Source organism: Asticcacaulis sp. (assembly GCF_035497195.1).
Taxonomy (GTDB): Bacteria; Pseudomonadota; Alphaproteobacteria; order Caulobacterales; family Caulobacteraceae; genus Asticcacaulis.
Genome location: NZ_DATJDZ010000014.1, coordinates 914,215 through 964,039, shown reverse-complemented (window position 1 = coordinate 964,039; position 49,825 = coordinate 914,215). Strand labels below are relative to the sequence as shown.

At 56.5% G+C, this 49,825-nt stretch carries 42 protein-coding genes and 1 pseudogene (1 of these 43 cut by a window edge); 27 read left to right on the top strand and 16 right to left on the bottom strand.

Going from position 1 to position 49,825, the window contains the following annotated elements; genetic code table 11:
- Positions 1-87 precede the first annotated feature (87 nt).
- The 3 genes and pseudogenes from kdsA to VL130_RS08490 form a co-directional block, all read left to right on the top strand.
- Positions 88-978: a 3-deoxy-8-phosphooctulonate synthase gene (gene kdsA, locus VL130_RS08500; RefSeq protein ID WP_325362359.1), complete on the top strand. Its 891-nt coding sequence runs from the start codon at positions 88-90 to the stop codon at positions 976-978.
- Between the two features lie 156 nt (positions 979-1,134).
- Positions 1,135-1,788, top strand: a complete 654-nt coding sequence (locus VL130_RS08495) for a YqiA/YcfP family alpha/beta fold hydrolase (RefSeq protein ID WP_325362357.1) — start codon at positions 1,135-1,137, stop codon at positions 1,786-1,788.
- Between the two features lie 205 nt (positions 1,789-1,993).
- Positions 1,994-2,140: pseudogene (locus VL130_RS08490) on the top strand (IS630 family transposase); the annotation flags it as partial.
- Positions 2,141-2,223: 83 nt separating this feature from the next.
- Here the strand turns inward: VL130_RS08490 and VL130_RS08485 are convergent.
- The 3 genes from VL130_RS08485 to VL130_RS08475 form a co-directional block, all read right to left on the bottom strand.
- On the bottom strand, positions 2,224-4,746 hold the full coding sequence (locus VL130_RS08485) for a glycosyltransferase (protein ID WP_325362356.1): 2,523 nt from the start codon (positions 4,744-4,746) through the stop codon (positions 2,224-2,226).
- Positions 4,737-5,906 (bottom strand): GT99 family glycosyltransferase N-terminal domain-containing protein, encoded by a 1,170-nt coding sequence (locus VL130_RS08480; RefSeq protein ID WP_325362355.1) that lies wholly within the window; start codon positions 5,904-5,906, stop codon positions 4,737-4,739. Before VL130_RS08480 ends, VL130_RS08485 begins: the two co-directional genes overlap by 10 nt.
- A gap of 152 nt (positions 5,907-6,058) precedes the next feature.
- Positions 6,059-7,153: a hypothetical protein gene (locus tag VL130_RS08475; RefSeq protein ID WP_325362354.1), complete on the bottom strand. Its 1,095-nt coding sequence runs from the start codon at positions 7,151-7,153 to the stop codon at positions 6,059-6,061.
- Positions 7,154-7,685: 532 nt separating this feature from the next.
- Here VL130_RS08475 and VL130_RS08470 point away from each other — a divergent pair.
- From VL130_RS08470 to VL130_RS08400, 15 genes are all read left to right on the top strand, one after another.
- Positions 7,686-9,938, top strand: a complete 2,253-nt coding sequence (locus VL130_RS08470) for a hypothetical protein (protein WP_325362352.1) — start codon at positions 7,686-7,688, stop codon at positions 9,936-9,938.
- Positions 9,939-10,069: 131 nt separating this feature from the next.
- Positions 10,070-10,960, top strand: a complete 891-nt coding sequence (locus tag VL130_RS08465) for a DapH/DapD/GlmU-related protein (protein WP_325362350.1) — start codon at positions 10,070-10,072, stop codon at positions 10,958-10,960.
- Between the two features lie 349 nt (positions 10,961-11,309).
- Entirely contained in the window at positions 11,310-11,852 is a 543-nt protein-coding gene (gene rfbC / locus VL130_RS08460) for a dTDP-4-dehydrorhamnose 3,5-epimerase (RefSeq protein WP_325362348.1), read from the top strand.
- A 114-nt stretch (positions 11,853-11,966) separates the two neighbouring features.
- Entirely contained in the window at positions 11,967-13,019 is a 1,053-nt protein-coding gene (rfbB, locus tag VL130_RS08455) for a dTDP-glucose 4,6-dehydratase (protein ID WP_325362347.1), read from the top strand.
- The gene (gene rfbD / locus VL130_RS08450) at positions 13,020-13,910 is read left to right on the top strand and encodes a dTDP-4-dehydrorhamnose reductase (RefSeq protein WP_325362346.1); all 891 of its coding nucleotides are present in this window, start codon (positions 13,020-13,022) and stop codon (positions 13,908-13,910) included. It begins immediately after the preceding gene.
- 16 nt (positions 13,911-13,926) lie between these two features.
- Positions 13,927-14,796, top strand: a complete 870-nt coding sequence (gene rfbA, locus VL130_RS08445; RefSeq protein ID WP_325362345.1) for a glucose-1-phosphate thymidylyltransferase RfbA — start codon at positions 13,927-13,929, stop codon at positions 14,794-14,796.
- A gap of 139 nt (positions 14,797-14,935) precedes the next feature.
- Positions 14,936-15,715 carry an ABC transporter permease gene (locus VL130_RS08440; RefSeq protein WP_325362343.1) on the top strand — a complete coding sequence of 260 codons (780 nt, stop codon included), beginning with the start codon at positions 14,936-14,938 and terminating at the stop codon, positions 15,713-15,715.
- Positions 15,716-15,735: 20 nt separating this feature from the next.
- Positions 15,736-16,482 carry an ABC transporter ATP-binding protein gene (locus VL130_RS08435; RefSeq protein ID WP_325362341.1) on the top strand — a complete coding sequence of 249 codons (747 nt, stop codon included), beginning with the start codon at positions 15,736-15,738 and terminating at the stop codon, positions 16,480-16,482.
- A 176-nt stretch (positions 16,483-16,658) separates the two neighbouring features.
- A complete protein-coding gene (locus VL130_RS08430) occupies positions 16,659-17,810 on the top strand; it encodes an efflux RND transporter periplasmic adaptor subunit (RefSeq protein WP_325362340.1) in 1,152 nt (383 codons plus the stop codon).
- 3 nt (positions 17,811-17,813) lie between these two features.
- The gene (locus VL130_RS08425) at positions 17,814-20,999 is read left to right on the top strand and encodes an efflux RND transporter permease subunit (RefSeq protein ID WP_325362339.1); all 3,186 of its coding nucleotides are present in this window, start codon (positions 17,814-17,816) and stop codon (positions 20,997-20,999) included.
- Positions 20,996-22,348: an efflux transporter outer membrane subunit gene (locus VL130_RS08420; protein ID WP_325362337.1), complete on the top strand. Its 1,353-nt coding sequence runs from the start codon at positions 20,996-20,998 to the stop codon at positions 22,346-22,348. The genes VL130_RS08425 and VL130_RS08420 overlap by 4 nt, the downstream gene beginning before the upstream one ends.
- A 126-nt stretch (positions 22,349-22,474) precedes the next feature.
- A complete protein-coding gene (locus VL130_RS08415; protein ID WP_325362336.1) occupies positions 22,475-22,861 on the top strand; it encodes a hypothetical protein in 387 nt (128 codons plus the stop codon).
- An 83-nt stretch (positions 22,862-22,944) separates the two neighbouring features.
- A complete protein-coding gene (locus VL130_RS08410) occupies positions 22,945-23,166 on the top strand; it encodes an AbrB/MazE/SpoVT family DNA-binding domain-containing protein (RefSeq protein ID WP_325362334.1) in 222 nt (73 codons plus the stop codon).
- Positions 23,167-23,568: a death-on-curing protein gene (locus VL130_RS08405; RefSeq protein WP_325362333.1), complete on the top strand. Its 402-nt coding sequence runs from the start codon at positions 23,167-23,169 to the stop codon at positions 23,566-23,568.
- Positions 23,569-23,707: 139 nt separating this feature from the next.
- Positions 23,708-26,500, top strand: a complete 2,793-nt coding sequence (locus VL130_RS08400) for a bifunctional diguanylate cyclase/phosphodiesterase (protein ID WP_325362332.1) — start codon at positions 23,708-23,710, stop codon at positions 26,498-26,500.
- A 1-nt stretch (position 26,501) separates the two neighbouring features.
- On the opposite strand, the gene VL130_RS08395 is transcribed toward VL130_RS08400, so the two are convergent.
- Complete coding sequence (locus VL130_RS08395; RefSeq protein ID WP_325362331.1) at positions 26,502-27,212, bottom strand: FadR/GntR family transcriptional regulator; 711 nt, start codon at positions 27,210-27,212, stop codon at positions 26,502-26,504.
- Between the two features lie 143 nt (positions 27,213-27,355).
- Positions 27,356-28,249: a LysR family transcriptional regulator gene (locus VL130_RS08390; RefSeq protein WP_325362330.1), complete on the bottom strand. Its 894-nt coding sequence runs from the start codon at positions 28,247-28,249 to the stop codon at positions 27,356-27,358.
- Between the two features lie 105 nt (positions 28,250-28,354).
- Between VL130_RS08390 and VL130_RS08385 the strand changes: the two genes are divergently transcribed.
- The 4 genes from VL130_RS08385 to VL130_RS08370 all read left to right on the top strand — a co-directional run bounded on the left by VL130_RS08385 (position 28,355) and on the right by VL130_RS08370 (position 30,764).
- Positions 28,355-29,218, top strand: coding sequence for a pirin family protein (locus VL130_RS08385; protein ID WP_325362329.1), 864 nt, complete (start codon positions 28,355-28,357; stop codon positions 29,216-29,218).
- A 41-nt stretch (positions 29,219-29,259) separates the two neighbouring features.
- The gene (wrbA, locus tag VL130_RS08380) at positions 29,260-29,859 is read left to right on the top strand and encodes an NAD(P)H:quinone oxidoreductase (RefSeq protein WP_325362328.1); all 600 of its coding nucleotides are present in this window, start codon (positions 29,260-29,262) and stop codon (positions 29,857-29,859) included.
- A gap of 63 nt (positions 29,860-29,922) precedes the next feature.
- A complete protein-coding gene (locus VL130_RS08375; protein ID WP_325362327.1) occupies positions 29,923-30,318 on the top strand; it encodes a DoxX family protein in 396 nt (131 codons plus the stop codon).
- A 59-nt stretch (positions 30,319-30,377) separates the two neighbouring features.
- Positions 30,378-30,764, top strand: coding sequence for an OsmC family protein (locus tag VL130_RS08370; RefSeq protein ID WP_325362325.1), 387 nt, complete (start codon positions 30,378-30,380; stop codon positions 30,762-30,764).
- Between the two features lie 21 nt (positions 30,765-30,785).
- Here the strand turns inward: VL130_RS08370 and VL130_RS08365 are convergent, their stop codons facing one another.
- The 4 genes from VL130_RS08365 to VL130_RS08350 all read right to left on the bottom strand — a co-directional run bounded on the left by VL130_RS08365 (position 30,786) and on the right by VL130_RS08350 (position 34,973).
- Positions 30,786-31,805: a L,D-transpeptidase gene (locus VL130_RS08365; protein ID WP_325362324.1), complete on the bottom strand. Its 1,020-nt coding sequence runs from the start codon at positions 31,803-31,805 to the stop codon at positions 30,786-30,788.
- Positions 31,806-31,808: 3 nt separating this feature from the next.
- Positions 31,809-32,414: a murein L,D-transpeptidase catalytic domain family protein gene (locus tag VL130_RS08360; protein ID WP_325362323.1), complete on the bottom strand. Its 606-nt coding sequence runs from the start codon at positions 32,412-32,414 to the stop codon at positions 31,809-31,811.
- A gap of 92 nt (positions 32,415-32,506) precedes the next feature.
- Positions 32,507-33,583 carry a D-Ala-D-Ala carboxypeptidase family metallohydrolase gene (locus VL130_RS08355; protein WP_325362322.1) on the bottom strand — a complete coding sequence of 359 codons (1,077 nt, stop codon included), beginning with the start codon at positions 33,581-33,583 and terminating at the stop codon, positions 32,507-32,509.
- Positions 33,584-33,602: 19 nt separating this feature from the next.
- Positions 33,603-34,973 (bottom strand): hypothetical protein, encoded by a 1,371-nt coding sequence (locus tag VL130_RS08350; RefSeq protein ID WP_325362321.1) that lies wholly within the window; start codon positions 34,971-34,973, stop codon positions 33,603-33,605.
- A gap of 697 nt (positions 34,974-35,670) precedes the next feature.
- On the opposite strand from VL130_RS08350, the gene VL130_RS08345 reads away from it, so the two are divergent.
- Positions 35,671-38,628 carry a TonB-dependent receptor gene (locus tag VL130_RS08345; protein WP_325362320.1) on the top strand — a complete coding sequence of 986 codons (2,958 nt, stop codon included), beginning with the start codon at positions 35,671-35,673 and terminating at the stop codon, positions 38,626-38,628.
- A gap of 157 nt (positions 38,629-38,785) precedes the next feature.
- Positions 38,786-40,303, top strand: a complete 1,518-nt coding sequence (locus VL130_RS08340; protein WP_325362319.1) for a tryptophan halogenase family protein — start codon at positions 38,786-38,788, stop codon at positions 40,301-40,303.
- 6 nt (positions 40,304-40,309) lie between these two features.
- Here the strand turns inward: VL130_RS08340 and VL130_RS08335 are convergent, their stop codons facing one another.
- Positions 40,310-42,085 (bottom strand): DUF885 domain-containing protein, encoded by a 1,776-nt coding sequence (locus VL130_RS08335; RefSeq protein ID WP_325362317.1) that lies wholly within the window; start codon positions 42,083-42,085, stop codon positions 40,310-40,312.
- Positions 42,086-42,220: 135 nt separating this feature from the next.
- Between VL130_RS08335 and VL130_RS08330 the strand changes: the two genes are divergently transcribed.
- On the top strand, positions 42,221-42,682 hold the full coding sequence (locus VL130_RS08330; RefSeq protein ID WP_325362314.1) for a MarR family transcriptional regulator: 462 nt from the start codon (positions 42,221-42,223) through the stop codon (positions 42,680-42,682).
- Positions 42,683-42,698: 16 nt separating this feature from the next.
- Positions 42,699-43,106 carry a DUF1398 domain-containing protein gene (locus tag VL130_RS08325; protein ID WP_325362312.1) on the top strand — a complete coding sequence of 136 codons (408 nt, stop codon included), beginning with the start codon at positions 42,699-42,701 and terminating at the stop codon, positions 43,104-43,106.
- Position 43,107: 1 nt separating this feature from the next.
- On the opposite strand, the gene VL130_RS08320 is transcribed toward VL130_RS08325, so the two are convergent.
- The 6 genes from VL130_RS08320 to VL130_RS08295 form a co-directional block, all read right to left on the bottom strand.
- Positions 43,108-44,073 (bottom strand): NUDIX domain-containing protein, encoded by a 966-nt coding sequence (locus VL130_RS08320; RefSeq protein WP_325362311.1) that lies wholly within the window; start codon positions 44,071-44,073, stop codon positions 43,108-43,110.
- An 88-nt stretch (positions 44,074-44,161) separates the two neighbouring features.
- Positions 44,162-45,310 (bottom strand): acyl-CoA dehydrogenase family protein, encoded by a 1,149-nt coding sequence (locus tag VL130_RS08315; RefSeq protein ID WP_325362309.1) that lies wholly within the window; start codon positions 45,308-45,310, stop codon positions 44,162-44,164.
- A gap of 18 nt (positions 45,311-45,328) precedes the next feature.
- The gene (locus VL130_RS08310; protein ID WP_325362308.1) at positions 45,329-46,849 is read right to left on the bottom strand and encodes a class I adenylate-forming enzyme family protein; all 1,521 of its coding nucleotides are present in this window, start codon (positions 46,847-46,849) and stop codon (positions 45,329-45,331) included.
- Between the two features lie 7 nt (positions 46,850-46,856).
- A complete protein-coding gene (locus VL130_RS08305) occupies positions 46,857-48,119 on the bottom strand; it encodes a hypothetical protein (protein ID WP_325362307.1) in 1,263 nt (420 codons plus the stop codon).
- A gap of 52 nt (positions 48,120-48,171) precedes the next feature.
- Entirely contained in the window at positions 48,172-48,414 is a 243-nt protein-coding gene (locus VL130_RS08300; RefSeq protein ID WP_325362306.1) for an acyl carrier protein, read from the bottom strand.
- Positions 48,415-48,819: 405 nt separating this feature from the next.
- Entirely contained in the window at positions 48,820-49,344 is a 525-nt protein-coding gene (locus tag VL130_RS08295) for a mismatch-specific DNA-glycosylase (protein ID WP_325362305.1), read from the bottom strand.
- Positions 49,345-49,435: 91 nt separating this feature from the next.
- On the opposite strand from VL130_RS08295, the gene VL130_RS08290 reads away from it, so the two are divergent.
- Positions 49,436-49,825: the 5' portion of a sodium:solute symporter family transporter gene (locus VL130_RS08290; protein WP_325362304.1), read on the top strand. Its footprint extends 1,197 nt past the window's final position; only the first 390 of its 1,587 coding nucleotides appear in the window; the start codon lies at positions 49,436-49,438; the stop codon falls past the right edge of the window.

The window sequence follows — 49,825 nt, the reverse complement described above, 5'->3', positions numbered from 1 at the left end:
GAGGTCGATGGCCGCGGCCGTGTGTTCTGGGAGCTGAACAACCCTGTCGATGTCGCCCGCATCGAACAAGTGATTTAGGAGTACACCATGTCGATCCAGCCGCAGCACGTCAAAACCAAGGTTTTCGAGATCGGTGATTTCGGCCAGCCGAAGATCAAAATCGGCGGCGACGAACCCTTCGTCCTGATCGCCGGCCCCTGCCAGATCGAAAGCCTCGACCATGCCCTGATGATGGCCGAGAAGATCGCCGAGGCCTGCGCGCCGACCGGCACGAAGTTCATCTACAAGTCGAGCTATGACAAGGCCAACCGCTCCTCGATCGGCACGGCGCGCGGCATAGGCATGGAAGAAGGCCTCGATATCCTGGCCGCCGTACGCGAGAAGTTCGGCTGTCCGGTCCTGACCGATGTCCACGACACGCATCAGTGCGAGCCGGTGGGCAAGCAGGTCGATGTCATCCAGATCCCGGCCTTTCTGTGCCGCCAGACGGACCTGCTGCTGGCCGCCGGCGCTACTGGCCGCACGATCAATGTCAAGAAGGGCCAGTTCCTCGCCCCGTGGGACATGAAGAATGTCGCCAACAAGATCGCCAGCACGGGCAATGAGCGCATCATCCTATGCGATCGCGGCACGAGCTTTGGCTATAACACCTTAGTCAGCGATTTCCGCGGCCTGCCGATCATGGCCCAGACCGGCTATCCGGTGATGTTCGACGCCACGCACTCGGTGCAGCAGCCGGGCGGCCAGGGCACGACCTCCGGCGGCCAGCGTGAGTTCGCGCCTGTGCTGGCGCGCGCCGCCTGCGCCGTCGGTGTCTCGGCGGTGTTTATCGAAACCCACGAAGACCCCGATCATGCGCCAAGCGATGGCCCCAACATGATCTATATCGACAAGATGCAGGACCTGATCGGCACCCTGCGCGCCTTCGACGATCTCGCTAAAGGGAAAGGTGGGGGTAAATTTACGGGAAGCAATTAAAATGAAACAAAAATCACACATCGTCTAGCAAAGCCACGATTTTCCATGAGATGACGAATAATTTATCTGCTCACCACAAAACCTAAGGACTATCAATTCACAGCCAAATAACCCTATAGTAACAAATCACACACCAATGTCAAAGTTTGAAATAAAATGAGAAGTGTTAAGATACACTCATCTTCAGCATCAAATAGCTTAGTAATTTTCCTCACCAGCTACGGCAATGATCAACAACCAGCCCCAGGGTTTGAATGGATTAACATCGCTTCTGAGATATCCGCCCACAAAATACTAATACGAGACCTGTCTCAACATTGGTATCTTGGATCCATTTTGGATTTTAGCATTAATTATGATGACACTATTGCTCGCCTAAAGCATTATATAACCACCAATTTAATTGAACGTATAGCTGTCGTTGGAAGTTCAATGGGCGGGTTCGCAGCAATAAATATTGGGGCGGCCCTAAAAGCTGATTTGGTTTTGGCCTTCGCTCCTCAAACTTGTTTAAACCCTGAATTTCTGACCACAATCAATGATCGGCGTTGGCAATGGAAAACTCGTGAAATGGAAGGAATTGGGTATGATAGGCGCGATCTAACAGAAATACTTTCCGTTGATCGCCCCAAGGAGACACACGTTTATTTCGACCCAACATTGGATATGGATAAACAACATGCACGTCGCATTAGCGACTATGGCGGCGTGATTTTGCATGAAGTTGAAGGGGGGCACCTAGTTGCAAAAGTAATCGCAAAAGCCGGCATCATTACTCAAAAATTAACAACGTTCGTTTCCATAAAATAGGCGACATTCAGGAGAGTTGGCTCAATTCGTTTGGACACTCGCCGGGCCGAGATAAGTGGATGCCGCCAGTTTCTATTGTGTCTTTATCGCAGACTGAAATAGCCCCCTAAATCCCCGGACAGGGTCTCCCACTTAATAAGAGGTAGGAGTAATGTCCCCATTATGACTAGTCACAATCCTAAAATAGAGATCCTTGGGCAAGAGCGCCGTCGTCGATCTCCAAGCCGCGATCAATCGCTTCATCCGCGAATACAATGACGCCGACCCAAAGCCATTTATCTGGAAAGCCAACCCAGATGACATCATCGCTGCTCGAAACCGAGGGTTCCAAACGTTGGAATCAATCCACTAGATGCCGGGAGTGGGAGCCATCCACCCCATCAGGTCAGTCACCCGCAGTACAGATTTCCCGAATCATCTCTCTATGATGCGTCGTTAACTATCTGATGAATTAATACGCCTTATATTGTTGGCTATCTTTATAAATTTAGACTTCATTCTGCGAGGAATACCACTCCTTAACCCCATATACATATCGCGCGGCGGTTCAGCATTCAAAACCGTTTGAATAGAATATGATTTTAGAGTACCCGCTTCATTGAAAAATTTATCATTAAGGCTAACTTCATGAAGCAAAAACCATTCTGAATGAACCAGAACAGCAAACTCAATTTTAACGGAATTCCAAGACCAATTCACTACGTCTTCAAAATTCAATCCACTTAGGAGCCGATAAATTGCTTCCTCCATAGGCAATATAATATCAAAGCCGCATTTCTCGCTTGCTATTATATTAAGATGCTCCCAAACATCCGAACGCATTACATTGAAAGGTGCCACTGCAACGAGCTTGCCATCCATCAATACTCCTATGGAAGATGGAGTTTCCGCATCGCCAAATACAACCCACCCGTGAGCATGTATACTCTCAATATCCACGGATATCCCATCTATGTGACCTCGAAGCAACGTTTTACAATCGAGTGATTTTTTAGAATACACCACCTCACTTAAAGGCTGCAAATTTAAGTCACTAAGCTCTGTCAAATGCGTCAGATAAGAAGGTGTATGGGCGCGCATTTCCGGCTGTGGCCTGTCATAATACACTTGCTGTCTAGTGGTTTCCAGGATTGCAGTATCTTTTACAAAATTTGTAAAATGTTTAAATGCAGCTTCAAATGAGACCCGTTCCTTTATCTCTTTAACCGCGATCGCCATTCCAGCGCGTTCAGTATCAGACAAGTTCAAAAGAATTCCGGCGATTGTAGTAATCGCAGTGTGATCAGTTAAGATGAATGCATTTTTCTTATCTTCAAATATCGTGTCGACTCCACCTTTCTTGGTGAAAATGGGGATACAACCGCAAAATGCTGCCTCTAGCGGAAGGAAACCAAGTCCTTCAAAAATAGACAGATCGGCCATATATGTAGCTTCCGAAAAAAGCTGACGCAATTCGCTCCATGATAACGGCCCTAAGCTCCGCCCCGGCAATTTTATATTAGCATCAGATCCGAAGTAAACCACATCGAAGCCTTGCTTTTCCAAAATTGCTCCAAGCGTAACTGCTAACGCAGGACCTTTGTTTAATTGTGATGAAACATGGATAGCAATTAATTCTTTTTTTCGATCTCCGGTAACTTCAAAGAATTTTTGTTGACTAGGACCGAGAGGCAGCTGCAATACTGAGGTTATACCAAGCGCTTTACAATAGTTGCTCATGTAGGAAGAAACTGTAACGGAGCCATCAACAAGACTAAAAAGTCTCAAAATTTGAGCTGAGTTCGGCGCGTCACCAAAGAAACTCTCCGGTCCTTGCGCAAAAAAATGCAAAGGTTTCGCGAACCTATGCGCCACACCTTTTGCATGGGCTATACTATGGCCCGAAGTCGCGAAAACAAATCCAACATCATTAACCATACGAAAAAGATCTGCAGTTTCCACGAAGGGCATAAAGCCCCGACCAAAGAAGAACTTTTCATCTACTTCGCCCGACGCAAGAATTCCTGCGGAAATCCCGATATCGATTAGCCCATCCACTAGATCAAATATTACATTCGCGCCGCCAGAATGATAGCTGCCTTTACTTAATGGTAACACGAAAAGCACATCCAGACGCCTCACACGACGCCAGAGAAACTTCCGATTCTTTCGGCTACGAAGCATATCAAGCGCCGGAATCACGCGGGTAGGAACGAGATCACTTTCGTCGACTTTCCAACGTTCGAAAAATTTCTTTTGATTAATTTGCGACAGCGCTATGGAATTTTCTCGATCAAGTCCATAACTCTGGAATCCTAGGTGCTTCACATATAAGTTGTCTATCAAAACCGAACGAAAGTTATGCGACTTAACGCGATAATGAAGATCCGTATCTTCCCAATACCCCTTACCGTAAGTTTCCGTATCGAACAATTGTCCATTCACAAGGGGCACGCGGCGCTTGTGAATGACGAACATGAAGCCTGATGATTTAACAGCATCGGGAAAAAGTGGTCTGCGCTTTAACAGAAGGCCGTCAATTTCCATCCAATCGCTTCCAGAGGGATAGAAAATAGATTGGGCGTCGGCACGATTTGACAAAGGACTAGCTAATGCGACTGCGGGATCGCTAAACGGTGCCAACACTCGCCTCTGCCAGTCAGGCGGCAACGTGACATCAGAATTGAGTATTACTACCAGATCTGTACTGACAAAGTTGAAGGCCTCGTTGCAATTGCCGCCAAAGCCCAGATTTTTTTCATTTCTGCGATAAACAAAAGGCGCACCAACCGCAACAATGATTTTTTCCAACCTTTTCGATACATTAGTTGGCGAGCAGTCGTCCGACACCACAACCATAGCCAACTTATCCAATTCACCATTACGTTTGATTGAATCGATCAGGGCACACACCTGATGAATGTTGTCATACACCGGAATGATGATAGATAAATCTAAATCAGTATTTACTACAGCCATTGCGCCAACCCCAAGCCTGTTCCGAATGACGAATTCGGAGAATTTTCAAAGCTCAACGATGCACGCATTTGTTGTGCAAACGCATTATCCCCACGTTTGGCCGCCTCTGACAACCCAATTTGACGATTTAATTGATATAGGAAGCGCGTCGAGCTCTGCAAAGTTTGACCATCACAGAGGTAGTGGTATAAAAATTCAAGTGAATTCGAACGGCGCTGACACACTTGTTCATGGTTTGAATTCTCTATAGCGCCCATGAATTCAGTAGCGTTCCGAAAGCATAAAGCAGTAAATGGACCTAAACCATAGCTTAATACAGGCTTTCCGACAACCATCGCTTCATAACCCGTAGAGCTATTAATAGTTACAACACCATCGACGGACTGAAGCAACGGAATATAAGAAATTTTATTGTCAAAGTCTTTAAGCCAAATTACATTATCAAGCTTTTCGCAAAATTTTTCACAATCGATATGATCTTTTTGTGTCCATGGATAATTCTTCGCGCCAGGGTGCGGCTTAATGATCAATCTAGGATTAAGTGGACGTAAGTCTTCATAAACCTTTGTCACAAATTGCCGCATCGAAGTGAAATTCGAAAACGCACTAATATTGGAATCATCCATTAATTGCAACGGCACTAAAATAGTCGGCCTATTCGACGCTTCAACAGATGGCGGCCAGAACAATTGATCCCACCCCCGGTTACCGATTCCATTAAGAGCCGGCAAAGGATAATCAGAATTATATGCAGGAATCCCATACTGCACTAATGAACTGAAGCCATTAACGCCCGAAAAGTCGCAGTAAAATGTTTCGGCGAAAGGTGAACGCATACATCCAAGCTCCAATGCAATACTTGGAATAGATAGTAATTTTGACAAATTACGAACCGCCCCATTATTCCCCCAATAGACAATCAGGTCGAATGGATAAGAAGCATGTAGCTCCGTCAAGACGTTCATATAATCGCGGGACACCTCCCCCTCCCCCCGGAGTAACTCATTCCAGACACTAAATCCTTCCTGCATCCACGGAAGTTGGGAATACTTGGAATGCATACGCTCCTGCAAACCGCCCTTTTCGGGCACTAGAATATTGCCCATCGCCTGCAAGCCAGGAAAATCCTCCAACGCAGGCTCCATGGAATTAGAAGCCAAAATGCGTACCTCTATCCCCGCATTCCCCAGGATGTTCTGACCAGACAGATCAGAGCTAACGAGACTGCAAAACCGACTAAATATCCATGAAAATGCACTTGAATGATGCCTGATAGGTAGCGGCTCAACATAAAACAATATACGACTTGTCACTATTTGGTTGCCTCAAAAAGTTCGTGCAGCGCCCTCGTTTGCTGCATGGAAGAACAGTTTTCGAGGGCAAACTTGCGAATGCGTATAGATTCTGCGCGATAGAACGCTTCGTCACTATATCGCTTGACGATTGACAAAAGGTCAGACTGCCTTTCTAGACCTAATACATGGCCAGAAAAGCGTTTCATGTCCTCGGATAAAGTAGCGGCGCAGGGAATTCCAAATATGCCGGCTTCAAAAAACTTCAAGCCACTTTTACATTTATTGAAATCCCTCGCTAAATTTAACGGCGCCAATGTCAACCAAGTGGTGGCCATAATGTTTGGCAGCGATAGGTAGGGAACTAAATCGCGGCGGAATACGCGGCCTGCCGGAAATGCGTCAGCAGGAACCTTAAGCGGCCCAACCAATTGTAACGTCACCTCAGGATAAACTCTCATTACCTCACTCAGAGGTTCAATCAACTGTCGAAAGTCATCGTCATGACTGGCAGAGCCAGAAAAATAGGATATAATTTTGACTTTATTATTATCCATTTTCGCACGCGACTGCTCAATGCTGGATTCGGAATACCTCAACCAATAGGGCTGATAACCGTTATAAATCACATTAACCTTATAAGGACCAAGCGCCCTTACTTTTTGCGCGAGTGGTTGCGTAGACACTATAACGTCACTGAAAAGACCCATAGCCTTTTGATTGTTGAGCGCTGCATCATATAGCTGTTCAGGCGCGATATGCCCGGATAGCCGCCTCGGAGACGACATAATGGATGCTTCGTCAAAAATTAAATCGTCATAATCACAACAAAAATGCTTACTCGTCGAAATAATAAGCCCAATTGTACGCTTAATGTGCTCGCTGTACGTTGGCCTATGAAAAATGAACCTATCATAATACTCGATAAACTCTTGCCGAAGCTCGCGTTCTGGAACGAAATCAGCAATATGCCCACTCGCCCTCAAATTTAAAACATGAAAAATACAGCGATAAAGCGTGGAAGCATCCTCAAGCGGAGCACCTTCCCGCCAGGCTGAGGAAATGAATAGATAGCGTGCTCGTTGCGAGTCTTGCTTCGTACCAAGCTTGCTCATTAAAACTTTAACCGTTCATCAAGATTATAAAACAATACACATTGCGAACTATTTAATGCGGTGGAACTTATAAGCCCATAGCGAGCTGTGTCAACAGGCCTTGCCCGCTATCTAAACCGCCAAAACAAAAAATACCGGCGCAATTAAAATGGTATCATTACACCAGTGTTGTAAATTATATGCCGAAGCGTAATTGTTGCCTTATTGAATGCTTTGTTAAGGCATTTGGGCTGCAAACTCATAAATAGGATAAACCTTGACGGCGTGCGCGAAAAGATGAAAACTTATGTGGGAGTGATAATCTAACCCATAGTGCCATTTGCGACATACTCTTTTTCGCCCTTCCACGGTCTGTTGATATCGATAGCAATGAAATGGATAATGGGATCGATGACTCAAAGCAAAATACTAATATGTCGAAACCTGTTTCGAAAAGAATCGACTGTACGCTCAGAAAACTCTAGACAAATTAGTTGAGTGTTATGTCAGCTGGCATGTACCATCGATTTTGCAAGTAACGGAGACAGAAAGTATGCTGACTGGCGAAAGAGATAACAATGTGCCTGACGAAGACGTCTTTGTGTTGAGCAATTTTCTCAAACAGCCAGTTTCACGGGTTTTCGGGCCATCTCACGTCTTGCGTTGGCGTAATCATATTCGCAACGGTGTCATTAAGTCTCCAATTCCTCCAGAACATTTCTTTGGTGAGGGAGGAGTGCCTATCTGGTCAAAGAAATTATTTGATGCCGCCTGTGCCGTATCTCTTAATAGTTCTGAACGAATTGGAGTACTGGTTGGCGATTTCCGTTTTGGAAACAAAATATGCCTTAACCTAATTGAAGATGACACAGTACTGCAAGACGGGTACACCGCTATAGATATCAACGCTATAACCCCCGATTATGATCGCGAAATGCATAACCGTGTACTGAGAGGACTTGAATACTGGCACAATCATTTTGGAAAAAAAATTCGCTACATATTTTGGTGCTTGTTTGGCCGGCAGGTGCAGGACAGGCTTGCGGGACACCATATAATAAATAATTCCTATAAACACCCCACCTTCAATTATTCCGAGCTAGTAGAAACCTTACCTGAACTGGATATTGTTGACCTTCAACCACTTTTGCACCTTCCAATGCACGATGTAATCAGGCTTTTTGTGGATACAAGCTTACACCCATCTCAAATTGGTTATTTATTATTGAATAATTTATTATTTACAGATTTGAAAGCCGTCGATGCCTATCGAATGGCAGTGAACGATATTGAAAGCGAATTGTGCCAGTTTGCGCAGGAAATTTCGACGCGCAGAGGGCGTAAGACAATTTTTACTGGCCGATCGATCTGGCTTGACACGCTTGTGCGTTATCTTGGCGCTTCGGGCGCACAAAAGCTTGCAGATGCAGGTTTAGTGCTTGCTCCTCTCGATCATGGCGTCGGGCAAATGCCAGCCTCAGTTATTGGCAATAGTCTTATTTTATCAGATTATGACGTCATCGTGTTCTCCGCGGGCGGACGTAATTTAGGCGAGTATCTTGCCCGGGCTTTCAATACGCCTGAAGAGGCATGGACCGATCTTCCCTGCATTGACTGGGAATCCGGCACAGAGGACATCATCAGAGCGCGATCAGAGAAGCCCGTTTTCAGCAAGCAAAATTCTAATCTTTCGCATACACCTCAAATTATAAAAATTGCAGCGTTGGATCATATGGTCGAATTAGGTCCAACAGGAATGCCCAGTTGGGCAGGCCTTTGCCATACCCTCAAATATATAGCCTCGGAACTCGAAGCCTTTTCGTTTCCAAAACAATTGAATTATAGAATAGCTGGCGACGCATTAGCAACAGACAATGGTTTCGCATTCTTGATTGGCGGAGGTCATTCAATCCGAGAATTTGCCTCCGGCAAAATGGTACCGACACAACAATCTTATGAAAATTTTGCAGCTAATATAGCAGGAAGGCTTGCGACAGCAAAAGAAATTGGCGCTCCCTATGCGCATGTGATCTTTCCCGATAAGCAATCAATACTACAAGAAGAGTATCCCTTTCAACCTGTCATTCGGTTAGGCGACAATTACATGGAGCGCTTAGATTCCACGCTTCAATTGCGTACTATTTATCCAGCGGCAGATCTTAAAAAAATGGCTAACACAGCCTATTATCCGCTCGACACACACTTAACAGATAAGGGTTCGTTAGAAGTATTACGTTTGATGCTAAAGGCTGTAGGTATAAAAGCACCAGATACACTTGCACACATTGACGGGCGCATCATCAAACCCGTCCGCTGGCCAGGCGATTTAGGTAGTAAATTTACACCGCCGCTATATCAAGATGGCCTACTACTCGAGCCAGATTGGAAGTATCGAGAATTTACAAGCCCAGGTGGTTTTAACGACGGGATGATTGACATCCTGCTGAATCCTTCTGCCCTTCATGACAAAACAGTGCTGCTATTCGGAGATTCCTTCTTTCGTATGATGTTAAGGCATTTGAGCGCAATCTTCACAAAAGTTATATGTCTTCGCACACGCTTTTTGCATAATGAAATGATCTCCCTAATACAGCCACATTATATTTTTACGGGAAATGCCGAGAGATACTTATCTCATGTTGAGAGCGACAGCAATGCTTATGCTTTTTCACTCTTTCCATATATGCGCAGCAAGCCCAATCTAGCATTGCCACCGGATTTTATTTCGGCTTGGCGGGCAGTTACGTCTCCAAAATCAGAATATTCACGTGCCTATTTTGCCAATATTAACGGCTTGACCGCCTAATGTAGTGATTTAATGTGACAATTATTTGAACCGAAAAAGTAATTTTGCCATGGCCGCCCCCCTATCCGTTAGCCTTTCGGGTCCCGTTGGGTGGTGTAAATGTACATATTTTATCCCGACGGAGACGACTGATGACAGAAATCATCCCATCCGCCCCTTTAGTGCGCGAAGAAATTATCCGCATCGTCTGGACCTATTCTTATGCCGACGGGGCAATAGTCACAAAATTTATGGAATTAAGGCCAGACGGAACAATTTCAGGCTTTCGCAGCCAGAATATAGCAGGCTGGGACATAAACGGCGATTGCCTGCTTATACTACGTGAGGATGGAAATATTTGCGCTCGTCTTTCGCGCGTTCCCAATTCCCCCTCTGCTTTCGAGGGAGTGGTAGAGTCACATCCTGCCACGCGCCTTAGGATGGAAGCAACAAGTGAAATAGGCTCGCCAAGCTTGACATTTAGCACTCAATACTATCTTCAGGCAGACATAAAACGGTATGGCTGGTCTATTGGCGAGTATACTTATGGCACACCAAGGATACTCGAAAGAGAATGGGCCAAACTAAGAATTGGACGGTTCACCTCCATCGGTCCCGAAGTGATGATTATTCTAGGTGACCATGATTACCGATCAGCCACCACGTATCCTTTCCAGGCTCTTGCTAAAACTAACCATATAGATTGGAGCGCAGTGCCGACCAACAGTGATAATCATAGAACCAAGGGGGATATTTCCATTGGAAGCGATGTTTGGGTTGGTGCGCGTACAATTATTACCTCCGGTGTCAGTATTGGAGACGGAGCAATTATTGCGGCTGGAGCCATTGTGACGCGAGACGTTCCGCCTTACCATATCTATGGCGGCAATCCCGCGCGCTTTATCAAACACAGGCATCCACCAGAAATAGCCGCGCAACTATTGCGCATCGCTTGGTGGAATTGGCCAATAGCTCGTATTAAGGCCCATATGCCCCTTATTTTATCCCCTGACATTTCAGCTTTTATCAATGCTGTCAGGTGATTTAAAAACTCTCCAGCCGTTATTAAGTGTTTACTCCCGACAAATGATGGGTTGGATTTATTTTAAATTTATCGCCTCATAAAGCTGTCTGGCTTGATTGGAATCCCCGCTGTGGCGAGCCATAAACCTCAAACCAGATGCATCAAAATCTGTCGTAATTTCATGGCCACTTGCCAATGCCTCCCAATCAGAGGAGTGAAGCAGCGTTCGGTAATGCCGCAAAATCACAACCGAGTCAGAAGCCACGCGACTGGCATTACGTTGTTTTTTGTTGCAATTATAGTGATTGCGCCTCCCTAAGGAATTTGGCAAACAGACAACTCTTCCCTGTGACAGATCAGAGCGCCCAATGCAGTTTGAAAAATTCGCCGTACCCGGTCCCGCGCTGATCAGACCGAAGATGATCGGTGATTCGCGCGGCTATTTTATGGAGGCCTTCAAGGCTGATTGGTTCCGCGAAAATATCGAGAACGTCACCTTTGTGCAGGATAATCAGTCGCTGTCGGCCCAGACCGGCACGATCCGCGGCCTGCATTACCAGAGAGACCCGGTGCCGCAGGGCAAACTGGTGCGCTGTTTGAAAGGGGCAATCTACGACGTCGCTGTGGATATCCGCAAGGGATCGGATACGTTCGGCCAGTGGGTCGGAGCCACCCTCACCGCCGCCGCCGGTGAACAATTGTGGGTGCCCGAGGGATTCGCCCACGGCTTCTGCACGCTGGAACCAGACACCGAGGTCTTCTATAAGGTAACCAATCCCTATTCACAACCGCATGACGCCGGCATTGCCTTCGACGATCCGGAAATCGGCATAACCTGGCCGATAGATGTGACAAAAGCCGTACTTTCCGACAAGGACAGGATACAGCCCAAGCTTGCGTCTTTGCGCTAGGCGATATATTGGCTGATTGAAATTGATGCCGGGGCCGGGGGGCTTTTGCAGGCCAGGACTGAAAGGTCCGATCGGGACGGCCGGATGCACCGGCTTATTGAGGGACGATTTTAAATGCGTATTTTGGTAACCGGCGGCGCTGGTTTTATCGGTTCGGCGCTGGTGCGCTATCTGGTCGGCGAGGTGGGCGCCGATGTGCTCAATCTTGACAAGCTGACATATGCAGGCAATCTGGAATCCCTGAGCCCGATCGAGGGCGCCAACAACTACCATTTCATTCAGGCCGATATCTGCGACTACGCCAAGGTCAGCGAAACCATCGCGTCCTTCCGCCCGGATCATATCATGCACCTGGCGGCCGAAAGCCACGTTGATCGCTCCATCACAGGCGCAAAGGATTTCGTCGAGACCAATGTCATGGGCACGTTTTCCATGCTCGAAGGCGCCAGGCAATACTGGAACAGCCTGCAAGGCGACGCCAAAGCCAATTTCCGCTTTCTCCACGTCTCGACCGATGAAGTCTATGGCTCACTCGGCGAAACCGGCCTGTTCGAGGAAGCCACGCCCTACGATCCGTCCTCGCCCTACTCGGCTTCCAAGGCGGCATCTGACCATCTGGCCAAGGCCTGGCACCGCACCTATGGACTGCCCGTCGTGGTATCGAACTGCTCGAATAATTACGGCCCCTGTCATTTTCCGGAAAAGCTGATCCCGCTCAACATCATCAACGCCATGGAAGGCAAGCCCTTGCCTGTTTATGGTGATGGCAGCAATATCCGCGACTGGCTTTATGTCGAGGATCACGCCCGCGCCCTGCACCTGATCTGCTCGAAGGGACGCCTCGGCGAAACCTACAATGTCGGCGGCCGCAACGAACGCAAGAATATCGATGTCGTCCGCCGCATCTGCGCCATTATGGACGAACTGAGGCCGCAAAACGCGCCGCACGATAAGCTGATTACCTTTGTCACAGACCGTCCCGGCCACGACCAACGTTACGCCATTGACGCCACCCGGTTAGAGACCGAACTGGGCTGGAAGGCGCAGGAAGACTTCGATAGTGGCATCGAGAAGACGGTGCGCTGGTATCTCGATAATGAGGTGTGGTGGCGGCCATTGCGCGGTGACGTTTATGCCGGGGAGCGCCTTGGCGTACTCAAGGCCTAGATGATGCGCATACTTGTCACCGGAAAAGAAGGTCAGGTCGATACCTCTCTGCAAACGCTGGGCGACAAGCTCGGCCTGGAAATCATCCGCATCGGCCTGCCTGAAATCGATCTGTCGCAACCGGAAACACTTGAAGCGCCTGTCCGAGACGCGCGCCCCGATGTCATCATCTCGTCAGCCGCCTATACGACCGTTGACAAGGCGGAAACCGAGGCTGAACTGGCCCAGACAATCAATGGCGACGCCCCCGGCGCGCTGGCGCGTCTGGCGGCGGAACTCGACATCCCCATCCTGCATCTGTCGACCGACTACGTTTTTGCCGGCGACAAGCATGGCGCCTACGATGAAACCGACACGCCCGCACCGGCCAGCGTTTATGGCAAGACCAAGCTTTCGGGCGAAGACCAGATCCGCGCCGCGACCGACAACCATGTCATCCTGCGCACCGCCTGGGTCTATTCGCCCTATGGCAACAATTTCGTCAAAACCATGCTGCGCCTGGGCGAAACGCGCGATGAACTGAACGTGGTCGCCGACCAGTACGGTTGCCCGACCTATGCGCCAGAGATCGCCCGGGCGCTTCTGGCTGTGGCGCAGCAGGTCGTCATCGATCGAGATCCGACCTTGCGTGGCACCTTCCATCTGACCGGTCAGGGTGAAACGAACTGGGCGGAATTCGCCGAAGCCATCTTTGCCGGCGCCGAGTCACGCGGCCGCAAGCCGGTCCGGATCAAGCCAATCCCCGCCAGCGAATATCCGACCCCGGCAAAACGTCCGGCCAATTCCCGCCTGAACGGCGACAAACTCGACGACACCTATGGCCTGCGCCTCGATCCCTGGCGGGAATCGCTGGATGACTGCCTGGACCAACTGATAACAGCGACCAGATGACACAGAGGTTTCCCCTATGAAGGGCATTATATTGGCCGGCGGCAGCGGTTCGCGCCTGCATCCCATGACCATCGGCGTCTCCAAGCAAATGATGCCGATCTATGACAAGCCAATGATCTACTATCCGCTGTCGACCCTGATGATGGCCGGTATCCGCGACATCCTGATCATTTCGACCCCGCATGACCTGCCGCTGTTCCAGAAGCTTCTCGGCGCCGGCGAACAGTGGGGCATCAATCTGTCCTACGCTGAACAACCGACCCCGGACGGGCTGGCTCAGGCCTACATCATCGGCGCCGATTTTGTCGGCAAGGAGCCGTCGTGTCTGATCCTGGGCGATAACATCTATTATGGTCCGTCGCTCTCGACCTTCCTGGAAGAATCGGCCGCGATAACTTCAGGCGCCAGCGTCTTCGCCTATCAGGTTTCCGATCCCGAACGCTACGGCGTCGTCGAATTCGATGACAATTTCAAGGCGCTTTCGGTCGAGGAAAAACCGAAGAACCCGCGCTCCAATTGGGCGATCACCGGCCTTTATTTCTACGATCATCAGGTCGTCGATATCGCCGCCAATCTCAAGCCTTCGGCACGCGGCGAATACGAAATCACCGATGTCAACCGCACCTATCTGGAGCGAGGCGACCTGAGCGTGAAGCCGATCGGCCGCGGCTATGCCTGGCTCGATACTGGCACGCCTGACAGCCTGCTTGACGCCGCCGAATTCGTGCGCGTCCTAGAAAAGCGCCAGGGCTTCAAGATCGCCTGTCCTGAAGAGGTAGCCTGGCGGCGCGGTTTTATCAGTGACGCCGAACTGGAAGAACTCGCCAATAGCCTGATCAAAAGCGAATATGGCTTATATCTGAGAAAATGCCTGATAAACAGCTAACCGCGGCAGGCCCCGAAATCTGCATATAAAGGCCTTGTTACGGCCACGTCATTTGTCTAATGGTTTCTGAACAAAAGACGTTTTGCAGCGCGGCATGAATATCTTCAGGCCGATACATTGACCCTTTGAGTGAAGATAAATGGATAAAACAATTAAAGACGTCGTTGCCGGGTTCAAGATGTATCCGGTATGGCTGCACCAGGCCTATTATTTTCTCAGCGCCAAATATAAGCGCACCGCCCTTGGCTCCTTGTGGATTGCCGGTAATTTTGTTTTCCTGTCCATCGCCATTACTATCGTTTTCGGCGACCTGTTCGGTCGCAGCGTTAAGGACTTTCTGCCCTATGTCATGATGGGCAATCTGGCGGCCACCCTGTGCCTGTGGACGCTGGGCGAGGGACCGGAGCTATATTTGTCCTCCAGTGCGATTATCCGTAACCATGCCTATCCCTTCAGTTATTTTACCTTCGAGGAAGTCGCCCGCGTCCTGATGCTATTTGCGCACAATCTGGTAATTTTTTACATTTTAATGACCTTTTTCGGCACCCTGACCATACCGCACTGGACGATATTGCCGGGACTTGTGATCGATGTTTTCATCATGATGACATGGGGCACAGTGGTCGGTCTGGCGGCCGCCCGCTTCCGCGACCTGCGCTTCCTGCTCGCCAACATATCCATGGTGCTGTACTTCCTGACACCGATTTACTGGCATTACGATTTGCTCAGCGCCAACAAGCGTTGGATAGCCGACTACAATCCGCTTTATGCGATGGTCAGCCTGATCCGTGCGCCCATCCTCGGCGTGCCCCCCACCGCCGTTAACTGGAACCTGGCGTTCGGTTTGCTTATAACAGGCGTCATCGCCTGGTTCATCACGTTCACGGCCTGCCGCCGCCGCATCCCCTTCTGGGTTTAATTCAGGGATACCTGCCTACCATGTCTATTGTTGAATTAAGAGGCGTAGAGCTTGCCTACCCTGTCTACTCTATCCGGGCGCAGTCCATCCGCAATACGCTCGCCAACCTCGCGGTCGGGGGTAAACTGCTGAAGGACGGTCATGATGTCATCCATGTTCGCGCGCTGAACAATGTCTCTTTCTCGCTGAATGACGGCGATCGTCTGGGCATTATCGGTCACAATGGCGCGGGCAAGACCACCCTGCTGAAGGTGCTGGCGGGCGTCTACGAACCGGATCGCGGCACGGTGCATGTCGCCGGACGCGTCGCGTCGATGATCGATATCAATCTGGGTGTTGATCCTGAACTGACCGGCCGTGAAAACCTGATCAATATGGGGCGAATCCGCGGGTATTCGACCAAGCAGATTATCGCGCTGACACCTGAGATATTTGAATTCACCGAATTGGGCGAATTCATTGACCTGCCACTCAAGACATACTCTTCCGGTATGAGAACGCGTCTTGTCTTCGGCGTAGCGACCAGCCTCGACCCGGAAATCCTGTTGATGGATGAATGGTTAGGTGCGGGTGACAAGGCCTTTTTCGAAAAAGCCAATAAACGCCTGAACAGCATTTTGCACCAGTCGCGCATTATCGTATTGGCCAGTCATAACTGGGGTCTGATCAAACGCATGTGCAACAAGCTGCTTGTGCTGAACGCCGGCGAGCAGGTTTTCTTCGGCGACATCGATGACTGGGATGAAAAAAACGACCGGCCTTTCTAAGCTTCCGTATAATGATCGTTCATGGGCCTGGCGAACACATCGTCAGGCCCATTGCTTTTATAACCTCACTGGCGGCCATTAATTTTGAGTCCTTCTTTTTTAGTCATGTCCCGTAGAATTTCCGCCGGAAAATGTTCGCACCTGCGTTAAGAAGGACAGTAACCAAGAGGCCTCTGATGTTGAAACCCGTCTCCCCCGCGATCGCCGCTGTCCTTGTCGGTGTGCTCTGCCTGTCCGGCTGCACCAAAAAGGACGATACCTCCAAGGCGCGCGGCGCGACGACCGTCGGTTATGTCGTGGTCAATACGCAACCTCTCAGCATCACCCAGGAGCTTTCCGGCCGCACCTCGGCCTTCTTGGTATCGGACGTGCGGCCCCAGGTCGGCGGCATCATCAAGACGCGGCTGTTCACCGAAGGCGGGAAGGTTTCGGCGGGGCAGTCGCTTTATCAGATCGATCCGGCCACCTATCAGGCCGCCTATGACAGCGCCCTGGCGCAACAGGCCCAGGCCCAGGCCAATTACGACTCGGCCAAACAAAAAGCCGACCGCTACACGCAACTGATCAGCATCAAGGCCATCAGCCAGCAGGATTACGACGACGCCCAGACGGCGCAGAAAACCGCCGCCGCCACGCTCGCCCTGCAAAAGGCCAATGTCCAGACCGCCAGCATCAACCTGAACTATACCAAGGTCGTGTCACCGATCTCCGGCCAGATTGGCAAGTCCACGGTCACGCCGGGCGCGCTGGTCACCGCCAACCAGGCCGCAGCGCTGGCGACGGTGCAGGACCTCTCCAAGATCTATGTCGATATTACCCAGTCGGCCTCGGATATGCTGAAGCTCAAGCGCGCCCTGATGTCGGGCGAACTGGGCGCGCCCGATCACGCCGATGTCACCCTGACCCTCGACGATGGCTCGACCTATCCGCTCACCGGCCGCCTTGAATTTTCCGATGTCACGGTCGATCCGGCCACAGGTTCAGTGACGCTTCGCGCCGTCTTCGCCAATCCGCAGGGGCTTCTTCTGCCCGGCATGTTCGTCAATGCCCGCATCGTCAAGGGCACGGTGTCTCAGGCGATCCTGATCCCGCAAGGCGCCGTGGTGCTCGATCCGACGGGCGGCGCCAGTGTTTTGCTGGCCGGGGCCGACAACAAGGCGCACAAACAGGCGATTACCCTGGGTCAGATGCAGGGCAATCAGTGGCAGGTGCTGAACGGCCTTAAAGCCGGCGATAAGGTGATCGCCGAAGGGGCCATGAAGCTGAAGGACAAGGGCGATATCAAAGCAGCTCCGGTCAAGCCCGCTCCCAACGCCTCGGAGCAATAACCGATGTTGTCGCGTTTCTTTATCGTCCGCCCCATCTTTGCGTGGGTCATCGCCATCGTCATCATGCTGGCCGGCACTCTGGCCATCTTCACCCTGCCGATCGAGCAGTACCCAAAGATCGCCCTGCCCCAGGTGACCGTTTCGGCCACCTATACCGGCGCCTCCGCCAAGGTGGTCGAGGATTCGGTGACGCAGGTCATCGAACAGGGGATGACCGGGCTTGACGGCCTGAAATACATGACCTCGACCTCGTCCACCGGCTCCGGGTCGGTGACCCTGGTGTTCGAGGCCGGCACCGATCCGGACTTCGCCCAGGTTCAGGTGCAGAATCAGGCCAATTCGGTCATCCGCCGCCTGCCGACCGACGTGCAGCAGCAGGGCCTGCGCGTCAATAAAGCCTCCGGTTCCACCCTGATGGCCATCGCCCTCTATACCGAAGACGACAGCCTCACGAACGCCGACCTCGCCGACTGGATCGCTTCCAATCTCAACGACCCGATTTCGCGTATCGAAGGCGTCGGCGATACCCGCGTCTTCGGTTCTCAATACGCCATGCGCATCTGGCTGAACGCCGACAAGCTGGCCAGCTTCAGCCTGACGCCGAACGATGTGCTGAACGCCATCAAGGCGCAAAATACCCAGGTTTCCGCCGGCAATCTGGGCGCCGATCCGGCCACGCCCGATACCGCGATCAACGCCACCATCACGGCGCAATCGCAGCTTCAGACCCCGGCGCAGTTCGAGAACATCATCGTCAAGAACAACTCCGCCGGCACGCCCGTCTATCTGCGCGATGTGGCCCGCGTCGAACTGGGGCCGCAAAACTACGGCAGCATCGCCCGCATGAACGGCCATAAGGCTTCGGGGATGCAGATCACGCTGGCCACCGGTGCCAATGCGCTGAAGACCGCCGATCTGGTCAAGGCCAAGATCAAGGAACTGGAACCCTCCTTCCCGGCCGGCGTCAAATACGCCATTCCCAACGACTCGACCGATTTCGTCAAGCTCTCGATCGAAGACGTGGTGAAGACCCTTGTCGAGGCCATCGTGCTCGTCTTCATCATCATGTTCGTTTTCCTGCAAAACTGGCGCGCAACGCTGATTCCGGCCATCGCTGTGCCGGTCGTGCTGCTCGGCACTTTCGGCATCCTCGCGGTCTTCGGCTATTCGATCAATACCCTGACCATGTTCGGGCTGGTGCTGGCCATTGGCCTGCTGGTCGATGACGCCATCGTCGTGGTCGAAAACGTCGAGCGCGTCATGCACGAAGAGGGTCTTGACCCGCTGGAAGCGACGCAGAAATCGATGGACGAGATCACCGGCGCCCTGATCGGCGTCGCCTCGGTGCTGGCCGCCATGTTCGTGCCGATGGCCTTCTTCGGCGGCACGCAGGGCATAATCTATCGCCAGTTTTCGGTGACGCTCGTTTCGGCCATGGGCCTGTCGGTCCTCGTCGCGCTCGTCCTGACCCCGCCGCTCTGCGCTACCCTGCTGCGCCGCCCCAAGCCCCACGAAGGCATCACGGTCGCGCCGGAAGGCACGGAAGAAGAAGATGTCAAGGTCAAGGGACTGCTGACCGGCTTCAATCGCGGCTTCCAGGTCTTCGCCCACCGCTACCAGAAATCGGTCAAGGGCATTATCCGCAAGCCGGGCCTGTTCATGCTGGTCTATGCCGGCATCATCGCCGCCGTGGTCGGCCTGGCCATGACCCTGCCGACCTCCTTCCTGCCGGATGAAGACCAGGGCGCGCTGATGACCCAGGTCCAGTTGCCGGTCGGCTCCACCACCGACAAGACGGTGGCCGTCCTCAAGCAGGTCCAGGACGTCTATCAGAAAGACCCCTCGGTTGCCTACGTATTCACCATCGCCGGATTCGGTGGGTCCGGATCGGGCGGAAACCAGGGCATGGCCTTCGTCCGCATGAAGGATTTCAAGCAACGCCACAGCGACGACATGAAGGTGTTTGCCCTCGTCGACCGCGTCAACAAGCAGTTCTCCAAAATCCACACGGCCCGCGTCTTTCCGATCATACCGCCCGCCGTGCGCGAACTGGGCAATGCCTCCGGTTTCGACATGCAGTTGAAGGACGTCGGCGGCGTGGGCCACGAGGGCCTGGCCGATGCGCGCGATCAGCTTGTCGCCCTGTCTGCCAGGGAGCCCTTGCTGTCCAACGTCCGCGCCAATATCCAGGACGACACACCGCAGCTCAAGCTCGATATCGATAATACCCGCGCCGGCGCCATGGGCGTGGCGGTCTCCGATATTAATTCCCTTTTGGGCACCGCGCTCGGCGGCACCTATGTCAATGACTTCATCGACCGCGGCCGGATCAAGCGCGTCTATGTCCAGGGCGACAGCCAGTTCCGCAGCCAGCCCGAAGACATAAACCGCTGGTTCCTGCGCAACAGCGACGGCGCCATGGTCCCCTTCTCGGCCGTCGGATCGTCGCGCTGGACCTTCGGCCCGCCGCAACTGCAACGCTACAACGGCGCCGGTTCGATGGAAGTGCAGGGCACCGCCGCCACCGGCCAGTCCAACGGCAAGGCGATGGAAAAAATGGAGGAACTGGCGGGCCAGTTGCCCCCCGGCATCGGTTACGAATGGACCGGCATCTCGCTGCAGGAAAAGGAATCCGGCCAGCAGGCCCCGGCGCTCTACGCCCTGTCCGTGCTTGTCGTCTTCCTGCTGCTGGCGGCGCTATATGAAAGCTGGTCGATCCCGTTCGCCGTCATCCTCGTCGTACCGCTGGGCGTCTTCGGCGCCCTGCTCGCCACCTGGTTCCGCGGCCTCGACAACGATATCTACTTCCAGGTCGGCCTGCTCGCCACGATGGGGCTGTCGGCCAAGAACGCCATCCTGATCGTCGAATTCGCCAAGATTCTGCATGAAGAAGGCCGCACCCTGCTTGACGCCACGCTGGAAGCTGTCCGTATTCGTCTGCGCCCGATCATCATGACCTCGCTGGCCTTCACCTTCGGCATCCTGCCGCTGGCCCTGGCCAATTCGGCCGGTTCGGCGTCGCAGCACGCCATCGGCACCGGCCTGATCGGCGGCGTGCTCTCGGCCACCTTCCTGGCCATCTTCTTCGTGCCGCTGTTCTTCGTGCTGGTGCAGAAGCTATTTCGCATGGATAACCTGCCGCAGGATATCGCCGCCAGAAATGCCGCCAAAGCGGAGCGCAACCAATGAGACACACCTCGATAATCTCGCTGCTCGCGCTCTCCTCGGTTCTATCGGCCTGCACACTGGCGCCGAAATATATCCAGCCCGCACCGCCGGTGGCGACCGAATGGCCGGTGGCGGCGGCGGCTTCTGACGCACCGCTCAAATGGCGTGACCTGTTCACCGATGCGCGCCTGCAAGCGACAATCAACCTGGCGCTCGAACAGAACCGCGACCTGCGCGTGGCGGCGCTTAATGTCGAACGGGCACAGGCCCAGTATCGTATTGCCCGCTCAGATCTGCTGCCCGGAATCGATGCTTCACTGAGCAATCCGCGCAATCAGTCCAGCCGAAGCTACTCAGCCAGTCTCGGCCTAAGCGCCTACGAGGTCGATCTGTTCGGCCGCGTCCGCTCGTTGAAAAATGCCGCCGTCGAAAGCTTCTTCGCCGAGCGCGAAAACCGCAATGCCGTTCAGATCAGCCTCATAGCCGCCGTCGCCACGCAATGGCTGACCCTGGCTTCCGATCAGGACCAACTCCGGCTGGCGCAACAAACTTTGGCCGCCCGACGCGATGCGCTGACCATCGCTCAGGGCCAGGCCAATATCGGTGTCCTCAGCGATCTCGACCTGGCCCAGATTGAGGTGCTGGCGGAAACCGCGCGTGCCGATGTCGCCCGCCTGCAAACCGTCATCGACCAGGACAAATCCACCCTCACCCTGCTGACCGGCGCGCCCCTGACCGCCGATCTGCTGCCAGAAGGCTTGCAAACCGGACAGGTGGCTGGCGCCCTGCCGGTCGGCCTGCCGTCCGATGTCCTGCTCGATCGCCCGGATGTGCTGGCCGCCGAACACGACCTGAAATCGGCCAACGCCAATATCGGCGCGGCGCGCGCGGCCTTCTTCCCGCGCATTTCGCTGACCGGCTCTACCGGCTCGGCCAGCCCCGACCTTGACGGCGTGTTCAAATCCGGCACCGGCGCCTGGAGTTTTGTGCCGGCGATCTCGGTGCCGATTTTCTCAGGCGGCGCCAACATCGCCGGGCTGAAAAGCGCCGAGGCCAGCCGCGATATCGCTGTCGCCCAGTACGAAAAAGCCATCCAGTCCGCCTTTGCCGAGGTCAGCGACGCCTTGGCCGTGCGGGCGCGTATTGATGAACGCCTGAGCGCCCAGACCGCCGCCACCGGCGCGGCGCAGCGCACCCTCACCCTGTCGCAAGCCCGTTATGACAAGGGTGTGGACAGCTACCTGACCCTGCTCGACGCCCAGCGCACGCTGTATTCGTCGCAACAGACCCTGATCAGCCTGCAAGCCCTGCGCGCCACCAATCTTGTGGCGCTCTACAAGGCGCTGGGTGACGATGGGAGCCTGCAATAAAACGTTTGCCTTCTGTAGCCAGTTAAAGCACGCTCAAAAATAGAAGAAACAAATTGCTTTATATCTTGCCTGTGCGACAGTTAGATTCAGCCGGAAGCTGCAATGATTTTTTGCTTGGGGGCAGCGATGAAACTTGCATCTGTCGTTGGAGCTACAGCCATTGTTATCGGCTTAACAACGTGGTTGTTTTGGCCCCGCACAAACAATGACAATCTTTGCCCCCCTTGGCATTGGATGAATGAAAAAGAACTCAAGCCATATATTTTGGCAAATCTTAAATCTAATAAATCATGTAATTTCGATTTTAACTATGACGCAGATTCTAAAGAAAAATGTGCGTCTTTAAGCGTTCATAAAGGTCCAGATACCGTCCAGTGGGCAGGCAATGATTTTGACCTGAGTTATGGGGTAAAAATTTCGTCAGATAAACGGACAACATACTACGGGACATCTAATACCTGTGGCCGCATATCAATCATCGGCCATGAAACGGAAGAAATATCACAGTTCTGATTTGAACTGTTCCAACGGGCGTTCGTACACCGATTTTTGACGTTTGACAGCTAGGCTATAACAAACCAATCGCTGAGGTTGTCATGGAACTGAAAATCACCCGGATAGGCAATTCGCTCGGCGTCATCCTGCCGCGTGACCTGCTTAGCCGCCTGAAGCTTGACAAGGGCGATACCGTCTTCGTTACGGAAACGCCGGATGGCTATCACTTGTCGCCCTACGATCCGGCCTTCGCCGAACAGATGCAGACGGCGCGTGACCTGATGAAAAAGCGCCGCAACGCCGTTCATGAACTGAGCAAATAGATGCCGTTCGTCCTGATCCGTGAGGGCCTGATCGAGGCCATCCAGGCTGAACAGGTCGCCGAACATGGCGGGCAAGCCGGCTTGCGCGAACTCAGCCCGATGAAGATGATGCACGCCCGTGTGCGCGCCTTGAATGAAAGCGCCTCCACCGATCTGGCCAGCCTCGCCGCGTGTTACGGCTATGTGCTTGCCCACGACCAGCTCTTTCATGACGCCAACCTCTCCACCGCGCTGATCACCACCGAGCTGTTCCTGTCCCTCAACGGTTACCGGCTCAGCGCCGATGACACGACCTGCTTTCTCGGCTTCACGGTGGTCGGCAATGGCGAATTAAGCGGCGAGGCTTTCGCCAGTTGGATACGCGGCCACATAACGCCACAGTCGTTGCCAACAGCCGCCTGAACAGCGAAATGGTAATTCGTCCGACAAGTTAACGTCATCACAATCATATTGCGCCATATTGCTGATATACGCCCTGTAAAACAGGCGTTGGAAACGCTTAACAACCGGTAAAATACCGGCAGCAATCCGATGGATACGCATGTATAGAGTTCTTTACTGCCTGAGGGATCAGCACGACTGGAAACTGGTCTTACTGGCCGCCACCATCTGCGTTTTCTCCTCTATTGTCGCAGTCCTGATCATTGAGCGCGCCCAATCCACTTCGGGCGTACAACGGATGCACTGGGTGCTGACGGCGGGCGCCGCCGGCGGCTTCGGCATCTGGGCCACGCACTTCATCGCCATGCTGGCCTATAATCCGGGGGTCGCCACCGGTTACGACCTGCGTCTTACCTTGCTGTCGCTCGTCTGCGCCGTAGGCATCACCGCCGGCGGCATCGAAATCGGCATCAGCCGCGGCTTCCGCTACGCCAGCCTCATTGGCGGCGCCGTGCTGGGCGCCGGCATCGCCACGATGCACTATCTCGGCATGATGGCGCTGAATTTGCCCGGCCATGTCGTCTGGGCGCCGGATCTGGCGTCCGTCGCGATCGGGCTGGCCTTGCTCTTCGGCGCCATCGCTATGTGGGCGGTCAACCAGCCCGCCGGAAAGGTCCTTAAACATCACTGGATCATTCGTTCCGCCCCTTTCTGGCTTGTCCTGGCCATCGTGTCGCTTCACTTCACCGCTATGGGCGCGGTTACCGTGCGGCCAGACCCCGCCCGCGCCATCGGCGGCCTGACGCTTTCCCCCGGTTCGATGTCCCTGGCCATCACCTTCGCCGCCATCGCCGTGCTGGCCCTGTGCGCCTTCGCCGTCATTTCCGGCCGCAGGCTCGACCTGATGCGCGATGAAAGCAACCGCCGCTTCCGCATCCTGCTGGAAGGCCTTGAGGACACCGCCATCTTCCTGCTCGATCCGCAGGGGCGCGTCACCGACTGGAACGCCGGCGGCGACCGCAACAACGGCTACCCCGTCGCCGAGATCACCGGCCGCGTCTATGCCGATGTCTGCGCCGTCGATACCAACTTCCCCGTCCGCTACCGCGAAGCCCTGAAAAAGGCCGAGCTTGAGGGTCGCGCCGAACTGGAAGGGCTTGCCCGCCGCGCCGATGGCAAGCAATTCTGGGGCCAGACCCTGCTGCGCGCCCTCCGCGATGGCGAAGGCAAGCTGCTGGGCTTCGCCAACATCACCCACGAAATCACCGAGCGCAAGGCGGCGGAAGACGCGGTAAGGACCTCGGCGCGAAACCTCGACGCCGCCATTTCCTACATGCCGATCGGCCTGCTGCTCTTTGATCGCAACGAGCACCTGATCCTGTCGAACAGCCGTTTTGCAGAGCTTTACGGCCTCGACCCCGCCGTGATTCAACCCGGCATGACCTTCCGCGCCTTGTCGGATCATATCGTCACTCTTTGCCTGGGCGAGCGTCCTGACGAAAGCATACTGGCGCGTCACCATGCCCGGCATATGGCGCTTATCAGCCAGCCGGGGGGCGGCACAATGCTCTCCGATCTGTATCAGTCGCGTTCGATGTCGATCTCGCACCGTCCCGTCGCTGACGGCGGCTGGGTCTCGACCTTCGAAGACGTTACCGAGCGCCGCGTCTCCGAAGCCCGCATCCAGCATCTGGCGCGCCATGACGCCCTGACCGGCCTGCCCAACCGTACCCATTTCAACGACGCCTTTGAAATCGAACTGGCACGCGCCGCGCAGAATAACGAATATCTTGGCATGGTGGCTTTCGATATCGCGCAGTTCAAGGAAATCAACGACCGTCTGGGGCATCAGGCCGGCGATGAGGTGCTGAAGAAACTGGCGGCGCGGCTGGTCGATCATGCCCATGTCGATGGCCGCCTGGTCGCCCGTTTCGGTGGCGACGAGTTCAATTCGATGCGCCGCTTCAAACATCTTGAAGACCTGCGTGACGCCGTGCAAAGGCTTTACGACTGCACCTGCGAGCCGATCCGTGTCGGCGATGAGGATATCGTTCTCAATATCAATATGGGCATCAGCATCTATCCGCAGGACGGTCAGACGCGGGAAGTCCTGCTCAATAACGCCGACCTGGCCATGCAGCGCGCCAAGGCGGTCACCGGCCGCGCCCTGTGTTACTATGACGCCGGCATGGACGAGGCCGCGCGCGAGCGCAACGCCATCGCCAAGGATTTGAAGCGCGCCCTGAAGGACGATGAATTCCGCCTGTTTTATCAGGTCCAGCAATCGGTCGTGACAGGTGAGATTACCGGCTATGAAGCCCTGATCCGCTGGAAGCATCCGGTGCGCGGCTTCATTTCGCCGATCGATTTCATTTCTATTGCCGAAGACAGCGGCGCCATCGTCGAGATCGGCGCCTGGGTGCTGCGCACCGCCTGCCGTGAGGCCGTAAGCTGGAACAACAACCTCAAGATCGCCGTCAATCTGTCGCCGGTCCAGCTCAATGAGATCGGCCTGATCGAGACGGTTCAGGAGATACTGATCGAGACCGGTCTCTCGCCGTCCCGGCTCGAACTGGAAATCACCGAATCAACCATCATTGGTGATAAGGTCCGCGCCTTACACCTGTTGCGCCAGATCAAGGCGCTGGGCGTCACCATCGCCATCGACGACTTCGGCACGGGCTATGCCTCGCTCGACACGCTCAATTCCTTCCCGTTCGACAAGATCAAGATCGACCGCTCCTTCCTGATGGAGGCCGACAAGAGCGCCCAGGCGCGTGCCATCGTTCGGGCCATCCTGGCGCTCGGTAAGTCACTGGACATCCCGGTGCTGGCGGAAGGCGTCGAAACGGAAGCGCAACTCGGCCTGCTGCGCGAGGAAGGCTGCGAGGAAGCGCAAGGCTACCTGCTCGGCCGTCCGGTGGAATTCATCGGCACGGTGAAAGCGGCCTGAGTTATTCCGCCACGCCTTCCGGCTGGATCGAATCCACCATCTCCAGGGATTCCGAGATGATCGCCCGCATGGCGCGTTCCGCCACTTCGGGCTGGCCGGCCTCGATGGCGATCAGAACGGCTTCATGCGCCGGTATGCTGGCGGTGTGACCGGCGATGCGGTTGGTCAGGCCGATCGAGATCGTCAGCGCGGTATGGATCAGTTCCTTGAGCTGGATAATGAATGGATTGCCCGACGCCTGAAGGATGGCGACATGGAAATCTATATCGGCCAGCAAGGCCAGGTCGTGATGATCGCAGTCATCGCGCATCCCGTTCAGGCCGGCGCGAATGGCCTTGATATCCGCCTTGCTCGCGCGTTTGGCCGCCAGCGACGCCGCGATGGGTTCGATGGCCAGGCGCACCTCGGACAGGTCGCGGTAGATCTTGTGCGAATAGGGCCGCTCGGTCATCCAGCGCGTCACATCGGGATCGAGCAGGTTCCAGCGGCTCACCGCCTCCACGCGCGTGCCCTGGCGCGGGCGCGACGTTAAAAGCCCCTTGGCGGTCAGCATCTTGACGGCTTCGCGGGCGACCGTACGGCTGGCGCTATGGGCGACGCACAACTCGGCTTCGGTTGGGAAACCCCTCGCTTCATACTCACCGACGACGATCGCCTGCCCCAGCGTTTCCACCAGCGAGTAGGTCAGGCTCATGCCTGGGATATGCCGCATATGTTGTCTTCCCGATTTTTTTTATCGTTCGTTATGCCCTTAATTTAATTAATCAAATTCCATTTGTCACTTCAAATTGCAGTCATGGGTCGTGACCAACGACAAGCCATTGAACGCGCTAAAATATATCCTGAAAGCCGCCGCTAAACCTGCGCGGCGAAGCGCTCAATCAGCCATTGCGCCGCCGGGCCTGGCGGGGTGTCCGTGCGATAGATGGCGTGCATGTCGTATTCATTGACCGGCCAGTCCGGCAGGTTCAGCGCCACCAGACGCCCGGCCTCCAGATCACCCTTCACCATAAATTCCGGCATCGATCCCCAGCCAACGCCGGCCAGCAGCAAGGCATGTTTCGAACCCAGATCGGCCAGCCGCCAGGTCTTGACGCCGATCACGCCGAAATCCTGCCCAGCCGTCAGGGGGGAGCGGTCGGTCAGCACAAGCTGGATATGATTGCGCGCTTCCCCCGGCGCCTTGCGGCCGGTATGGGCGAGCGGATGGAAGGGCGCGGCCACCGGCACCAGTGGCACCGCGCCGATATGGCGGCGGTCCAGTTCCTCGACCGAGGTATTGAGCGGCCCGCTAATGCCGATGATCGCCGTTTTCGCCTGAACAAGCTGCGTAATTCCGCCCAAGGCCTCAACGTGCAGACGCAGGGGAATGGTCGGGAAGGCCGTCTGAAAAGCCTGCAAGGCATCGACCAGCCGCGCCGTCGGCAGCATGACGTCGACCGCCACGGAAACCTCGGCTTCCAGACCTTCGACCAGACTCTTGACCCGCGCGCGCAGGATATCGACCCCATGCGTCACGGTGCGCGCCTCGGCCAATACCGCCCGCCCCGCCTCGGTCAATTCGGGCTTGCGGGTGCCGACGCGATCGAACAGGGGCAGGCCAAGCTGGAATTCGAGATTATCGATGGCGTAGGTAATCGCCGAGGTGGCGCGGTTCAGACGGCGCGCCGCCGCAGCGAAACTGCCGGTTTCAACGACGCATAGAAGCACCTGCAATTGATCGAGCGTGGGTGTGCCAGGATTTGACATTTCTAATTATCCGAAAAGTTTATTCAATATTATGCGGATTTTCAGAACAATTTGCAAGGCATATACAGTCACATATCGACAGCCCCTTTAAAGGAGATTGTGACCATGACCACCCTGACCGCCCATAAAGACCGCACGATCACCAGCCGGCACAGCGCCTTCCGCACCCTGGAAGGCGATGGCTTTGAAGTCCGCCGCGCCATTCCGTCAAAGGGCTATGAAGCCGTCGGCCCGTTCATCTTCCTTGACCATTTCGGGCCGATCGAGTTTTTGCCAGGCGAGGCCAAGGGCGCTTCGGCGCATCCGCACGCCGGGATTGAAACCCTGACCCTGCTGCTCGAAGGCCGCAGCATTCATAAGGACAGCCTCGGCAATATGAGCGTCATGCAGCCGGGCGAAGTCCAGTGGATGCGCGCCGGCCGCGGCATCATCCACGACGAAGGCCCGGATGCCGAAATCCAGCGTACCGGCGGCCGCAATCACGGCATCCAGCTCTGGCTCAACATGCCGGGAGGCAAGAAGCATGACGATCCGGCCTATCGCCATTTCCTGGCCAGTGACATCCCGCTGGTTCAGGGCGACAAGGCCTCGGCACGCATTGTTGCCGGCCACGTCAATGAGGTCACGGGGCCGCTCGAAAGCTTCGGCGCGCCGGTCGTCATCCACGCCTCCATCAAGGCTGGCGGTTCGATCACCCTGGAAACCAACGCCCGTGAACTGGCCCTCTATACCATGACCGGTGCGGCGCATATCGCCGGCCAGGCCATCGAGCCCGGCGAACTGATCCGCTTCGGCGAGGGCGATGCCGTCACGGTCACCAGCGATCAGGACAGCGAAATCCTGCTCGTCGGCGGTGATCCGCTCGATGCGCCGATCGTCCGTCACGGCCCGTTCGTCATGAACACCATCGATGAACTCGAACGCGCCGTCCGCGACTATTACGCCGGCCGCATGGGCGTGATCGCTTAACTTCTTTCTCCTCCTCCCAGTCAGTAACAAGGATTATTCAAATGGCTAAGGTTCTCGTTCTCTATTATTCCTCATACGGTCATATCGAAACCATGGCGAAGGCCGTGGCCGAAGGCGCCCGCGAAGCCGGCGCACAGGTCGATATCAAGCGCGTGCCCGAAACCGCGCCGCTGGAAGTGGCCAAGGCGGCGCACTTCAAGCTCGACCAGGAAGCGCCGATCGCCACAGTGGCCGATCTGGAAAACTATGACGCCATCATCGTCGGGGTCGGCACCCGCTTCGGCCGTCTGGCCTCGCAAATGGCCGCCTTCTGGGATCAGGCCGGCGGCCTGTGGGCGCGCGGCGCCCTGCACGGCAAGGTCGGCGGCGCCTTTACCTCAACGGCGACGCAACACGGCGGTCAGGAAACGACTTTGTTCTCAATCATCACTTCGCTGCTGCACTTCGGCATGACCGTTGTCGGTCTCGATTACGGCCACGCCGGCCAGATGACGCTTGATGAAATCACCGGCGGCTCGCCCTATGGCGCCAGCACCATCACCGGCGGCGACGGTTCGCGCCAGCCGACTGAAAACGAACTGACCGGCGCCCGTTATCAAGGCCGCAAGATTGCCGAAACGGCAATTAAGTTGCATGGTTGAGGTGTGATACCGAGGCCGCCTTCCGGGCGGCCTCACCATAATCACGATATCAAGGAGGCTAAAATGACGTCTGTACAGCGTTACCTGCCCGTTTTCGGCCGCGTGCTTCTGGCCGTGCTGTTCGTCATGAGCGGCATCAGCAAGCTCACCGACCCCGCCGGCACAATCGGCTATATCCACTCTGCCGGCCTGCCCCTGCCGAATATCGCCTATGGCATAGCCCTTACGGTCGAACTGCTGGGCGGCATTCTGCTGATTGTCGGTTACCGTACCCGCCTGGTCGCGCTGATCCTGGCCGTCTTTACGGTCGCCGCCGCCATCGGCTTTCATGCCCATTTCGCCGACCAGAACCAGATGATCCACTTCATGAAGAACATCGCCATCGCCGGCGGGCTGCTTCAGATCGTGGCTTTCGGCGCAGGCGCGTTCAGCCTCGACAGCCGGCTTGGCAAGGCCTAATCTCAACCCTCAAAGCGCGGTCACGCCCAGTGGCCGCGCGTCTGTTTCCGGAGACACGCATGGCCCGCGCCACCGCCCATATCGGCACCGATCAATACGCTACCACGCTGCATGTAGCTGGCCGGACCATTATCGCCGACGAACCCGAAGATAACGGCGGCAAGGATGCCGGCCTGGCGCCCTATGATTTCCTGCTGTCGGCGCTGGCCTCATGCACCGCCATTACCCTGCGCATGTATGCTGATCACAAAGGCTGGCCATTGAAGGCGGTCGATGTCGCGCTGCATTTCTACCGCGACGGCGAAAAAGAGATTATCGACCGCATCGTTACGCTTGATGGTGATTTCACGCCGGAACAACGCGAGCGCCTGCTGCAAGTAACCGAACGCACGCCCGTCACCAAGACACTCAGGCAAGGCCTGACCATCGCCACGACCTTGAAATGAATTTCCTCTGGCAAGGTCCGCCTAAGGCTTTGATGGGTTCGCTGTCGGCGCCTGCCCCTCAATAATGGTCAGCTTTTCGCCGGTCGTTTCGATATTGCTGACCGACGGTGTGACGAAGACCGTGTCGCCGGTCTTCAGTATGGCCCTGAGCGCCTCGGAAAACAGTTTAGGAATCTGCACCTCATTGGCGATGGCGCTGTCGAGCGGCTTGCCCGCTTCATCCTCGCGGCCCGGCAGGCCGGCGAAGATCCACTGCCGTTTGCCCGATTTTGAGAGGGTCAGGGTAAGGACATGGCTCTCGAAATCGCGCGCCGGCATGGTGATACGCGCCCGACCGATTTCAATGCCCGACCGCATGACAATGATCTGACTGTCGGCCTGTGAAATAATGACTGTGACAGGTCCGGCCGGTGACCGTTCGGGGTGCCAGTCATAGTCAGCCGAAGGCAGCAGTGCCTCATCTGTTCCCGCCGTCCCCACGGCGTCCAGCGGCAACAGCAGGTCACCGCCGGATATGCGCATGGGCACGGCGTCTGTGTCATTGACGATGACGGTTATGCCCAGACTGGTGACGGTGAAAAGCTTCTGCGCCAGCGCATAAGGCAGACGGATGCAGCCATGACTGGCCGGGTAGCCGGGCAGGTTACCGGCATGCAGGGCTACCCCGCTCCAGGTCAGGCGCTGCATGAACGGCATGGAGGCATCGTCATAGAGATTGGAGTGATGATCCACGTCCTTCTGCAGGATGGTGAAGACACCGGTCGGCGTTTCATAACCATCCTTGCCGCTGGAGATGGTCGTCACGCCGATGCGCACGCCGTTGCGATAGATGGTGGCGATCTGGCGGGAGAGATCGACGTAGATCATCACCGGTCCGGTGGGGGCGATTTCCGGCGCCCAGACCCATTCACCCGATTTCAGCGCCTGCGCGGCGTGAGCCAGTTCGATGGAAGCGGATTGTTTTGCCGGTGCGGCCAGGGCCGAATCGCTCAAGCCGGGCATAAGCACAAGAACAGCCAGGACGGCAGCGGGCTTGATCACGCCCTATGCCCTGCCGGCATAAATCAGGCGGCCAGCGCCCAGCCGGTCCATGACCCGCTGGCGATCGGCTTCCGAAAAGGCCAGACACCCCTGGCTGCGCCCCAGCTTGCCGGTCGTCGCGACCATGTCAGGGCTGACATACCAGGCGCCGTGAATAACGATGGCGCGGCTGAAGGCGTTGCTGTTCTGGGGATCAAGGCCATCCAGCCGGCGCGAGAGGCCGTGCTTGCCGACATAGGTATTGCCCGTCAGATAGCTGCCTTCCGAGGTCGCTTCCGAACCGGGGGCATTGGAAAAGCGTTGCAGCCAGCCGGTGTGGTTGAGATCGGAGCCCTTGCCATGCGCCACCAGGAAGGATTCGCTGCGGCCGTCCGTCAAATTGAGAATATGGAAGCGCGGCACATGGGAAGGCTGGGTAAAGTCGGCGATACCCATCAGGTCTGTGTGGGCGACCCGGTCGCCGTGGCTCATCAGCGCCTGCCGCGCCTTTACCAGCAACTGGGGGGATGGTCCGCCGGGCGCGGCGAACGCCTTGGCGCGTGACGTCAAAAGGCCTGCGGCCACACCCGCAGACAGGCTCAGGGATAGAAAATTCCGCCGATTACGCATACTGGTACCTTAACACAAGAAAGAGACGAGTTCATTAGCTACATAATGTGGCTTTGATGGGTCGCCACCCCGGCCATCCAATAAATCGCCGGTCAGACGGTCACGCCGTCCGAATACTGCGTTCCCGCCGGGGTGAAGGTTGCGGTCATCTGCTTCATGCGCAGGCGCGGATCGAATGAGATATGTACCCAGGCGCCCTCCTGGATAAGCTGATCGAACTGGATGTGACTGGCGATGATCGCCTGGCAGATTTGCAGCGGCGTACCGAACCCCGGACAGACGAAATCAACCGCATAGCCGCTCATATGGGCGCTGGTCGGCGCCCCGCCCACGGCCGTATTCAGGGCCGGTGAGCGATAGCAACTGTTGACCCGGATCGGCTTGCCCAGCAGGGTCCGCACCCGGTCCATCTGCTTCGCCGTTTCCTGCAAGGTGACGATCATTTCCGGCGACGGCGTATTGTCGATATTGCGGTGATCGGTATGCGTCAGTTCATCGAGCGTGAAATACTGGCTGAACCCATTGGCCGGCGGCGCCGGTTCGAGCGCCGGGAAAACCGTCTTCGCCTTGTCGAGCCACATCCTGCGGTCTTCCAGGCCATTGACGCCGCCATTAACGATGCGCGTCACGCCTTCGACATCATCGGCGTCGGCGCGCGCATTGCACCCGGTCTGCTTCCAGAAGGCCGCCGCGCCCTGCGCCGCATAGAGGGGATCTTCGAGCAATTGCGGCTGATCCAGCAGAGGCTGGCCGATCAGGGCGGCATAGGTGGTGTAATTGCTGCGGCCGGTGATCATGATGAAGCCGCGGCCGATGAATTTCGCCCCATCGCCCGGATTGACATTGCCCAGCGCCGGGCGATTACCATAGACGAACTCGGCAATGGCGTCACGACCCGCCGCCACCAGTTCGTTGGCCTTTTCTATGGTCTGGACCCGGCTGCGGAACGTCGCCAGCAGAACGTCGGGCCGGTAATTCAGGTTCTCGACCAGCGCCCGGAAGCCGGCACTTTCATGCGCCAGTTGCGCCATGAAATGCACCAGCCGCAGGCGTGTGGTGATCTCGCCCATCACCAGCGCAGCCTCCAGAGCCGGCGCGTAAGATTGCGCCCGGTCGTCCCGGATCGAGGGAGACAAAGCCTTCAGCCGTTCAGGCGTAATGATGGTCATGTGCGCCCCCTGCCCGTCATCAGTCGTCGCGCGGGCGCTGGCTGGGATCAAGCGCCCGCAGGGCCGAGAGGTCATCCGTTGAACCGGCGGACGCCGCCACCAGCGCCGGCTGATAGGCAATCTGCGGCGTGGTTTGCGTGACCGCTGGCGGTGCGGCAAAAACGGAGGCGAGCGCGCCCAGACCATCGAATCCGGTAACGCCGCCGCCGCCATCCTTGGGCTTGAGCGTCGAACGCACGGTCATCAGCTTGCTGAGGATATCGAACCAGAACGGCGCGCCGAGCGTCACCGCGAAGGCCGTCATCAGCCAGCCCATGCACAGGGAGATCAGCGGCAGGATATTATAGACAATATCATCACCCTGGGTCGGCGTGCCCTTGTAGAGATTGACAAGCCGCTCGGCGATATTCTGCCGCGCCTGGCCGAGGTCGCCCCACCAGGTCGCCGGCTGCGTCAGGTCGAATTGCGGGAACTTGGTGGCTTTTTCAGTGACAGCGCAGGGCGTCTTGCTGGCCGGGTAGCGCACCGGGTCCTCGCAGAAGGTGAAGAGGTGGTTCATGGTGTCGGTCGTTGTGGCGTTCCAGCCGAGCGGCAGGTCGAGCGCGCTCAGGGGGTTCTTGCCGGAATCCGGCATCAGTTGCTCGGTGTCACTGTGGGCCGTCGCTCTCTCCTTATAATAGGTCTCCGACGACGCCTCGACCGCCTTGCGCAGGGACGGGCTGAGATACAGGCTCTGGGCGATCACCACCGTATTGACGTTGAGGATGACGCAGGTGACGAGGGCCAGCCAGAAGATCAGGGTCTGGGTTTCCAGGCGATACCAGCCGGATACGCGATCCATCGTGGCATTGTACCAGTTCTCCATGAACATCCGCGCCTTGTCGATATCACCGCCGCTGTTGCCGATGGCGAACTGGACCATCTTGGCGAGGCGGGCATTGGGCAGGTCACGGCTGGCGGCGAGAATGGCGTTCGGATCGAGGCGGCCATCCGTCGCCTGTCCACTTCTGTCGGCCAGCAGATCGAGCACGACGAAGGCGAAGTGACTGCTGGGAATATAGGACGGCAACGTCTTGTGCTGAAAGAAGGAACGTTTCGACGGAACGACGTAGCGGCCGCGATAGAGCGACATGGTGAGCGGATGATCATAGAAGCTTTTCAGCATCTCATAGCCGGTGTAGTCCGGCTTGATCTTCGCGCTTTTGTTGGTGACGCTCTGCGGCGGGTGATCGCACAGAAGTTCGATCAGGCCCTTTTCCAGGTTGCGCGAACGGCGCTTGAAAAAGCCCTCGATGGCCTCACGCACCACGGTCGTCAGCACGCTCATCAACAGGTAGACGAAGACAAGGCCCGCCGCCACATCGATCGAGTCAGGTAATAGTGAACCCACGCATACCCCCTGTTATTCCGGATGCCGTTTTGGCGTCCCTGCCCGGCCGACATGGTTAACGCAAATTAACCAAAGTGCAACTTTAGGGGCAGGCTTGCGCCCTTTCGACGAGTCGAATAACGCCGTCATGCGCATTTTTGCCACAGATTCCGCGGCGCCTGTCACCGCTTACCGTATGCAAAACACTGCGGGTTTGGCAGGTTGAAAAGGGAACATTTGAACAGCAACATCTGGAGTGGAAAATCCGTGTTCGGGTCAAATATTTTGCTTGTAACAATCTTTTTAAATTTAAAATATAACGCCAGTCATTTGACATACATAAAAATAATATAGCGTATTCAATGACTTCTGTGGCATTTTTGCTATTCTCCGGCCAATTGTAGTATCAGGAACCAATAAAATCTGGCAACGTTGTCATACAATATGATAGCGTTATCATCGAATGCGAACCCAAGGCTGCGGCAGTGAAAGGCACTGAACCAGCCGGCGAGTATCGTATCAAGCAAGTTGGGAAAGAACGTAAGGATTGGCGAAACGCTCACACGGGCCTCATTGTCACGTTTTGGCGTTTTTACATTTAAACAATGTTTTATATGCACGTGGTCGCCAGCGCCGCGGGCATCTCTCCCATCTTGTCATTCGGCTTAAAGCCGCGTTCGGAAAGCGCGCGGCCATTCACTCCAGGGAGACGTTTTAAATGATGACGACTAAAAAGAAACTGGGCCTGCTGATGGGAACCGCCTCGATGGCCGTTCTCGGTACGCTCGCCCTCGGCACAATCGCATACGCCCAGGATGCCGCACCTGCCGCCGCACCGGCTGACGACACAGTAGTTATCGTGACCGGTCAGCGCGCCCAGCTCAAGAGCGCCCAAAAGATCAAGAAGGATTCGGACGTCATCGTCGATTCCGTCACCGCCGTCGATATCGGCGCCCTGCCCGACCGTTCGGTCGCCGACGCCCTGCAACGCATTTCCGGCGTCACCATCCAGCGCGCCGCCGAAGCCAATGACCCGATCCGCATGACGGCTGAAGCCGGTGGCGTCGAAATCCGTGGCCTGGCCTGGGTCCGTTCGGAAACCAACGGCCGCGACATCTTCTCCGCCAAGAGCGGCCGCGGCCTCTCCTGGGGTGATGTGTCCGCCGACCTGCTGGCCGGCGTTGACGTCTACAAGAACCCCTCGGCCGATATGACTGAAGGCGGCATCGGCGGCACGGTCAACCTGCGCACCCGCCTGCCTTTCGACTCGAAGAAGCCGATCATCGCCTTCACCGCCGACGCCACCCAGGGCGACCTGCAAAAAGACAACCACTATTCCGCCAGCGCCCTTTACTCCAATCGTTGGGACACCTCGATCGGTGAAGTCGGCGCCCTGTTCAACTATTCGCTGGTCAATGAAGGCAATATGACCAACGTCATCGCCGTTGACCGCTATAACGCGGCGACGACCATTGATGGACAGAATGTACTTGTGCCGAACACTATGGGCTGGCGCACGATCAACTGGAACCAGAAGCGCACCGCCATCAACGCCGCCCTGCAATGGCGCCCGAGCGACGACCTGGAGTTCACCCTCTCGGTGCTGAACGCCAAGGCCGAACCGAAGAACACCGAATACAATGTCGGTTTCTATAACGACAGCGGCGAAATCTCGACGCTGACGCAACAGAAGCACGATGCCAACGGCGATCCCGTCGTTGATGGCAACGGCGATCCTGTCATGGAAGCCACGCCTTCGGCCACCACCTATAAGTACGACTCGAACGGCGCATTCCAAAGCGGCACTGTTTACGGCGCCGGTATTACCTCGAATACCCGCTACGGCGAAGACCACAACGAAACGACTGACGTTTCGCTGCACGCGCGCTGGAACGTCAATGACCGCCTGACCCTGGCCGGCGACCTCCAATATGTGAAGTCTACCGCCAAGGTTCTGTCCAATACCGCCTTCCTGCAAATCGCCGACAAGCCGGACGCCACCATCGATCTGACCGGCAAACTACCGGTGATCAGCGTTGCCGGTTCCGACACCGCCGACGCCTCGCAATACCTGTGGGCCGCCGCGATGGATCACATCGAACAGAACGACGGCAAGGAAATCGCCGCCCGCATCGATGGTGATTATCAGCTCGACGCCGGCTGGCTCAAGAGCTTCAAGTTCGGTGTCCGCACGACCGACAAGGACTACATCACCCGCCAGTCGGGCTATAACTGGGGCTTCCTCTCCTCGCAATATTGGGGCAATTCCGGAGATCCGCAATCCGCCACCAATACCGGCTCAGGCACCTATGAAGTGCGCGACTTCAGCAACTTCATGAACGGCGATGTGCCAGTCCCCGGCTCGGTCGTCTTCCCGGAAGCCTCGATCGTCAACCGCGGCACCGCCACGACCGCCGAACTGCTGGCCATGGCCAACACCTCGGGCTGGGGCTGGAAGCCGCTCAGCGACGACTGGTCGACCTATGCCGCCAGCGGGGGCCTGAATACACAGAACGAGAAGACCACCGCGGCCTATATCAACGCCAAGTTCGGCGGCGAAATCAGCGGCCGTACGGTTGACGGCAACTTCGGCGTCCGCGTCGTGAAGACAGAAGCCACCGGCGACAGCTTCATATCTGCAACCAAGCCCAACCAGGCCGGCACATGCGTCGAAAATTGTACTGATTATAACGCCGCGGTTGCCTTTGGCACCCTGGGCCAAGCCTATGGCGGTTCGCAGGACTACACCAACACCCTGCCGAGCCTGAACGTGCGCCTGAAATGGAACGATCAGCTCCAGTTCCGCTTTGCCGCCTCCAAGGGCATTGTCCGTCCGGAACTCGCCTGGCTCAGCCCTTACACCTCGCTGGGATATGGCTTTACCACCTATCAGGTTGGCGCCGCTGACGACGCCACGTTCGGCGTTTCCTACGCTGCTGGCAGCGAGCCGAAATATACCGGTACCGGCGGCAATCCGAACCTGAAGCCGATCGAAGCCAATCAGTACGACCTGACGGCCGAATGGTACTTCGCACCGACTGGCAGCGTCACGGTGGATCTGTTCAAGAAGGATCTCACGAACTACATCTACAATGGTACGCGCGCTGAAACCTATACCAGCAACGGCCAGACCTTCACCTTTGACGTTACCCGCCGCTTCAACGGCACGGTTGACGGCAAGGTCGAAGGCTTTGAAGTTGCCTACCAGCAGTTCTATGATTTCCTGCCGGCGCCGTTCAATGGTCTGGGCCTGCAAGCCAACTATACCCACATCGACTCGTCGGGCGGCCGCAATTCCGGCTCCACCGATGAAAATGCCCTCAATGCCCTGCCGCTGGAAGGCATGTCGCCGGACAGCTACAACGTCGCTGTGATGTATGAAAAGTACGGCATCTCGGCGCGCCTGGCCTATAACTGGCGCTCGAAGTACCTCTACACCACCTCGGCGGCCAACGTGAACCGTCCGCTGTGGGCCGATGATTACGGCCAGCTCGACGGATCGGTCTTCTACACGCTCAATGCGAACTACAAGATCGGTGTCCAGGCCGTGAACCTGACGCACTCGACCACCACCCAACTGGTGTCGAGCGATCTGACCGCCCCGCTGGAAACCCAGTGGTACTCGGCCATCAAGACCGACCGCCGTATCTCGGTCGTTCTGCGCGGCCTGTTCTAAAGCCTGCAACGACGCGGCCAAACCCGAGACTGCCGGCCGCGTCGGAACTCTTCTTCTGCCTTTCCCCTTCCGGTCCTGCCGGGAGGGGCTTTTTATATCAGGTCCATGTTTTGCTGCTATAAGACACGGATCAACGGTCAAAACCGGGGAAACGTGAATGGCTGAACCTATCCGGAAAATCATCATCGCGGGCGGCGGCACGGCCGGCTGGATGTCGGCGGCCGCACTGAAGGCCGGTCTGGGCCAGACCGTGGATATCCTCCTGATCGAATCCGAGGATATCGCCACTGTCGGCGTCGGCGAGGCGACCATCCCGACCATGCGTGTCTTCAACGAACATATCGGCGTCAACGAGGCTGAATTTATCCGGGCCACCGAGGCGACCTTCAAACTCGGTGTTGAATTTCGCAATTGGGGCCATACAGGCAACCGCTACTTCCACCCCTTCGGCGATTACGGCGCCACGCATGAAGGCCTGGCCGCGCACCAGATCTGGCGACGGCTAAAGGCGGAGGGCGACGACACGCCTCTGGAAGCCTACAGCCTGGCCACCCAGATGGCCTATGCGGGCAAGTTCTTTCCGCCCAATCCCGATCCGCGTTCGCCGATGCACGACTATAGTTATGCTTTCCATTTCGATGCCTCGCTCTACGCCAAATTCCTGCGCGGTCACTGCGAAGCGCGCGGTGTCAAACGGCGCAACGCCAAGATCACCGGCGTCAACCAGCGCAGCGCCGATGGTCATATCGAAAGCCTGGCTCTCGATGACGGCAGCGTGGAGATGGCGGATTTCTTTGTCGACTGCACCGGCTTTCGCGGCCTGCTGATCGAGGGCGCGCTAAAGGCCGGCTATACCGACTGGTCGGACTACCTGCCGGTCGATCGCGCCTGGGCAGTCCCCACCGCGAAAAGCGCTGACTTAAGCCCCTATACCCGTTCGACCGCCCACACCGCCGGCTGGCAGTGGCGCGTTCCCCTGCAACACCGCACCGGCAACGGCCATGTTTATTCCAGCCGGTTCATGGACGACGAAACGGCACGGACCGTGCTGCTCGACCATCTCGACGCACAGCCTCTGAAAGACCCGATGCTGATCCGCTTCACCACCGGGCATCGCAATACTTTCTGGGACAAGAACTGCATCTGCGTCGGCCTGTCGTCCGGCTTTCTGGAACCCTTGGAATCGACCTCGATCAACTTCATCCAGCTCGGCATTATCCGGCTTCTGGAGCTGTTCCCGTCACGCGAGATCGACCCATTTTTGCGCCAAGAATATAACACCCGCACCCTCGACGCCTACGAGAAAGTCCGCGACTTCATTATCCTGCACTATTGCACCAATACCCGCGACGAAGCCCTGTGGCGTTATTGCGCCGACATGCCGCTCCCCGATGACCTGGCCTACAAGATGGAACTGTATCGCCGGCGGGGCGAAGTGATCCTGCGCAAATACGACCATTTCGCCGAACCGTCATGGGTATCGATCTACAATGGCCAGGGGGTGATACCCGACACCTACGATCCCCTCGCGAACCGTATTCCCCTGGAAACCCTGCGCACCCTGATGCAGACGCGCCGCGACGGCATCCAGCGGGTGGTCGCCCAACTGCCTTCGCACGCGCAGTTCATCGCCCAGCATTGCCCGTCGGATAACTTCATGAAGACCGTCGTATAGACGTGTCTATTTCTCCTCGTCCGGATAAGGCCCCACCCCGCCACCGGCGATAAAAGCGTCGATATGGGCGCTCAAGACTGGCAGCGGCACCGATCCCAGTTCGAGCACGGAATCGTGGAAGGCGCGGATACTGAACTTGTCGCCCAGCGCCTTTTCGGCTTTCGCGCGGGCATCACGAATGGCCATCTCGCCGAGATAATAGCTGAGCGCCTGACCGGGCCAGGAAATATAACGATCGACCTCGGTATCGATCTCGTGCTCGGAAAGCGCCGTATTGTCGCGCAGGTACTGGCGGGCCTGTTCGCGCGTCCAGCCCATCGCATGGACGCCGGTATCGACCACCAGCCGCGACGCCCGCCACGCCTGATAGCTGAGATAGCCAAAGCGGTCATAGGGGGTGTCGTACATGCCCATCTCGACGCCGAGATACTCCGAATAGAGCGCCCAGCCCTCGCCATAGGCCGAAATATAGGTCTTCTGACGGAACTCCGGCAGGGACTTGTTTTCCAGCGCGAGCGGCATCTGGAAGGCATGGCCGGGCGCCGATTCATGCAGGGTAAGCGCCGCAAGCTGGAACAGCGGACGTGATTTCAGATCATAGGTATTGACGTAATAGGCGCCGGGGCCACCGCGGCCGCTGGTATAGTAGGGCGCGATTTCCGGCGCCACCGGCACGATAGCGAAACGCGAACGTGGCAGGCGGCCGAAATATTGCGCCGCCTTGCCGTCGAAGGTCTTGGCGATCCAGGCGGCGCGATCAAGCAGCTCCTGCGGCGTCTTGGCGTAGAATTTCGGATCAGAACGCAGATAAGTCAGGAAGGCAGGCAGGTCGCCTTTAAAGTCGACTTCCTTCATTACGTCCAGCATCTGGGCGCGGATCAGCGCCATCTGGTCGAGGCCCAGTTGGTGGATCTGCGCCGGCGGCAGGTCGAGCGTAGTGAATTCGCGGATCTTCGACTGGTAATAGGCCTTGCCGTCCGGCAACGCACTGGCGCCGAGCGCCTTTTGCGCGTTCGGCACATAGGTGTCGTTGAAAAAGGCCAGCAGCGTCTTGTGCGCCGGAATGACCGCGCCGGTGATCGCCTTGGCCGCCGTCGCACGCAACTCCGCCTGTCTGACCGCCGGAATATTGGCCGGCATATTCAGGAACGGTTTGTAATAAACGCTGTCCTCCGGCTTTTTGACATCGATCACCGTGCGGATCGAGGCGTCGCGCCCTTCCAGCGTCACCTGCGGTGGCGTAAAATGGCGTTTCAGCCCCGCCTTCATATTGACGATCTGCTGGTCGAAATAACGCGGCATTTCCGAGAGCTGGCTAATATAGTTGCGATAATCCTGCTCTGTATGGAAATCGCTGCCGGTGATATAGGTCAGGTCGCCCCAGAAGGCGCTGTCGGAATTGACCGGCTTCTCATATTCGCGGAATTGCTTCTCGGCCACCAGACCGTCGATCTGCGCTTTGTAAACCTGATAATTGACCTGATTTTCAGGCGTCAGGGCCTTGATATCCACCACCGCCAGTTTCTTTTCTACATCCAGCCAGTAGGCCAGTTGCTTCTGTTGCGCCACTTCGCTGACATCGGGCAAATGCGCGCTGACCCCGGCATTGACATTATCCTCGTCCGTCTGTTGCAGGGACTGCCGCCAAGTCCATTCGGCGGTGTAGATCGCCTTGAACTGATCATCGGCAGAGGCCGGAGCGGTTTGGGCGAAGGCCGGGACGGCGATAAGCACGGCGACCGGCATCGTCAGCAGATATAGAGCAAAACGGGAAATACGCATGTCAATCCTTGGATGGAACGGTTTGTCGCGGCATCATGTCAGACCGGATTCAAAAAGGCGACTCAATGACGTTTGGGTTTTTTGTTGACTAAGAAACATTGTCATTATAGTTTCCTAGTCAACACAAGGGACCCCATGACCACTCCCGTTGAACCGTCGCACCTGACCTCGCATCTCGGCTATTGGCTGAGATACGTCTCCAATCATGTGTCCTATGCCTTTGCCCGCAAGCTGGAAGACCGTGGCGTTACCGTCGCCGAATGGGTGATGCTGCGCGAATTGTATGGCGTCAACGCCATCGCGCCCAGCCGCCTGTCGGAACAGATGGGCATGACGCGCGGCGCCATCACCAAGCTGGCCGATCGCCTGATCGCCAAGGCGCTGATTACACGCAACGCCAATCCGCAGGATGCCCGCGCCCAGACGCTTGAACTGACCCCCTCCGGCCGCGATCTGGTGCCGGAACTATCCGCTCTCGCCGACCGGAACGATGCGGAATTTTTTGGCCATCTGACGCCGGATGAACGCCAGTCCCTGGAACGCGTTTTGAAAGATATCGTCGCGCGGCGCGGCCTTACATCCAGTCCCATAAACTAATATCAGGAGACCTTATATGGACGCGTCTATCACCGCCATTATCCACGACTGTCATCTCGCTTCGGAAGAAGACCGTCTCGATTTTCCGCAAATCCTTACCGCTCTGCACCAGGCCGGCGTTGAAGGCTACATGGTCGATTTTCGTCGCTCGACCAAGACCTACTACCTGTCCGACGGCGAAAGTCTTGAACTGTCGTCTCCTGATAGTGACGTAAAGGTATCTGCCCTTTTCGACGCCTCCACCGTCGAAGCGGCGGTGCGCGAAGCCCAGACCAAGGCGCCCGGCTACACCTATAAGGGCTTCTGCGCCAAGGTCATGCAGGCAGGATGCGCCGGCTATATCGTCTCCATCCTGGGGCGTCGGGTCGTCTATTTCGGCCGTACCGCCGAAACCCATGTCGAGCATTTTCCCACCGGGAAATAGGCTAAGCCAGGCGGAAAAAGTCGATGATGTCGGCGTGATCTTCAAAAAACCGATCGCGCATCGCCTCCAGATCTTCGATGGCCACCCAATGCGCGCCGGCCGCGTCATCCGTCGCTTCGATTTGCGGCAATGGCCCTTCGGGGAAGCGAAAATGGAAGGCATGGGTGATCGTCCGGCCCCGCGCAGAGCGCTTGGGATAATCAAATACCTGGCTGGAAACCAGATGGTCGGCGATATGAGCCGCACTCAGTTCAAGCTGCGTTTCCTCGGCGACCTCACGCACCGCCGATTGTAACAAGGTTTCATCCGCCTCGACAAAGCCGCCCGGCAGCGCCCACTGGCCTTTTCCAGGCTGCCCGCCCCGCTTGATCAGCAGCAAATGCCGGCCATGCTGGATCAGAGTGTCGCAGGTAACAAAGATCGGCGGCCAGGGCGCGGTTTCCCAGCTCTTTTTGTAATCATCTATATAGCGCTGTTCTTCATGCAATCTGGCATAGTCCGGCGTGGCGGAAAACCCGCGCAATATGTCCAGCACAGCGTCCGGTATCTGCCTGGCCACCGCCTCGGCCCCATCCCGCAAGAAGGCGGCGCGAACGGTCTCCGACAACTCGTTTTCCGCCGCCGGATGGGTCAGGGCATCGGCGCCCAGCAGCCCGCCGCCCTCGTCCGGCATCTGCGCCATGACGGCCTCGCAGGCGGTCGTATCGGCCAGGTCGGGACGGTAAAGGTGATCGCGGACATGGCAGAAAACCGCATGGCTGGCCAACGGCCCCAGGGCGGCGCGGATCATCCCCTCCCGCACTTCGGCAGACCACGGCATCTGTGTCGAAGGGGCGCGATCCGCCCCTGTCACCACGATATGGACATGGGCGCAGCGACGGAAGAAATCGTCCAACTCCGCCATGTCGGCGTTCGTCGGCGGTGCGAACCGGCCAGACATCACCCCTTGCTGAAATTCAAAGATCATCTGCCTGCGTCCTGACGATTTGAGGTCATGCGTAACGGATGACGCAGATTAGGCTCCCATTCTGTTCAGGTAAAGCGCCGTCCCCATCTTAAAGGTGCTCTTCCACAAAGCGTTCTATCTTGGCATTGCTGGTCAGAAGCCGGTAGTTGGAGATCATGACACGGGCGCTCAATGCATCCCGCAGTACTTCTGAAAGACTATAGCCGCCCGTCTCCGCATAACCGCGAATCCCCAGCAAACCCAATGCTCCCAGGCATATTTCCGTCAGCAAGTCCGAGCACAGAACCTTAAGGCGCTTGACGTCGGCCGTATGCGCTATACCCATCGCGCCCACGCTTTCCTTGTTGTCAAATGCGGCAACCGCATCGCGGATCAAAGCGTTCATGGCGTAGTGTTTGTCCACAAGCCGGCTGAATTCGCTTTGCATCACGTCCGCCACATCGCTTTCCGCGGGGGGGCTTTTGCCTATGCAGGTTCTGACCTTTTCCAGCGCGCTGCTCGCCAGCCCGCTCCACAACGCAGCCCAGAAAATATGAATGGAAGGCGTCATCGTGTCCCTGGCGATGACCGGATAGGCATCGGCGAATATCGCGGCTTCACCAAACTTCGCCGTAAATCCATATGGCCGGTTCAGGACGCCGCGCATCCCTATGAATCCGGCGGCATGACCCGGTTGAAGGTCCATATCCTTCATTTCGGCGGCAATGAGCACCTGCGTATTTTTCCCATTATCCTGGCCCCGCATGGCGCTGACCAGAATAGCGCCGGCATGATCGAGATAGGAGATATTGGGACTTTCCTTGGTGACCGTCAGTGCGCTGCCGGTTTCCTCTATGGTGCAGATAGATCCGAAGATATCGCCGCCGACGCCCTTTTCGGACGTGCCGCTGGCGACAAGCACCTGATCGCGCACCATCCGGCGGAGAAGTTCGCTGAAAAACGGGCTATCGCCGCCATGTCGCACCAGGGTCAGCACCTGGGACATGTGCATGGCGTAGATCAGCCCGGCGGAACCGGACAGCCGTGCAATATTAAAGGTGATGCGCGCTGTATCGCCTATCGACAGCGCGGGCGCGTCTGCCTCGTCCGCCACAACCCAGAGGAGCCGATCCTCCCGGAGTTGCGCCAGTATCGCGTCGGTAAACGCCTTTTCGTCATCTGGTTCACGACGCGCAAACGCTATGCGTTCGCCAAGGGTGCGTGAAAGCTCAACCCGATCCCTGCTGCCCATCGTCATGATCGCCTCCCTGTTCGATTAAACCGTTCCTTGCGACAAGTCCTTACGCAACCTTATGAAATCCGTCTTGCCGTTGGGTGTCAATGGAAAGCTGTCCATCATATGCCAGCCGCGCGGCTGCATATGCTGGGACATTTCCTTGCGCGCGAAGATTTTGAGCGCCGGAACCGGATCAGGCGCATCCGCCGGCGCAGTGACCGCCGCAATGATCATTTCCCCCATGATTTCGTGCGGCACCCCCACGATGGCGACATCGCGCACCAGGCCGGTCGCCCGGATCATGGTCTCGATTTCATCCGGACTGACGCGGACGCCCATCGACTTGATCTGGCGGTCGCGCCGCCCCTTGATGACCAGAAGCCCCTCAGGCGTCTTCCACCCAAGATCACCGGTAAAAACCACGTTTGGCGCCGGAACGCCGGCATAACGCCACAGCGGATCGGGCCGCAGAACCTTCGCGGTCGCCTCCGGCGCCCCCCAGTAGCCCATAAAGGCGCCAGCGCCACGATGGATAATTTCGCCGATCTCGTCCGGTTCGGCTTCCTCACCGTTTTCACGCAGGACATTGAGCGTCACGCCGGGATAACCAAAGCCGACCGAATGCGGATGATCCCCCGCCAGGGCCACCGGCAGACCGGCGCTGCGGTAGGTTTCCGTCATGCCGTAGTTGAGCGAAATATCGCAATGTCCGAAGACCTGCCGGACATCGGCATAAATCGCCGGCGGGATCAGGCCGCCGGTGTTGGTCACCAGGCGCAGTGAACTCAGATCCGTCTCGCGCAAGGGCGATAGTCCGCGCAGCAGAAGCGCGAAAATCGACGGCAGGCCCGCGAAAACGGTTGGTCTGTGCACGGCGATGGCCTCACACAGCGCAAACGGATTGCGCGCCACGGGCAGAACCTGGGTCACGCCCAGCAGCACGGTGGAGAGAAGCTGGCCATAGCCATAGTCGAAGGCCCAGGGGATAGGACACAATATCCGGTCATCCGGGCGCAGGCCGAGGTGTTCGGCCACCATCCGGCATCCGGCCAGCAGGGTGGCGTGATTTTGCGTCACGCCTTTTGGCGGCCCCATCGAACCGGAGGTAAAGAAGATGGACGCCGGTTCGAGATCATGCGTCAGGCCGCGCGAAGGCGGCGTCATGGGCGCAGCGGTTTCCGCGCCCAGTACGAGCACCGGACAATCGAGCGTCCGTTCGGCGATTTCGGCACATTTCGCGTCAACAAAGGCGACCCTGGGCTGGGTCACGCCGGCGGCATGGCCGAGATGGGTCACCGGCGCCTCGTCATTGACCAGCGCGACGATGGCGCCGATCATCCAGGCGCCCAGAAGCGTCGCCGCCAGGTCCGGTGAATTCCCCGCCCAGACCAGGCAGCGATCACCGGGCTGGACACCGAAACGCACCATCAAGGCCGCCGCTTCAGCCGAGCGGACGCGTAGCTCGGTAAAGCTGATGTGGCGGTCGCCCTGGATAATCGCCGGCGCGTTCCCCCTCTGCGCCGCCACGGCGTCAAAGCGTCGCCACAAACCACTCGTCATAAGTCCGTCACCCCTTGAGCGCGATCTCGGCCATGCGCAGGCGGCCGGTCGTATCCACATCCGTCCAGTGATTGAGCGCGCTTTCGGTCGCGTCGATCATCTCATTGCCGGCCAGCACGATTTCAGCCGGTTCCGGGTGGCTGATAAAACGTGACGGGCTGGCCGTCAGGCCGTAAGCCCCTGAATTTTCAATCGCAATCACGTCTCCGACACGCACTTCCGGCAGCATGATGTCGGTGGCCAGCACGTCGATCGTCGTGCACAGCGGACCGACCAGGGTATATTTCTGTTCGGCGCCCTCCGGATTGGAGACGTTCATCATGTGCCAGTTGCGACGGATAATGGTCCCCATCATGCCGCAGGCCGCCAGATGGTTGTTAAAACCGGCGTCGCACAGGCGCATATCGACGCCACGGCTGTGTTTTTCCCCCACCACACCCGTCAGGAGCCAGCCGGCGGGACCGATCAGCCAGCGTCCCATTTCGAGCACACAATGCGCATCGGCGAAGCGCGGGTCGCTTTTCAGGTCATCGATCAGCGGCAGCGCCAGTTCGGCGACGGCGTTGATATCGAGCGGCCCTTCCGTTCCCCCGTAGGTCAGGCCGAAGCCTGAACCGAACACCAGCTTTTCCGGCCGGATATCGGCATGGACGGCGGCGCGGCGGAACAACTGGATGAAGATGGCGAAATTCTCGGCGATCGCCGCCGGGTTCAGACTGTTTGTGCCGGAATAGATATGAAATCCGATGAGCTTGAGGTTTTTGAGCGACTGAACCGCGTCGATGGCCTCGTCCAGCACCTCTTCGTCGATGCCGAACTGACTGGCTCGTCCCGAAAAACTGACGCCGAAATGGCGCGGGCCGGTCGCCGGATTGATACGGATCAGCACCGACTGGCGCACGCCCATTTCACCGGCCCAGAAATCGGCGCTTTTAGCCTCGGCCAGGGATTCAAGGACGAGTTCGCCCACGCCCTGGGCAATGGCCGCCCGCACTTCCGCATCCCGTTTCGCCGGTCCCGAAAACGTAATCTTGTCAGCCGGACAGCCGGCCTTCAGCGCGCGTTCGACCTCCTTATAAGAGGAAACGTCAAACGTAGCCACATGTGGCAGCATCCGGCGCAGCAGTTCGATATTCGGATTGGCCTTCACAGCATAGCTCACGCCGAAATGCTGACCGAACAAACGCTTCAACTGCGCAAAGCGGCTGGATAGTACATCGGCGTCGTACACATAAAGCGGGGTGCCAAACTGCACCGCTGCATGTGTCATCCGGCTCTCAAACGGCTGCATGGATTTCAATCTCCGGTCTGGTATTCGAGGGTCAGCTTGCCGAGGACGCCAGGTAGGCGAGAATGCGTGATATGCTATCGAAGTTCTCAAGCTTCACATCGGTGGGCACTATGGTGACGCCGCCATCATTTTCGATGTAGGTCATCAGGGTCACGAGCGCGAAACTATCCACCAGACCGCTGCTGAACAACAGGGTGTCGGCTGTAATCTCTTCGCCATCAAGCGCCAGTTCTTCAATAAGAAAGTCACGCAGGTTTTGGTAGGTCAAGGACACTCATAATCTCCATTAATTTAAACAACAGGATACCGAACACCTTATGCCTCACAGGCGCTGCGATGGCATCCGGACAGACTGACAATTACGTCGCCATTACTTCATATGTCGCAAAACGCGTCATATCAGAAACATCCGTTCCCCTTGCACGATTTATTCCGCGCGACCGGGGTGAAATGATTTTAAACCTTCATTTTCTTTAGAGCTTTGTTTTAGAAAGCAATTTTTTTAAATACGCTAGCAACATAATTCCGATGCACGTCCAACAGGGTGACTGTCAAACATGGAAACGTATCGGTAAAACACATCCGTTTTATTTCGAGCCAGACCCTACATAACCGGCTCATATTAAAAGTCGCCTAAAATTTCGCTATCGGCTTATAATATCTCATTCTTTTACAATGTTCACGTGACACGGACGACATCGGCCAGATCCTGCCAGACCTGTTGATTCCAGAAGATCCGCGCCTGTCCCGAAGGTGACGGCAGGACATATATCCGGGTACCGCCGGTTACCTCCGGCTGGAAGCCAAGCGGGATACTGCCGGTCGGCCGCCCCAGAAACACACCTGCGCCGGTCTTGCTGGTAAAGGCCAGGATTTTCGGCTGATAATGCGCAATCTTTTCCCGCAGGGCCTCGGCATCGAGCGCATCCGGCGGAAGCTGGTTGTCATTGCCGAAATGCGCCTTGCACAGATCGGTCAGGCCAATGCCGTACTCAAGCAAACACGCGTAGTCCTGCGGCCTGATCAATTGCGGCGTCAGGCCGGTCTTATGCAGGGTGCGCCAGAAGAAATTGCCCGGATTGGCGTAATAGGCCTGCCGCTCGGCGGAAATCCGGCCAAGCGCCGTACCGCAAAAAACGACCTTCAGGCCGGGTTCAAGCAGATCGGGCACATGGCCGGGCGGCAGGGAACCGAATTTATTCATATCAACTCCGGAATTAAAGATCGCTATACCACCGGCTTGCGCCCATTGCGAATTGCGCTAGGTTGATCCCAACCATACGGGGACGCGACACATGCCTTTGGCGCACAATCTGACCTGGCTCGACCTGGGTGTTTTCTGCGTCTATATCGGCGGGCTTCTGCTCCTCGGCATCCGTGACCGCCGCCGCATGATCCAGGCGCGCGACCATTTCCTGGCTGGTCAATCGGCTTCGTGGCCCAAGATCGGCTTCGCCCTCTACGCCTCAACCATTTCCGCCACCTCGCTGGTCGGGCTGACCGGCTATGCCTACGCCCACGGCATCGCCGTCTTCAACTATGAATGGATGGCGGCCATCGTGCTGACCATCTTTTGCGCCTTCGTGCTGCCGACCTATATCAAGTCGCAGGTCTTCACCGTGCCGGAGTTCCTCGAACTGCGCTATGGCAAGTTCGTCCGGACCTATGTATCGGCCCTGTCGGTG

Bases quoted from the DNA above. Each gene is read 5' to 3' on its own strand.
- kdsA (WP_325362359.1), top strand. From the start codon at position 88: ATGTCGATCCAGCCGCAGCACGTCAAAACCAAGGTTTTCGAGATCGGT.
- VL130_RS08495 (WP_325362357.1), top strand. From the start codon at position 1,135: ATGAGAAGTGTTAAGATACACTCATCTTCAGCATCAAATAGCTTAGTA.
- VL130_RS08485 (WP_325362356.1), bottom strand. From the start codon at position 4,746: ATGGCTGTAGTAAATACTGATTTAGATTTATCTATCATCATTCCGGTG.
- VL130_RS08475 (WP_325362354.1), bottom strand. From the start codon at position 7,153: ATGAGCAAGCTTGGTACGAAGCAAGACTCGCAACGAGCACGCTATCTA.
- VL130_RS08470 (WP_325362352.1), top strand. From the start codon at position 7,686: ATGCTGACTGGCGAAAGAGATAACAATGTGCCTGACGAAGACGTCTTT.
- VL130_RS08465 (WP_325362350.1), top strand. From the start codon at position 10,070: ATGACAGAAATCATCCCATCCGCCCCTTTAGTGCGCGAAGAAATTATC.
- rfbC (WP_325362348.1), top strand. From the start codon at position 11,310: ATGCAGTTTGAAAAATTCGCCGTACCCGGTCCCGCGCTGATCAGACCG.
- rfbB (WP_325362347.1), top strand. From the start codon at position 11,967: ATGCGTATTTTGGTAACCGGCGGCGCTGGTTTTATCGGTTCGGCGCTG.
- rfbD (WP_325362346.1), top strand. From the start codon at position 13,020: ATGATGCGCATACTTGTCACCGGAAAAGAAGGTCAGGTCGATACCTCT.
- rfbA (WP_325362345.1), top strand. From the start codon at position 13,927: ATGAAGGGCATTATATTGGCCGGCGGCAGCGGTTCGCGCCTGCATCCC.
- VL130_RS08440 (WP_325362343.1), top strand. From the start codon at position 14,936: ATGGATAAAACAATTAAAGACGTCGTTGCCGGGTTCAAGATGTATCCG.
- VL130_RS08435 (WP_325362341.1), top strand. From the start codon at position 15,736: ATGTCTATTGTTGAATTAAGAGGCGTAGAGCTTGCCTACCCTGTCTAC.
- VL130_RS08430 (WP_325362340.1), top strand. From the start codon at position 16,659: ATGTTGAAACCCGTCTCCCCCGCGATCGCCGCTGTCCTTGTCGGTGTG.
- VL130_RS08425 (WP_325362339.1), top strand. From the start codon at position 17,814: ATGTTGTCGCGTTTCTTTATCGTCCGCCCCATCTTTGCGTGGGTCATC.
- VL130_RS08420 (WP_325362337.1), top strand. From the start codon at position 20,996: ATGAGACACACCTCGATAATCTCGCTGCTCGCGCTCTCCTCGGTTCTA.
- VL130_RS08415 (WP_325362336.1), top strand. From the start codon at position 22,475: ATGAAACTTGCATCTGTCGTTGGAGCTACAGCCATTGTTATCGGCTTA.
- VL130_RS08410 (WP_325362334.1), top strand. From the start codon at position 22,945: ATGGAACTGAAAATCACCCGGATAGGCAATTCGCTCGGCGTCATCCTG.
- VL130_RS08405 (WP_325362333.1), top strand. From the start codon at position 23,167: ATGCCGTTCGTCCTGATCCGTGAGGGCCTGATCGAGGCCATCCAGGCT.
- VL130_RS08400 (WP_325362332.1), top strand. From the start codon at position 23,708: ATGTATAGAGTTCTTTACTGCCTGAGGGATCAGCACGACTGGAAACTG.
- VL130_RS08395 (WP_325362331.1), bottom strand. From the start codon at position 27,212: ATGCGGCATATCCCAGGCATGAGCCTGACCTACTCGCTGGTGGAAACG.
- VL130_RS08390 (WP_325362330.1), bottom strand. From the start codon at position 28,249: ATGTCAAATCCTGGCACACCCACGCTCGATCAATTGCAGGTGCTTCTA.
- VL130_RS08385 (WP_325362329.1), top strand. From the start codon at position 28,355: ATGACCACCCTGACCGCCCATAAAGACCGCACGATCACCAGCCGGCAC.
- wrbA (WP_325362328.1), top strand. From the start codon at position 29,260: ATGGCTAAGGTTCTCGTTCTCTATTATTCCTCATACGGTCATATCGAA.
- VL130_RS08375 (WP_325362327.1), top strand. From the start codon at position 29,923: ATGACGTCTGTACAGCGTTACCTGCCCGTTTTCGGCCGCGTGCTTCTG.
- VL130_RS08370 (WP_325362325.1), top strand. From the start codon at position 30,378: ATGGCCCGCGCCACCGCCCATATCGGCACCGATCAATACGCTACCACG.
- VL130_RS08360 (WP_325362323.1), bottom strand. From the start codon at position 32,414: ATGCGTAATCGGCGGAATTTTCTATCCCTGAGCCTGTCTGCGGGTGTG.
- VL130_RS08355 (WP_325362322.1), bottom strand. From the start codon at position 33,583: ATGACCATCATTACGCCTGAACGGCTGAAGGCTTTGTCTCCCTCGATC.
- VL130_RS08345 (WP_325362320.1), top strand. From the start codon at position 35,671: ATGATGACGACTAAAAAGAAACTGGGCCTGCTGATGGGAACCGCCTCG.
- VL130_RS08340 (WP_325362319.1), top strand. From the start codon at position 38,786: ATGGCTGAACCTATCCGGAAAATCATCATCGCGGGCGGCGGCACGGCC.
- VL130_RS08335 (WP_325362317.1), bottom strand. From the start codon at position 42,085: ATGCGTATTTCCCGTTTTGCTCTATATCTGCTGACGATGCCGGTCGCC.
- VL130_RS08330 (WP_325362314.1), top strand. From the start codon at position 42,221: ATGACCACTCCCGTTGAACCGTCGCACCTGACCTCGCATCTCGGCTAT.
- VL130_RS08325 (WP_325362312.1), top strand. From the start codon at position 42,699: ATGGACGCGTCTATCACCGCCATTATCCACGACTGTCATCTCGCTTCG.
- VL130_RS08320 (WP_325362311.1), bottom strand. From the start codon at position 44,073: ATGATCTTTGAATTTCAGCAAGGGGTGATGTCTGGCCGGTTCGCACCG.
- VL130_RS08315 (WP_325362309.1), bottom strand. From the start codon at position 45,310: ATGACGATGGGCAGCAGGGATCGGGTTGAGCTTTCACGCACCCTTGGC.
- VL130_RS08310 (WP_325362308.1), bottom strand. From the start codon at position 46,849: ATGACGAGTGGTTTGTGGCGACGCTTTGACGCCGTGGCGGCGCAGAGG.
- VL130_RS08305 (WP_325362307.1), bottom strand. From the start codon at position 48,119: ATGACACATGCAGCGGTGCAGTTTGGCACCCCGCTTTATGTGTACGAC.
- VL130_RS08295 (WP_325362305.1), bottom strand. From the start codon at position 49,344: ATGAATAAATTCGGTTCCCTGCCGCCCGGCCATGTGCCCGATCTGCTT.